The sequence below is a fragment of the Shewanella sp. KT0246 genome, assembly GCF_019654955.1.
Classification (GTDB): Bacteria; Pseudomonadota; Gammaproteobacteria; order Enterobacterales; family Shewanellaceae; genus Shewanella; species Shewanella goraebulensis.
This window is the reverse complement of record NZ_BPEV01000010.1, coordinates 1-57671: the sequence shown is the minus strand read 5'-3', so window position 1 is coordinate 57671 and position 57671 is coordinate 1. Positions and strand designations below refer to the sequence as shown.

Annotated in this window: 49 protein-coding genes (1 of these 49 running past the window's edge); 26 read left to right on the top strand and 23 right to left on the bottom strand. The window is 40.3% G+C overall.

Annotated elements, in window-relative coordinates; all coding sequences use genetic code 11:
* Both K5Q58_RS06655 and K5Q58_RS06650 read left to right on the top strand, forming a co-directional pair.
* Positions 1-42 carry the final stretch of a TetR/AcrR family transcriptional regulator gene (locus tag K5Q58_RS06655; RefSeq protein WP_220753172.1) on the top strand. The gene continues 603 nt to the left of window position 1, outside the view, so the window shows 42 of its 645 coding nt (coding positions 604-645); its start codon lies off the left edge, out of view; its stop codon occupies positions 40-42.
* 47 nt (positions 43-89) lie between these two features.
* Positions 90-1073 (top strand): MDR family oxidoreductase, encoded by a 984-nt coding sequence (locus tag K5Q58_RS06650; protein WP_119969116.1) that lies wholly within the window; start codon positions 90-92, stop codon positions 1071-1073.
* Between the two features lie 75 nt (positions 1074-1148).
* Here the strand turns inward: K5Q58_RS06650 and K5Q58_RS06645 are convergent, their stop codons facing one another.
* Positions 1149-3230: a M13 family metallopeptidase gene (locus K5Q58_RS06645; protein WP_220753171.1), complete on the bottom strand. Its 2082-nt coding sequence runs from the start codon at positions 3228-3230 to the stop codon at positions 1149-1151.
* Between the two features lie 447 nt (positions 3231-3677).
* Between K5Q58_RS06645 and K5Q58_RS06640 the strand changes: the two genes are divergently transcribed.
* On the top strand, positions 3678-4370 hold the full coding sequence (locus K5Q58_RS06640; RefSeq protein ID WP_220753170.1) for an energy transducer TonB: 693 nt from the start codon (positions 3678-3680) through the stop codon (positions 4368-4370).
* A 111-nt stretch (positions 4371-4481) separates the two neighbouring features.
* On the opposite strand, the gene K5Q58_RS06635 is transcribed toward K5Q58_RS06640, so the two are convergent.
* Positions 4482-5381 carry a LysR family transcriptional regulator gene (locus tag K5Q58_RS06635; RefSeq protein WP_220753169.1) on the bottom strand — a complete coding sequence of 300 codons (900 nt, stop codon included), beginning with the start codon at positions 5379-5381 and terminating at the stop codon, positions 4482-4484.
* A gap of 216 nt (positions 5382-5597) precedes the next feature.
* Between K5Q58_RS06635 and K5Q58_RS06630 the strand changes: the two genes are divergently transcribed.
* Positions 5598-6635 carry an aldo/keto reductase family oxidoreductase gene (locus tag K5Q58_RS06630; RefSeq protein ID WP_259651262.1) on the top strand — a complete coding sequence of 346 codons (1038 nt, stop codon included), beginning with the start codon at positions 5598-5600 and terminating at the stop codon, positions 6633-6635.
* A 94-nt stretch (positions 6636-6729) separates the two neighbouring features.
* Entirely contained in the window at positions 6730-8553 is a 1824-nt protein-coding gene (locus tag K5Q58_RS06625; protein WP_220753168.1) for an alpha-amylase family glycosyl hydrolase, read from the top strand.
* A 310-nt stretch (positions 8554-8863) separates the two neighbouring features.
* Here the strand turns inward: K5Q58_RS06625 and K5Q58_RS06620 are convergent, their stop codons facing one another.
* Entirely contained in the window at positions 8864-9043 is a 180-nt protein-coding gene (locus K5Q58_RS06620) for a PA3496 family putative envelope integrity protein (protein WP_220753167.1), read from the bottom strand.
* Positions 9044-9495: 452 nt separating this feature from the next.
* Between K5Q58_RS06620 and K5Q58_RS06615 the strand changes: the two genes are divergently transcribed.
* Positions 9496-10665, top strand: a complete 1170-nt coding sequence (locus K5Q58_RS06615) for a winged helix-turn-helix domain-containing protein (protein WP_220753166.1) — start codon at positions 9496-9498, stop codon at positions 10663-10665.
* Positions 10666-10891: 226 nt separating this feature from the next.
* Positions 10892-11881 (top strand): hypothetical protein, encoded by a 990-nt coding sequence (locus K5Q58_RS06610; RefSeq protein WP_220753165.1) that lies wholly within the window; start codon positions 10892-10894, stop codon positions 11879-11881.
* A gap of 115 nt (positions 11882-11996) precedes the next feature.
* On the opposite strand, the gene K5Q58_RS06605 is transcribed toward K5Q58_RS06610, so the two are convergent.
* A complete protein-coding gene (locus K5Q58_RS06605) occupies positions 11997-12872 on the bottom strand; it encodes a radical SAM protein (protein ID WP_065109955.1) in 876 nt (291 codons plus the stop codon).
* A gap of 366 nt (positions 12873-13238) precedes the next feature.
* Entirely contained in the window at positions 13239-14045 is an 807-nt protein-coding gene (locus K5Q58_RS06600) for an SDR family NAD(P)-dependent oxidoreductase (RefSeq protein WP_220753164.1), read from the bottom strand.
* Positions 14046-14469: 424 nt separating this feature from the next.
* Here K5Q58_RS06600 and K5Q58_RS06595 point away from each other — a divergent pair, with 424 nt between their 5' ends.
* Together K5Q58_RS06595 and K5Q58_RS06590 are read left to right on the top strand one after the other, a co-directional pair.
* Positions 14470-14790 carry a hypothetical protein gene (locus K5Q58_RS06595; protein WP_220753163.1) on the top strand — a complete coding sequence of 107 codons (321 nt, stop codon included), beginning with the start codon at positions 14470-14472 and terminating at the stop codon, positions 14788-14790.
* A gap of 151 nt (positions 14791-14941) precedes the next feature.
* Positions 14942-15337, top strand: a complete 396-nt coding sequence (locus K5Q58_RS06590) for a YgiW/YdeI family stress tolerance OB fold protein (protein WP_220753162.1) — start codon at positions 14942-14944, stop codon at positions 15335-15337.
* A 116-nt stretch (positions 15338-15453) separates the two neighbouring features.
* Here the strand turns inward: K5Q58_RS06590 and K5Q58_RS06585 are convergent, their stop codons facing one another.
* Positions 15454-16488 carry a putative porin gene (locus tag K5Q58_RS06585; RefSeq protein ID WP_220753161.1) on the bottom strand — a complete coding sequence of 345 codons (1035 nt, stop codon included), beginning with the start codon at positions 16486-16488 and terminating at the stop codon, positions 15454-15456.
* Between the two features lie 289 nt (positions 16489-16777).
* Here K5Q58_RS06585 and K5Q58_RS06580 point away from each other — a divergent pair, with 289 nt between their 5' ends.
* The gene (locus K5Q58_RS06580) at positions 16778-17452 is read left to right on the top strand and encodes a Crp/Fnr family transcriptional regulator (RefSeq protein WP_220753160.1); all 675 of its coding nucleotides are present in this window, start codon (positions 16778-16780) and stop codon (positions 17450-17452) included.
* A 79-nt stretch (positions 17453-17531) separates the two neighbouring features.
* Here K5Q58_RS06580 and tsgA read toward each other — a convergent pair whose 3' ends face one another.
* Positions 17532-18704 (bottom strand): MFS transporter TsgA, encoded by a 1173-nt coding sequence (tsgA, locus tag K5Q58_RS06575; RefSeq protein ID WP_220753159.1) that lies wholly within the window; start codon positions 18702-18704, stop codon positions 17532-17534.
* Positions 18705-18743: 39 nt separating this feature from the next.
* Positions 18744-19448, bottom strand: a complete 705-nt coding sequence (gene deoD, locus K5Q58_RS06570) for a purine-nucleoside phosphorylase (RefSeq protein WP_055024784.1) — start codon at positions 19446-19448, stop codon at positions 18744-18746.
* A gap of 162 nt (positions 19449-19610) precedes the next feature.
* Between deoD and K5Q58_RS06565 the strand changes: the two genes are divergently transcribed.
* From K5Q58_RS06565 to K5Q58_RS06555, 3 genes are all read left to right on the top strand, one after another.
* Complete coding sequence (locus K5Q58_RS06565; protein WP_211031131.1) at positions 19611-20141, top strand: NUDIX hydrolase; 531 nt, start codon at positions 19611-19613, stop codon at positions 20139-20141.
* Between the two features lie 203 nt (positions 20142-20344).
* Positions 20345-20842, top strand: a complete 498-nt coding sequence (locus K5Q58_RS06560) for a type II secretion system protein (protein ID WP_220753158.1) — start codon at positions 20345-20347, stop codon at positions 20840-20842.
* Between the two features lie 304 nt (positions 20843-21146).
* Positions 21147-22343 carry an alginate export family protein gene (locus K5Q58_RS06555; protein WP_055024782.1) on the top strand — a complete coding sequence of 399 codons (1197 nt, stop codon included), beginning with the start codon at positions 21147-21149 and terminating at the stop codon, positions 22341-22343.
* Positions 22344-22448: 105 nt separating this feature from the next.
* Here K5Q58_RS06555 and pdxY read toward each other — a convergent pair whose 3' ends face one another.
* The 4 genes from pdxY to K5Q58_RS06535 form a co-directional block, all read right to left on the bottom strand.
* Entirely contained in the window at positions 22449-23303 is an 855-nt protein-coding gene (pdxY, locus tag K5Q58_RS06550; protein WP_220753157.1) for a pyridoxal kinase PdxY, read from the bottom strand.
* A 345-nt stretch (positions 23304-23648) separates the two neighbouring features.
* Positions 23649-25265: a bifunctional aspartate transaminase/aspartate 4-decarboxylase gene (locus tag K5Q58_RS06545; protein WP_220753156.1), complete on the bottom strand. Its 1617-nt coding sequence runs from the start codon at positions 25263-25265 to the stop codon at positions 23649-23651.
* 105 nt (positions 25266-25370) lie between these two features.
* On the bottom strand, positions 25371-27074 hold the full coding sequence (gene aspT, locus K5Q58_RS06540; protein WP_220753155.1) for an aspartate-alanine antiporter: 1704 nt from the start codon (positions 27072-27074) through the stop codon (positions 25371-25373).
* A gap of 422 nt (positions 27075-27496) precedes the next feature.
* Positions 27497-28384: a LysR family transcriptional regulator gene (locus tag K5Q58_RS06535; protein ID WP_220753154.1), complete on the bottom strand. Its 888-nt coding sequence runs from the start codon at positions 28382-28384 to the stop codon at positions 27497-27499.
* Positions 28385-28788: 404 nt separating this feature from the next.
* Between K5Q58_RS06535 and K5Q58_RS06530 the strand changes: the two genes are divergently transcribed.
* From K5Q58_RS06530 to K5Q58_RS06510, 5 genes are all read left to right on the top strand, one after another.
* Positions 28789-28992 (top strand): DUF1656 domain-containing protein, encoded by a 204-nt coding sequence (locus K5Q58_RS06530; protein WP_055024777.1) that lies wholly within the window; start codon positions 28789-28791, stop codon positions 28990-28992.
* A 24-nt stretch (positions 28993-29016) separates the two neighbouring features.
* Positions 29017-29880: an HlyD family secretion protein gene (locus tag K5Q58_RS06525; RefSeq protein WP_055024776.1), complete on the top strand. Its 864-nt coding sequence runs from the start codon at positions 29017-29019 to the stop codon at positions 29878-29880.
* An 83-nt stretch (positions 29881-29963) separates the two neighbouring features.
* The gene (locus tag K5Q58_RS06520) at positions 29964-31466 is read left to right on the top strand and encodes an FUSC family protein (protein WP_220753153.1); all 1503 of its coding nucleotides are present in this window, start codon (positions 29964-29966) and stop codon (positions 31464-31466) included.
* 331 nt (positions 31467-31797) lie between these two features.
* Positions 31798-32748 (top strand): hypothetical protein, encoded by a 951-nt coding sequence (locus tag K5Q58_RS06515; protein WP_220753152.1) that lies wholly within the window; start codon positions 31798-31800, stop codon positions 32746-32748.
* A 267-nt stretch (positions 32749-33015) separates the two neighbouring features.
* The gene (locus K5Q58_RS06510; RefSeq protein WP_220753151.1) at positions 33016-33585 is read left to right on the top strand and encodes a hypothetical protein; all 570 of its coding nucleotides are present in this window, start codon (positions 33016-33018) and stop codon (positions 33583-33585) included.
* Between the two features lie 31 nt (positions 33586-33616).
* On the opposite strand, the gene K5Q58_RS06505 is transcribed toward K5Q58_RS06510, so the two are convergent.
* Positions 33617-34564 (bottom strand): LysR family transcriptional regulator, encoded by a 948-nt coding sequence (locus tag K5Q58_RS06505; protein WP_220753150.1) that lies wholly within the window; start codon positions 34562-34564, stop codon positions 33617-33619.
* Positions 34565-34736: 172 nt separating this feature from the next.
* Between K5Q58_RS06505 and K5Q58_RS06500 the strand changes: the two genes are divergently transcribed.
* Both K5Q58_RS06500 and K5Q58_RS06495 read left to right on the top strand, forming a co-directional pair.
* On the top strand, positions 34737-34952 hold the full coding sequence (locus tag K5Q58_RS06500) for a hypothetical protein (RefSeq protein WP_220753149.1): 216 nt from the start codon (positions 34737-34739) through the stop codon (positions 34950-34952).
* Complete coding sequence (locus tag K5Q58_RS06495) at positions 34946-35908, top strand: sodium-dependent bicarbonate transport family permease (RefSeq protein ID WP_220753148.1); 963 nt, start codon at positions 34946-34948, stop codon at positions 35906-35908. The genes K5Q58_RS06500 and K5Q58_RS06495 overlap by 7 nt, the downstream gene beginning before the upstream one ends.
* 32 nt (positions 35909-35940) lie before the next feature.
* Here the strand turns inward: K5Q58_RS06495 and K5Q58_RS06490 are convergent, their stop codons facing one another.
* From K5Q58_RS06490 to K5Q58_RS06475, 4 genes are all read right to left on the bottom strand, one after another.
* Positions 35941-38010, bottom strand: coding sequence for a bifunctional diguanylate cyclase/phosphodiesterase (locus K5Q58_RS06490; protein WP_220753147.1), 2070 nt, complete (start codon positions 38008-38010; stop codon positions 35941-35943).
* Between the two features lie 4 nt (positions 38011-38014).
* Positions 38015-38554 (bottom strand): YfiR family protein, encoded by a 540-nt coding sequence (locus K5Q58_RS06485; RefSeq protein ID WP_220753146.1) that lies wholly within the window; start codon positions 38552-38554, stop codon positions 38015-38017.
* Positions 38555-38562: 8 nt separating this feature from the next.
* Positions 38563-40596, bottom strand: coding sequence for a TonB-dependent siderophore receptor (locus tag K5Q58_RS06480; protein WP_220753214.1), 2034 nt, complete (start codon positions 40594-40596; stop codon positions 38563-38565).
* Between the two features lie 474 nt (positions 40597-41070).
* Positions 41071-42885, bottom strand: coding sequence for a polysaccharide lyase family 7 protein (locus K5Q58_RS06475; protein ID WP_220753145.1), 1815 nt, complete (start codon positions 42883-42885; stop codon positions 41071-41073).
* Between the two features lie 1001 nt (positions 42886-43886).
* Here K5Q58_RS06475 and K5Q58_RS06470 point away from each other — a divergent pair.
* Positions 43887-45353, top strand: a complete 1467-nt coding sequence (locus tag K5Q58_RS06470) for a carbon starvation protein A (protein ID WP_220753144.1) — start codon at positions 43887-43889, stop codon at positions 45351-45353.
* A 124-nt stretch (positions 45354-45477) separates the two neighbouring features.
* On the opposite strand, the gene K5Q58_RS06465 is transcribed toward K5Q58_RS06470, so the two are convergent.
* Entirely contained in the window at positions 45478-47391 is a 1914-nt protein-coding gene (locus K5Q58_RS06465; RefSeq protein ID WP_220753143.1) for a bifunctional diguanylate cyclase/phosphodiesterase, read from the bottom strand.
* Positions 47392-47668: 277 nt separating this feature from the next.
* On the opposite strand from K5Q58_RS06465, the gene K5Q58_RS06460 reads away from it, so the two are divergent.
* Together K5Q58_RS06460 and K5Q58_RS06455 are read left to right on the top strand one after the other, a co-directional pair.
* The gene (locus K5Q58_RS06460; RefSeq protein WP_220753142.1) at positions 47669-48952 is read left to right on the top strand and encodes a sensor histidine kinase KdpD; all 1284 of its coding nucleotides are present in this window, start codon (positions 47669-47671) and stop codon (positions 48950-48952) included.
* The gene (locus tag K5Q58_RS06455) at positions 48945-49493 is read left to right on the top strand and encodes a response regulator transcription factor (protein WP_220753141.1); all 549 of its coding nucleotides are present in this window, start codon (positions 48945-48947) and stop codon (positions 49491-49493) included. The genes K5Q58_RS06460 and K5Q58_RS06455 overlap by 8 nt, the downstream gene beginning before the upstream one ends.
* A gap of 25 nt (positions 49494-49518) precedes the next feature.
* Here the strand turns inward: K5Q58_RS06455 and K5Q58_RS06450 are convergent, their stop codons facing one another.
* Positions 49519-50433 (bottom strand): LysR family transcriptional regulator, encoded by a 915-nt coding sequence (locus tag K5Q58_RS06450; protein ID WP_220753140.1) that lies wholly within the window; start codon positions 50431-50433, stop codon positions 49519-49521.
* 143 nt (positions 50434-50576) lie between these two features.
* Here K5Q58_RS06450 and K5Q58_RS06445 point away from each other — a divergent pair, with 143 nt between their 5' ends.
* The gene (locus tag K5Q58_RS06445; protein WP_220753139.1) at positions 50577-51017 is read left to right on the top strand and encodes a PACE efflux transporter; all 441 of its coding nucleotides are present in this window, start codon (positions 50577-50579) and stop codon (positions 51015-51017) included.
* A gap of 55 nt (positions 51018-51072) precedes the next feature.
* On the opposite strand, the gene K5Q58_RS06440 is transcribed toward K5Q58_RS06445, so the two are convergent.
* Positions 51073-51561: a hypothetical protein gene (locus K5Q58_RS06440; RefSeq protein ID WP_220753138.1), complete on the bottom strand. Its 489-nt coding sequence runs from the start codon at positions 51559-51561 to the stop codon at positions 51073-51075.
* Positions 51562-51806: 245 nt separating this feature from the next.
* Between K5Q58_RS06440 and K5Q58_RS06435 the strand changes: the two genes are divergently transcribed.
* Positions 51807-52823, top strand: a complete 1017-nt coding sequence (locus tag K5Q58_RS06435) for a M14 family zinc carboxypeptidase (RefSeq protein WP_220753137.1) — start codon at positions 51807-51809, stop codon at positions 52821-52823.
* A 57-nt stretch (positions 52824-52880) separates the two neighbouring features.
* Positions 52881-53648 carry an alpha/beta fold hydrolase gene (locus K5Q58_RS06430; RefSeq protein WP_220753136.1) on the top strand — a complete coding sequence of 256 codons (768 nt, stop codon included), beginning with the start codon at positions 52881-52883 and terminating at the stop codon, positions 53646-53648.
* A gap of 11 nt (positions 53649-53659) precedes the next feature.
* On the opposite strand, the gene K5Q58_RS06425 is transcribed toward K5Q58_RS06430, so the two are convergent.
* From K5Q58_RS06425 to K5Q58_RS06415, 3 genes are all read right to left on the bottom strand, one after another.
* On the bottom strand, positions 53660-54265 hold the full coding sequence (locus tag K5Q58_RS06425; RefSeq protein ID WP_192022217.1) for a response regulator transcription factor: 606 nt from the start codon (positions 54263-54265) through the stop codon (positions 53660-53662).
* Positions 54258-56144: a PhnD/SsuA/transferrin family substrate-binding protein gene (locus K5Q58_RS06420; RefSeq protein ID WP_259651261.1), complete on the bottom strand. Its 1887-nt coding sequence runs from the start codon at positions 56142-56144 to the stop codon at positions 54258-54260. Before K5Q58_RS06420 ends, K5Q58_RS06425 begins: the two co-directional genes overlap by 8 nt.
* Positions 56145-56334: 190 nt before the next feature.
* Positions 56335-57519, bottom strand: coding sequence for an FAD:protein FMN transferase (locus K5Q58_RS06415; RefSeq protein WP_220753135.1), 1185 nt, complete (start codon positions 57517-57519; stop codon positions 56335-56337).
* Between the last annotated feature and the right edge of the window lie 152 nt (positions 57520-57671).

The following is a 57671-nucleotide window of genomic DNA, read 5'->3' as shown; positions in this document are numbered from 1 at the left end:
CAAAATTACCTTGAATGTTTTATCGCAGGATTACCGCGATAAAATTTTTTAACTATTTATAGACGAGCGGTCTATATTGAGGAGTGACCATGTTTAACGGCTTATTAATTGAAAAAGATGACCAAGGATATCGCGCGGCAGTTAAGGAAATTGATGAGAGTGTTTTACCCGATGGCGATGTAAGCGTAAAAGTGATTTATAGCACGATAAACTATAAAGATGCATTGGCAATTACCGGTAAAGGTCCTGTGGTTAGGCAGTTTCCTATGGTGCCTGGTATTGATTTAGTGGGGCTTGTTGAAGCGTCCGACACTGATAAATTCAAAGTTGGCGATTACGTGCTACTCAATGGCTTTGGTGTTGGCGAAGTGCATTGCGGTGGTCTTGCTGAGCGGGCGCGTTTAAAAAGTGAATGGTTGATCCCATTGCCTAATGCCTTTACACCAAAGCAAGCTATGGCGATTGGCACCGCAGGTTATACCGCAATGTTGAGTGTGATTGCGCTGGAGAAAAATGGCGTCACTCCTGAAAAAGGTGAAATTCTGGTGACAGGCGCTAATGGCGGTGTCGGCAGCTTTGCTATCGCCATTTTAGCCAAACTTGGCTATCAGGTTGTGGCATCAACAGGGCGAGCAGATCAAGCCGCTTATCTTGAAAAGCTTGGCGCTGCAGAAGTGATTGAACGTAACACCTTATCGGAGCCCGGTAGACCATTAGCCAGAGAGCGCTGGGCTGGGGCGATTGATTCTGTTGGTAGTCACACCTTAGCCAATATCTGCGCCAGTACAAAATATGGCGGCACAGTGGCGGCTTGTGGCTTGGCCCAAGGGATGGACTTTCCTTCTTCTGTCATGCCATTTATTTTACGTGGTGTGACGTTAGCGGGTATCGACAGTGTCATGCGTCCTCTTGAAGACAGACTTGAGGCATGGCAACGCTTAGCTGAGATTATTGAACCACAAATGTTTGATGATATTTCAGCAGATATTGGCTTAGATGAAGTGATAAGCACGGCAGAAGCGTTAATGGCTGGTCAAGTTCGTGGCCGCGTTGTGGTCGATTTAACTAAGTAGAAAAGTACACTTTCATCTACTCATAAAAAAGCCAGTCAATTGACTGGCTTTTTTATTTATCGGCTAATTGACCGATTACCAAATACGAACGCGTTGGTCTTCTGGTAAGTAAAGCTTGTCACCTGGTTTCACGTCAAACGCTTTGTACCATGCATCATGGTTACGTGGCGCAAGTGCGCGGTAACGGCCAGGTGCGTGAGTACCTGCACGCAGCTGACTTAACATGCTTTGCTCGGTGCGTTTTTCTTTCCACACTTGTGCCCATGCTAAGAAGAAACGTTGATCGCCCGTTAGGCCATCAATAATCGGTGCTTCTTTACCATTTAAGCTTAACTGGTATGCATGATAGGCCATGGCTAAACCACCTACATCACCAATATTTTCGCCTAAGCTGTTACGGCCATTTACGAAGTTGTCCGGTAATGGCTCGTATTTACTGTATTGCTCCGCAAGCATATCGGCTTTCGCCTCAAATGCAGCTCGGTCACTGTCGGTCCACCAGTTACGTTGAATACCGTTAGCATCAGATTTAGAGCCTTGGTCATCAAAGCCGTGTCCCATTTCATGACCAATCACAGCGCCAATGCCGCCATAGTTCACTGCAGGATCAGCATTTGGATCGAAAAACGGTGGCTGTAAAATGGCTGCTGGGAACACAATCTCATTGAACGAGCTATTGTAGTATGCGTTGACAAATTGTGGCGTCATGCCCCAACGGTTACGGTCAGTCTTTTTCAATTCTTTAGCAACGCTATCGGCATGGAAGTATTGGCGTAAGTTTTGGATATTAGTGATTAAGTCTTTGTTGGTTAATGTTAGGCCATCGAATTCTTGCCATACATCTGGGTAACCAATCTTAGGTTTGAATGCTGCAAGTTTAGCGTGGGCGTTTACCTTAGTTTCATCACCCATCCAATCAAGACCATCAATACGTTGACCTAACGCAGTGCGAAGATTTTCAACTAATTCAGCCATTTGCTGTTTTGATGACTCAGGGAAGTAACGCGCCACATAGACTTTACCAATAGCAAAACCTAACGATTGGGTGCCAGACATTTCGGCTACGGCACGTTTCCAGCGCGGTTTAGGCTCTTCTTGTCCGCTTAGTTCTTTGCCATAAAAAGCAAAGCTTGCGTTGTAGATATCTTCAGATAGTAAGCCTGCATTGTTACTGACAGTGTGGAAGGTCAGGTAGTCTTGCCATACATTCAACGGCTCGTTATTGACTAGCTCAATCATGGCTTTGATCGGCTCAGGCTGAGACACGTTAAGTTGTGGGATTTGGTAACCAGATTGCTCAAAGAATAAGTCCCAGTTGAAGTTAGGGTACTCATTATTTAAGTCTGCACGTTTAACCTGATTTAAGGTTAAGTCACGGTTACGGCGTTTCTCACGTGGCCATTGACCTTCAGCAATTTTAGTTTCTAACGCAAGAATAGCCTCTGCGCGAGCTTGGCCATCTTTAATGCCAGCAAAAGCAAGCATTTCAGCAATGTGGCTCACATAAGCGGTGCGAATTTTTACAAAACGCTCGCTGTCTTCTAGGTAGTATGAGCGATCAGGTAAGCCTAAACCGCCAGCACCGATAGACAGTTCATATTGGTTTGGATCTAAACGGTTGAACCACATGCCGCCAGAAATTGGCGATTCAGCATCGGTGAGCCAGGCGTTACCAAATACCTTGGTTAAGTCATCAGTGTTTTTAACTGCGGTAATAGTATCTAATGTGCCTTGAATAGGGGTTATACCCAATTTATTGATGGTATCAGTATCCATGTAAGACTGATAAAAATCTGCAATTAACTGCTCTTCAGCATTAAGGTCGCTGCGGCTGCTAATGTCATCAATGATTTCTTTAACTTGTTTTTCGCTACGCTCACCAAGAGCGGTAAATGCACCATAGCGAGTTTTATCTGCTGGCATTTCAAAGTTGTCATACCAAGTGCCACTGGCATACATAAAGAAATCATCGCCAGGCTTTACCGCTTCATTTCGAGCGGTTAAATCAACGCCGAAATCGCCTAACTCAGCATGAGTAGAAACTGCTTTTACTGCTGGTGCTTCAGCTTTAGTCGTGTCGTTAACTTTGACATCTGAACTGCCGCAAGCACTCAAAAAGGTTGAGGCTAACGCAATTGCGAGTAATGTTTTTTTCATTGTGGTCTGCTTCCTTACAAAAAATGAGGCTCATTTTTGTTTTTATAATTTTATATTTTTATCTGATTAATCTTTAGCAATAAAGCCTAATAGCAAGATTGAATACTGCCACCATAGTCTAAGAATGAGTGAAAATGTCAATCTTATAATTGTTAGCAAATCTTGATACATACGTTGTGAATTGAATCCTAATACTTAGGTATTAACCCAAACTGAATCAATAAAGCCTGAAAATACGATGCAGGTGTAAGCGTTTAGTGTACGGCATGATGTTGGTGTGCAAGCGCTTTCTTTGTTCTGCACTTGTTAAATTTGTGTTTCTAATTTGTTTTATTCGTGGCTTTCAAAGCTAAATGTAACAAAATATTTGTCTATTCTTGTTTTGCGCGACTAGAGGTTAAAGAGCAACGAGAGTTGTATCACCTCTAAATCATACAAGGAATGTCTATGACGCCACAATATAGTGCTAACCACTCAATGTCTGAAAATAATACTCATATATTCAGTGAATTAAAGTCTTTAAACGAAAAGCAGGTTAACTATCCTAAATTGATAACTCAAGTGGGCATTTTGCTCATGGGAGGGATAATCACTTTGGGGTTATTTGTATTTATGGCTCAACTGGTTAAAAGTGATGCCGTGTTTGTGGACAGCATTGCCCCTACGCCCGTTATTGATTTTGTACAAAGACCAGAGGAAACGCTAAAGCCGATTAAAAAAATCAGGAGTCAGCCAGAAAAAATACCACCACTAGTGCAGCGCGATAGCATAGCCACTGATAACACCAGCACGACAGACTCTTTTAAAAATGTTGCGCCTGATATGACGGCGCCGACTCAAGAGAAGTTTGTCCCTGGGTTTAATAATGGAGATGCAATGCCTGTGGTACAAGTGTCGCCACAATATCCAATGGCTGCAGCGCGAGATGGCAAAGAAGGATACGTGATTGTAATGTTTGATATTACTGCCAGCGGCATTGTAACCAATGCACAAGTGGTTGAAGCTGAACCTAAGCGCACGTTTAATCGGGCGGCACTACAGGCTATTAATAATTGGAAGTACAAACCCAAAACCATTGATGGCGTCAGTGTGATACAAAGAAACCAGCAGGTCAGGTTAGATTTCACCATCGACAAGTGAGCTAAATAGCCAACGACTGACAAGGCTTATCCGCTTAGTTAATCTTTTTCAGCGCTTAATCAGAGCCAAAGTTAAGGCTCTGATTTTTATTTAGCTATCAATGTAAGCTGGCTATTTTCGCTGTGAAGGCGGTAAATTATGTTGAATCCAATCAAGAGTATAAGCAATGAAGCAAGCAAGTCTTGCTGACTGATGGATAAGCTGCGGATGAACCAGGTAAGTGGTTGATGACAACGTCTGCTCTCGCTGGAGTAACGGCCTTAATTGTCCTGATGTTAGTTCACGGTCCACCAAATATTCCGGAACCAGAATAACCCCTTCTCCTGCTAAGGCGAGCTCTTTGAGCATGTGATTATCATTGACACTCAATTGACTACTTACTTTTGTAGGTTCATGACCTATGTGCCAAACACTTTCCTCTGCAGCCGTTAAGCACTGATGCTGGTTTAAGTCTGCAATCGAGTTAGGTAAACCGTATTGTTGAATGTAGGTTGGCGATGCGCAGCATACATGCTGATATGAGAATAGCTTTTTAGCCACCATATTTTGGGGCGGCGTTTTAGTGGCCCTAATAGCAAGATCAAAGTCATTTTTAGTCAAATCATGGGTGGTATAACTACTGTCGAGGGTAAACTCAATCTCAGGATATTTCTGTTTAAAATCACGGCAGATATTAAGAAGGTACCGCTGGGTAAACTGACTTGGGGCTGTAATACGAATTCTGCCAGCAATATTGTCATTGTCGTGACGAATTTGTCTATCAAGCGTCAATAAAGACTGCTTAACTTGTCCCATACTGGTTAGAATTAGCTCCCCTTGAGGCGTCAATTTCACGCTACGAGTGCTGCGAATAAGCAGCGGTCTTCCAAACTCTTTTTCTAATTGGCGTATTTGCTCAGAAAGGTAACCGCGAGATATCCCGAGGGTTGCCGCAGCTTCAGTAAAGCTGAGTTGTTTTGCCACTTCGCTAAACAGAAATAATCGCTCAAATTTTTTGTGTTCTCGGCTCACGCATTTTCCTACCTAGTTCGTGGTTTTTAGTTTAGCAGTGTGAATAAGTTAACCTGTCTTTATTGAGTTGTCCTCCATTATTTGCTCTATTTAAGTGCGCTCATGATTTTATTGGTAGTTATATCGAATAATTATTTTGGTTAATTGGGTTCCTCACTGGTAGGCAATATTGAGATTATGGTTTATCTCCTTATTGAAACAGTGAAGTATTAGATAATGAAATCTGCAATGGCGCCTGTCGGTGTTACCACAAGAGTATTGCCTTTAACTGAACACCTAAATGGTGTTAGCGATCTTGTTTATGGCTGTATGGGTTTAGGTGGTGGCTGGAATAGTAATCCTATTAGCGCAATCGAACTTGCTCAAGCCCACGATGTGGTGGATGCGGCATTAACTCAGGGGATTAATTACTTTGACCATGCCGATATTTATACCTTTGGCAAAGCCGAGCAGGTGTTTGGCCAAGTACTTGCTGCAAGACCTAAGCTGCGTGAGCAAATGTTTATTCAAAGCAAATGCGGTATTCGCTTACAAGATGACATAGGCCCTAAAAGGTATGATTTATCAGCGCAATGGATAAACCACAGTGTCGATAATAGTTTAAAGCAGCTAAAAACAGATTACCTTGATGTATTGGTGCTTCATCGTCCTGATCCCTTAATGCAAGCAGCTGAAATTGCCGAGACTTACCATCGCTTGCGTGATGCGGGAAAAGTGCGCTTTTTAGGTGTATCTAACATGCAACAACACCAAATCAATGCCATTCAACAAGCTCTTGATACGCCATTGGTCGTTAACCAAGTTGAGCTGAGTTTGCATAAACAAGATTGGATAGATGAAACCGTTTATGCAGGAAATCAAGCTGGCGCATCCATTAATTTTACCCCTGGAATGCTGGAGTACTGTCTGCAGCAAAAGCTTCAAGTTCAGTCTTGGGGCAGCTTATGTCAGGGGCTTTATTCAGGTGTTACAGATACAAATGCCGTTTTAAGTACGGGTATTGACTTGAATGATAAGGCTTCGGCAGTACAACAAACCAGCATCTTAGTGAGTCAGCTTGCCAGTGAATATGGTGTCAGCAAAGAAGCGATTATCCTTGCTTGGTTAATGCAGCACCCTGCCAAGGTGCAACCTGTGATAGGCACTACCAATTTGCAAAGAATTGCTGCCTGTAACCAAGCGGTAGGATTAACACTTGCCCGCGAGCATTGGTACGCATTATACGTTAGCGCGAAAGGTGAAGAGTTGCCTTAGTCACTTAGGGCAAACTTTATTGTACTTAATTGTTATTGATTAACTCGCCACTAGGTCAGGGAGTTATCTTAAATTAATGGAATATGAAGGTGTTATGAAACGCATATTATTAACCACATCAGCAGTATTTATTGGCATCAGTTTGATGCTATCTGGCTGTCAAACCAATGAGAAGGCAGAGGTTAAACCGCTCTCTTCTAAACCGCTTTTTTCTAAAGAGCCTGACGCAACAGCCCTATATCAGGATTATCTTAATCGCGATATTCGAGACGATATATTCTATTTTGTTCTGCCAGATCGCTTTAATAACGGCAATACAGCTAATGATAATGGCGCGACCTCAGGGATATCCCATGGCGGTTTAGATAAGACATCTGAACGTGGTTTTCACGGTGGTGACATTAAAGGTATCGAGCAAAAATTAGATTATTTACAAAAGCTTGGGATCACTGCTATTTGGATGACGCCGTTGCTGCGTAATCAAGCGATTCAGAAAGATGGGATTGCTCACCATGGTTATTGGATTGTCGATTTTAGCGAAATCGATCCGCACTTTGGTTCTAATGATGAGCTAAAGCAGTTAATTGATGCTGCCCATCAGCGTGGGATGAAAGTCTTCTTTGATATTATTACGAACCACACCGCTGATATCATTCGTTACAAAGAGTGCCATCAAGATGATGGCCTTTATCAACAAGGCCTGACTCGATGTCAGTACAAGCCATTAAACACACCTGAAAGCGAGCGTTATTCGCCATTTATTTTAACCCAAGATGAAGCTGTTAAAGTTCCACACTGGTTGAACGACCCTCAGTATTATCATAATCAAGGTGACAGCACCTTTGAGGGAGAAAGTTCACTGAATGGTGATTTTAACGGCTTAGATGATCTTGATACTCAAAATCCACAAGTGCTAAACGGCATGATTGATATCTATCAGCAATTGATCACTGAATTTAAACCAGACGGTTTTCGCATTGATACCGTGCGTCATGTGGATTTATCATTTTGGCAAACCTTCAGTCCTGCCATTGTTGAATTTGCCAAGCTGCAGGGGATCCCTAACTTTCATGTATTTGGCGAAGTGTACGACAGCAACCCACAAAGCCTAAGTGTATTTACCACTGAGGGGAAGTTGCCATCAGTTCTGGATTTTGCCTTCCAAGATACGGCGGCTAAGATTTTCTATCAAGGCCAAAGTCCGCTGCTTGCCAAGCAATTATTTGAGCAAGATGATTTGTATAAAGATGAAGATAGCCAAGCAGATTTATTGATGACTTTTTTAAGTAATCACGACATGGGGCGAGCGGGTTACTTTATCAATGAAGCTGGCATTGCCAGCACAGAAGCAGAAAAATTACAGCGCAGCATTTTATCCCATGCCTTTATGTTTTTGTCTCGTGGTATTCCGGTGGTGTATTACGGCGACGAGCAAGGATTTACCGGAGACGGTAATGATATTGATGCCCGAGAAGACATGTTTGCTTCAAAAGTAGCAAGTTATAACGACAACACGCTATTAGGCACACATGCCACAACTGCTGATGACAACTTTGACACCTCACACCCTTTGTTTATCGCCATCTCAGCATTGAGTGAACTGCGTAAAAATAATCGAGTATTACGTCGAGGAGAGTATCAGGCGCGCTTTTATCAAGCTGACACAAGAGCTGAAAATGCAGCGATGTTTGCTTTTTCACGCATTGATAGAGAGACCGGCGAAGAGTGGCTGATGGTGTTTAATTCTGGCACTCAAATGGCGCAAATCTCAATACCGATGAAAGTGTCAAGTGCCGCTGCTGTTGTGGATACACAGGCAGGTATTCAATCAAACAACATCGAGGTAGCAGACACGCAGATATCTGTTTCATTACCAGGGTTAAGCTACGGGGTATATCAAATTACTCCAGCATCCTGAGCTTAGAAAAGTTTTAGGAGCCCCCTTCAGTTCGCTCCTTACCACTGCGTGATGCTGATGTCGGTGGTACTTTATAGGTCTAGCTTTAGTGAAGTTATCTATGATTCATTAAGCTCAGCGTTGGAAAGCCTGCTGAGCTTAATGATGCATGGAAAGCGTTGTGGGAGATGAACGCCTATGCATGGTAGATGGAAATAGTTAGCAATTATTTGCTAGAAACTAATGCGAGGAACTAATGTTAAGCGCTAATGTTAAGAGCTAATGTTAAGAGCTAATGTTAAGAGCTAATGTTAAGAGCTAATGTTAAGAGCTAAGCAAAAAAGTCATCGCCACCCATGTCACGCTTGAGTTGCTGGGCTTCAAGGTAATCCTCAAGGCGCCTTTTTACCTCGCGTCTGTGCAGCATATCTTCTTTTGCTTTTTGGTTAGATGGTTTCTCAAGCGCTTCAACTTCAGCGTCCATGAGTACAAGATCAATAATTTCAGCCATAAAATATCCTCATTATCGAATTGTCATCTCTTGCTTTAGCGATACCTTTAAGGCCGTTAATGATGTTCAAGAAAGACAATCAATATTAAACATAGAGACCAAACTACAAGCATTTAGTATTGGTAAAAATGACACTACATTAGTGTATGCTTAAGCTGGAATTTATCAGGAGTTTCAAAATAAAAATGCGATCCGCGTAACAATTTTATTTTAAAATTTCAAAAGGAGATATCCGTCATGTTTTTAGATAGATAGCAGCTTTTTGTGGCTATTAAATCTGACTATCAACAAGCTAAAAATTGCTAATTTACGTAAAGGTAAGCCCATTTTATAATGGCTATATAGATTTTGTTGATTATTTCGCTGAGCAATTTGGCCAAAAGCCTTATTGGGATTAAAGCATGGCCATGAATGTATCTTTAACTCCAACTGCGACTTCAGAGTAATTCCATATGACTGATAGAGCTGCTTTAACGTTAAGCCCGACTCAAGCTAGAAAGTTAGTTTTACTGTCTCAAGGTTTTCCGGTTAAATCCTCAAAGAACACCGCAAACTCAGCCTCTTTGGCCGTGATAGAGCGCTTGGGTTATGTGCAAATCGATACTATTTCGGTGGTGCAAAGGGCGCATCATCACACGCTTTGGACTCGTAACCCACATTATCAACTCGATCATATCGATACGCTTATTGCTGATAAAAAAGTCTTTGAGTATTGGTCGCATGCAGCGGCTTACTTACCCATGCAAGATTATCGCTTTAGCTTACCAAGAAAGAATGCTTTAAAAGCTGGGGAGCAACAGCATTGGTTTAATAAAAATTTACCATTAATGGCTGAGGTCATGAGTCGAATTGAAGCGGAAGGGCCGCTAATGGCTAAAGACTTTGTGTCCAAAGGTTTAAAAAATAACGGTTGGGGAGCCAGTCCAACAAAACAGGCGCTAGAAAATTTGTATATGCAAGGTGATTTAATGATTACCGAGCGGCGAAACTTTCATAAGGTCTATGATTTAACCCAGCGAGTATTACCTAAAAATATTGATGATAGCGTGCCTACAGCACAGGAACATGGCCGATTTTTAGTGTTGCGATTTTTACGCGCTCAAGGCTTTGGTACTCTGGCTGAAATCATCTATTTACTCAAGCACGTTAAAGCTCATGCAAGTGCAGCTATCGATGAGCTTTATCACTCAGGTGAGATAGATAAAGTGCTGATTAACGGTGTGGAGTATTATGCTTGCCATGATGTTTTAGCATTACTAAACCGCAGAGTGAACAAGCAACAACTGAAAATACTGTCGCCGTTCGATAACTTACTGATCCAGCGCAAACGCGCCAATGCGATATTTGATTTTGATTACTTGCTTGAGTGCTATGTCCCCGCCGCAAAACGCCAGTTCGGCTATTTTTGTTTGCCGATAATGTGGAATGCAACCTTAGTAGCAAGAGCGGACTGTAAAGCAGAAAAGCGAACAGGTACTTTGTATGTCATTCACTTAATCCTTGAGCCTTCAATAAAAGAGTTAAGTGAATTTATGACGGAGTTAGAATCGCAGTTGCAAGAATTTGCTCACTTTAATATGTGCGAAAGATATATTATTCAGAAGGTTAGTAAGATTTCTTAATCACTTTTAGTGAGTTCTATAAATAACCGCTACTTTATCATTCAGCATCTAAGCCTTTTCGTTTTCAATACGCAGTAATTCTAATTGTGTGCCATTTATGTCAAAGCTTAAAAGACTGTAAAGCTGCTAGTGATTAGTGCCTTGCTAGGGTTAAATAACCTTATTCAATATTTTTATGAATAGCCTATTATTAACCAACACACTTATTTGATTGACTGAAGGGCCTATGAAAAACGAATTGTTTAAAAACATCCTATTTTCAGTTGGCGGTATCGTCATGATAGGAAGTACAGCGATGAGCTGTGCTTCTGATGATATTCAAATGCACCATAATGACTATCTCGGCACTGGGAGTATTACTCAAGGCGCTGCGACTACCGTCGTCAGTAATTTGTTTACGTGTCAAAATGGTCGCAGTCGCGTTGCTGGTATAGGTGAGATTACTGATGCGCAGGGCACAGTATGGACTGTACCAGGCAGTAATCAATATAGCAGTGCGCCCAAAGCGATGGATTTATATGAACAATGCGCTGGTATTACCCCTAGAAATTTAGCCGAAGTTAATCAAGATGATGTGCCTGTGGTGACAGTTGACCCGCAAGGTGAGGTGATTACTGGGTATATTTTTGCAGATAATTACTTTGAACTTTATATCAATGGCAAATTAATCGCCGTTGATAGCGTGCCATTTACGCCATTTAATTCAAGTATTGTAAAATTTAAGGTCAGTAAACCTTATACCATTGCCGTTAAAGTCATTGATTGGGAAGAAAACCTAGGTTTAGGTTCTGAGAATAATAGAGGTAATGCATACCATGCTGGTGATGGAGGCTTTATTGCCAGCTTTAGTGATGGCACTGTGACAAATCGTGATTGGCAAGCGCAAACTTTTTATACCTCTCCAATTTTAGATTTAAGCTGCTTATCTGAAAAAGACGGCGCGAGATTATCTACTGATTGTGGTGTTACGGATGAGAAAAATGGACAACAAGCGTATGCCGTGCATTGGACGATGGCTGATAATTGGATGAATGAAGATTTTGATTCAAGTACTTGGCCGCAAGCAAGCTTATACTCAGATGATGAAATAGGAGTGAATAATAAAAAAGCCTACATGAATTTTATCGAAAAATTCAGTGGGGCGGGAGCCAGCTTTATTTGGTCTACTAATGTGGTGTTAGATAATGAGGTATTGCTACGGTATACCGTGAACTAATGCGTGGTTGATATGACATTCAGTAAAGTAAAAACAGTGGCTTAAATAATGGCAAAGTGTTGAGGGTGAATCCCAACACTTTGCAAGGTAATAGCTGTTAAATTAGCATGTTAGCCTACCAAGAAAACGTTTGAATGATGTCTTGTTTTGTCACTGGATTGGTTGCTATTTCATGCTCAATTCTATCTTTAAATGGCACTCTAGCTTGAGGTAACATGCCTCGCATTGGCGAGATATTATTACCGTGATCGCCCCAGTAATAGCAATCAAAATCCGCTAAATTTTCCAGTAAGTACTTCTCTTCTTCCAGCACTTGTAATGGACTTGGCATAACAAATTCACCACGCAGTACTTGCTGTTCGAGTTCAGTCCCTGGCTGAATTGCAATGGCCATTGGCGCAATTTCTTCCGGCTGCATAATGTTTAAAATATCTGTAGTCGCTTTAATGTGCTCTTTTGAGCGATGACGGCCACCTAGTCCAAATATAAATGAAGCCAGCACTTTAATCCCTGCCTCTTTTGCCATCGCCATGCCTTCAATGGCATGTTCAGGTTTCATCGCCTTTTTGATGTTATCGAGGACAATAGGATCGCCAGACTCTAAACCTGCGTATGCCATTGTCAAACCCGCAGCCCGCATTTGTTTAAGTTCTGCCACTGTTTTACGGCGAAAATCATTAAAGCCTGCATATAAAGCAATATTTTGAATTTCAGGGAAAGTCTCAGTAATTTTATTGAGAATCGCCAATAAAAATTCGGTTCTTACAGCCATGACATTGCCATCAATCAAAAAGATAGATTCAACGTGAGCGTGGATTTTTCTGGCCTGTTCAATATCACTAAAAATATCTTCTAGTTCACGAATTTTAAATCGTTTATCGCTGAACATATTGCAGAAAGTACATTGGTTGTTACTGCAACCTAATGTGGTCTGAATGAGGATGCTGTCAGCCTCGGGCCATGGACGATAAACTTTGCCTTCATAACGCATAACGTTTCCTTAAGACTGTCGTCTTATTGAGAATACATCACCTAGAAGTGGAGACACTCCAGGTCAACGCTAGATGAAAAGACACCTAGCAATACAATGAGGGCGATCTTAGCAGTAGATTTTTAGCTTGATAATTAAGCACTATATTGAATCAGTTTATCGATTTTGTTGATAATCGCTTTATTGCTAAGTCACAGGACTGTTATGCAACTCAGGGTTTGCCGCGATGAAAAGGCGTTGTGCTTATGCTGAAGATGACAGGTTTTATCAAAAGAATGAGTCATCGCAGGGCAATAAAAAAGCTAAAGGCACGGGCCATTAGCTTTTTAATATTAAGGTTTCTGTAATTGAAGCTGAGCTTAATTATTAGCTTAGCTCTGTAAGAACTCGCTCAAGCACTGCAACCACTTTTGCGGTTTTAGCTACATCAAGTGCATCAGGGTGAGGTGATGCAAATTGGCCTCTGTCATTATCAAAATATTGCCCAGTTGCTTGAGCAAACTCTTCTGATAATGCCGCTCTGGTTAGAATATCCGCACCAATTGATAAATCTCCGCCAGCCACACCGTATGCTTGTTTAACCATTTTGCTGCCTAACATCGAAGCAGGATTGACCGAGACGATCATAGGTCCATGACCTTGAACTGATAAGGCGAGATCTCGTGACCACATTGTCAGCGCAAGTTTACTTTGGGCATAGACAGTACTATCAGATAACTGACTTGGCTGTGCCATGTCGCTTGCTAAAAAAGCGGCTTGTGCAGCTGAAGATAAATTCACAATGCGGCCGCTATTATCCATGATCGGCATTAACAACTTACTAAGTAAATAAGGCGCAAAAGTGTTTACTGCATAGCGTGAATCTAAGCCGTCTGAGGTGATTAACGTCGTAGGGTTATAAACCCCAGCATTGTTAATTAGCACATCCAGTTTACTGTGTTTTTCTTTAATGTTTGCTGCTAACTTTTTGACATCACTCATGCTAGATAAATCGGCAACATACGTTTCGATTTGTGCGGCAGAGGAGCTGTTAGTAAGCAGCGTTTCCACTTCGGCAAGTTTGTTAGGGTTACGTCCATGAAGTAATACTTTATGGCCTTCAGCGAGTAACATTTTTGCAGTTTCTAATCCAATTCCATCTGTAGAACCAGTAACAAGAATGATTTTTTGCATGATGTATTCCTAAAAATTAAATGCTATCGGGATGATATCCACGAACTTAATACAATAATATTAGCATTTAATAAATCATTGATAATGCCAGTATCTATAGAATCACTTTATCGATTTTGTTGATAATGCTCTGCTAAAAACTCAATAGTATCCGTTAAAAGCCAGTTTATTATTCCAATTCAGATTAAAAGATTAAAAGATTAAAAGATTAAAAGATTAAAAGATTAAAAGATTAAAAGATTAAAAGATTAAAAGATGAAAGATTAAAAGATGAAAGATTAAAAGATGAAAGATTAAAAGATGAAAGATGAAAGATGAGGGGTGAAAGGTGAAAGATGAAAGGTGAAAGGATAAGTTCCAAGGAGATTGCTTTTCAACGAGATAGTCTTATGCTACTTCAATTATTCCTATTGCTACTTTAATTATGACTACAGCCAAAAATTCAAATCTAGTGTCCATTGTCATTATCATTGGTTTGCTGATAACTGTCATTACTTCGGTAGTGATGATTAATCTATCAAACCAACATAAAGGCCCAGAAATCTGGAGCTCTTTTGTATATAAAAATGGTTATAACTCAGCCGCATATGAAATGGAAACCGACTTTACCAGTTACGAATCTTGTAAGGTTCATGCTCAAAGCATTTCAGCTCAATACAACAATGCGCCATGGCAGTGTGGCTCGCAATGTCGCTTTGACTCAATGCGCCAAGGCTTTGAATGCGAGTCGATGGTGAACGATTAATATAGCCAATACAGAATATAAATGTCCGCAACTATGTTAATTCTATAACCATTAACGATGATTAATATTAACGATTGTAAAGGTAAGCTTCAGTACAGGTTTTATGTCGTAAGATACTGCTATCAAACGTCATCTATCTTGAGGTCATAAAATGAAAAAAATATTAGTCTGTGGCGTGTTATTCGCATCAACTACAGCCATTGCTAGTCAGCCAGAAGCTTATACTGATACGGCGCTGATTAAACCAGCGGTTAAGCAAGCTGGTGGCTTTACTGGTCCTAGCCGTGGAGAAGTCTATACTGCGGCAAATGCGCTTGAAGCAAAAGATGATACACCAGCAGTTTTAACGGGTTATATTGTTGAGTCTTTAGGTGATGAGGAATATCGATTTAAAGATGAAAGTGGCGAGATCATTGTTGAAATTGATAACGATGATTGGAGAGGAATTAGTGCTACTCCAGATACCAAATTAACCTTGCTAGGTGAAATTGATACTGAATGGACATCGACGTCTATGGATGTCGATGTGGTGAGTCTAGCGGATTAATCATCTCAATCCAGTTTTGTGAGTAAGAGTATTTCGTACTTTAAAGTGAACCTCATTAAATCATCTAGCAGTGTGCTAAAACACGCTGCTAGATGCTTTGATATATAACTTATTGATTAAAAACGCGCGTTCATTTCTATACCAAGAAGTAACCCATCTTGAGCGCCGCCATCATCATTTAACAATTTACTGGCGCTAAATTTAGCAGAAAAATGGGCTGATATCTGCCACCAGTAAGCAGTATTAAGACCATAATTATTGACACTCTCAGAGAGTTCGATTGTTTCACCTTCAGGGGTGAAACTGCTGCTATTAAATTGCTTTATATCAATATCTTGCCAAGCATATTGCGCGCCTATTGACCACGACTTATTGATGTAAAAATCAGCGGCTAGATAAATGTGGTTGAATGTATTATCAATGTCAGTGGTGAAGTAGCGTTCTGGCATAAATCCATCTTGCGCGAGTCGATAATAATAATATTGACTCGCATCGGTGTACTGCCAACGTGCAAACAAATTCACCCCATTAATTGACTCCATTGGGATATAACTTTGAGTTTCTATGCCGAAGGTATCGGATTGGTTATCAAAATTAGCTGCTAATAAGCCGATTTGGAAATTCTGACCACTGCCACTTGTGTGTTGATAACTATCTGATCCACTTTGGTTTTGGTAAAAAATGGAGATTTGCGAGCTTTCGTTTAAGTAATAACCTAGCTTAAGACCATAAAGTGACTCGTCGTAATTATATGGCCAAGCAGTGGAGTCATCGTCATCATTGATTTGCTGATAATTTGCGCCAATGAACCAGTTTGATTCAAAAACATAAGTGCCATCGACTTGATAACTGCTGGATTCGGCTAGATCTGATTTTAGGTAGTTTACGCCGAAGTTTGAAGATTGAGCCAAGAAGGTATTTAGGGCCCAAGGACCTATTTCAGTACTGACGGCATCAAAATAATAACGATAACTGGCAAATAGATAAGCGTTGTCGCTGTTGTCTGTATCAGTGATATATGAAGCACTAGTATCGTGATGAAAACTGTTATTAGCTGATGCTAGCGTATCATTAGCTTGAGCAGAAAAAGCCACAAAGCTAATAGCAATCGCAGCGGTCAGTTTGAGTGGCTGAGAGTGGCATCGTTTCATATTTTACATCCTTGTCTGTTTACTGATTTAAATAACAACTTCAGCTGTTACTGTTTGGCAACACTTGTGTGAAAATGTATCAATTATTGTTATTTATCAATGGTTTATGTTTTATTTAATTTATATAAAAGTGTGAGCGATGTAAAGACTGAAGTGATGAGGCTTGAATTGTGTGGTTTCGTTTATTAGCGAATTTAAGCTATTTATTGGCTTTGAATGGCAGTGAGATTACGTAAGCTATCAATTAGCCGTTATAATCGAGAGAAAATGAGCTTATATAGACGTTGATATGCAATTAAAACCGCTTGCGAAGGGAAGGTTTCGAGATCAGTGGCAGCAGCATCATGATTCGATTGAGAAGATCATGAGGCAATGTATTACAGAAACGAAAACCGTAGAGCGTCACTATAAATTAATGGAGCAAGGTCAGCAGGTGAATGAGCTGATTTATGTTCCAAGTGGCAGAATTTCTATGGGGTATACCGCCAGAAATGGTCGTAGTTTCCAACTAGGTACCATGACATGTGATTCGCAAATATTTGGCGAAATGGAGTTTTTTACTCAATATCTTTGTCAGTTGGATATTATTGCTGAAGAACCATTATCTATATCAATTATTAATGGCGATAAGTTACATGAGGCATTAGTTAAAACCCCACAGTTTGCATTATTTTTTGCCAGTGCAATTGCAATAGACTACCAAGATACCGTGGATATTTTGACTCGAAGAATGTTGTATCCCATTGCTTACAATATTGCCTACGATTTATATCATCAGTACCTGCATGACCAGCCCGTTGAAGGATTTAATCGGTGTTACTTAGAGGCCGAGCGCTTTGCTACCACTGACAGAGTATATCGAAGAGCAGTTAAAAAGCTGGAAGATTTAGCACTGATCAAGCGTGAAAAAGAAGGCATTATTATTCAAGACTTAGCTGGACTGAAAGCTTTTATAGAACAATAAAATGATTACATTAACGGTTTATATAAAAGCCTCTGTATCATTTTGATATCAGAGGCTTTTTTAATAATTTATTTTCCGTTTATGCTGTAGCTTTAGTCGCTAATGACGCTTGTTGGCGACGAGAAGCAATTAACATCATAATAATTAATGCGTAAATGACAGGGATAGCATACATCACAGTTTGCAGGCCAATGATACTTTCAAACATTGAACTAATCGCTGGGCTGAACATTGCGCCAGCACTACCACTGATTAAGATATAAGACACATTTTTGCTACTTGCTTGTTTGACGAATGATACGCCGTAAGCAATGAAAGCATTATACAGCGCCGCACAAGCAAAACCGTAGCCATAGGTTAAGTAGCCAATCCACTCTAAGTTAGTTGTCGTTACAATTAAGCTGGTAATGACTAACGCGAGGGAGATCATTCCCATAATAAAGTGCTGAATTTTAACTCGCGATACAATGGCTGTTGAGACTAACGCACCGATTAATGCTGCTGACCAGTACTGAGTAATAATATTGCCAGCTTCTTCAAATGGGATAGTAAATTTTTGCGACACAAATGTCGGTGCCCAAGTGAGGAAGGTATAGAGGCTCAGCATGCCCAGAAACAAGCCTACACCACCACTAATGATGCCAAGGTTCCATTCTGACTTTTCTTCAGCTTCATCGGTTGCAGATGTAGACTCACAGAGGTCAAAATTGGTTAGCAGCGCAATAGCAGCTGTAGCGAGTGCAACGATACCCACAGCTAAATAACTGTAACTCCAAGAGAGTGCATTGGTTAGGGCGTATGTGGTTATCATTGGGAAGATGACACCTGCAACATTGAAGGTGGCATCTTGTACTACAAGCATGGTGCTTTGAATTTTATCTTTCCAGACTGATACCACAATGGTGCCCGCGATACATAGCCCAACACCTCCACACAAACCAATGACTGTCATGGCAATCATGACAACGGATAGTGAACTGGTGAAATGCAGCGCTGCAGCACTTAATGCGATAGATACGTAACTGATCAGTGTGATGCGTTTGACGCCGATTTTTTCAATCAAAAAGAAAGCGGCGATGGTACCTGCTAATGCGCCGCCATTGAGTAATGAAAAAATAGAAGCTACTTCATTGATGTTAGCGGAAAACTTATTGGCAATTGGCTCGATTAGCATGCCAAATTGCGTAGCAAAACCTGCCATCACAAAGTTGGCTAAGAAACTGAGCAGAGTTAAGGATATTTTATTTTTCATAATTGGTGCCCTTTATGCTGTAACAACCCTAATGTTGTTTTATTGACTTGCTGTTTCTAATGCCAGCTTTATCATTTGGTTAAAGGTTAATTGTCTTGCTTCGGCGGTGGTTTCTTCGCCCGTTAAGCAGTGGTCTGATACTGTCAAAATCGCTAATGATTCAATTCCGTGTTGATGAGCTAACCCGTAAAGGCCTGCGACCTCCATATCGATGCCTAATACACCAAAACGTTCAAGTGCTGGGATCATATCTTCGTCTGGATCGTAATACAGATCGCCAGTGAAAATATTGCCCACCTTAACGTTAATCTGTTCTTGTTGAGCAATAGTGTAGGCTTTGTTTAATAGGCTGAACGTTGCCGATGTAGCCATTTGATAACCACTACTTCGTTTAGCGTTGGTTGGTGAGTCGGTGCCTGCTGCTTGGGCTAAAATGACGTCGTTAATTTTTACATCATGTTGCGTCGCACCTAAACTGCCTACTCGAATAATGCGCTTTACGCCAAAGTCATTTACTAATTCATGGGCATACAGCACCATCGACGGGATCCCCATCCCGTGTCCCATGACTGAAATTCTTTGGCCGTTATAAAAACCGGTATAACCCAACATGTTTCGAATGTTGGTCACTTCGACTGCATTGTCTAAGAAGGTTTCTGCAATGTATTTAGCGCGTAGCGGATCGCCCGGCATAATAATGGTTTCGGCAAAATCACCCAGTTTGCCATTGATGTGTGCGGTCATTGTATTTCCCCTTTTTTTAATTAACTCGATAATAAGTGGCGAGAACTTAAGCTGTGAGGACAAAAGTCCGCATAGATTGAAAGAGCAGCAAAAACTATCAGTGGATCACAAAATTGGCGTATGATGCGCCTTTTCAATTATTGTGATTCTCGTTACTTGCTTATGCGCCATTTAAAAACCACTCATCATCCCGATACCCCCATTGAATTTGTGAACGATACAAATAACGTCATGCTAACTCGACGAGCTGCAAGGGCGATTGTGCTGCAAGGTCAGAAAATACTGATGTTGTATACCGCCCGTTATCATGATTACTCATTGCCAGGCGGTGGTGTTGATGATCACGAAGATATTGAGCAAGGCTTAGTCCGTGAGTTGAGTGAGGAAACTGGCGCGCGTGATATTCGAAATATTAACGAGTTTGGTTTATATGAAGAGTACCGCCCTTGGGCTAGGAATGGGGCAAACCTCATGCATATGCTGTCTTATTGTTATACCTGTGAAATAGATCAAGAGTTAGGTGATACCCAATTTGAGCAGCATGAAATTAATAATGGCATGAAGCCTGTTTGGATGGACATTGATCAAGCCATTCAACATAACCTTGATACGATGGCCAATAGTGACAAGAAAGGCTTATCCATTGAGCGTGAGACCTTTTTGCTGAAGTTAATTCAACAAGAGCTACTGTAATACGCTGGATGTTTGATGGCTTAAAAGTACGACTTGTGTAACAAAAGCGTAATTCTACCAACAATTTAAAACCTTTTTGTTACGTATGTAGTGGTTGAGTTTACGGACTTCATATATGCTGCGGCTATTATTAATCTTATTGATTTTGATAGGGTTTGGCTTGTTTTAAACCTATTGAAATATCATATTATTTGAGAAGTATTATGAGAAGCAGTTATTCACAACGTGGCTTTACGTTAATAGAACTTGTGGTCGTCATTATTATTTTAGGTGTGTTAGCTGTTGTGGCTGCACCTAAGTTTTTAAATCTGAAAACAGACGCAGTGACTGCCAACTTACAAAGCTTACAAGCGAGTTTACAATCGGCGAATTCACTGGTTTATTCAAAAGCGGCTATCGACTCGCAAACGAGTCTAGAGTCAGGTGAAGTTGAGGTTAACGGCGTAAAAATCGCAACGACAGTTGGCTACATTAGTGCGACTAAAGTGAATATACCTAAAGCTGTAGAAGGGGACTTTGCTGAGTTAGCCAGTCCAGCGGAAGCATTTACTCAAGATTGGGGGATCTATGATGTACCCAACTCTGGTGTGTACATTTTCCCACAAGGATACGATATCAATAGTAATTGTAACTTACGCTATAGCGTGACAGCGAATGCTGCAGAGCCTGCGTTTTATGATTTAACCGTTACGGGTTGTTAACTTCATCGAAAATGATAAAGCCTGAAATTTTTATTTCAGGCTTTTTTTTGGCTGTTTATATGCGGATTACATATTTTGTTAGCATAAAGCTAAAATCGATATTGGTTATTTAGCAAATCATACATGAGGTATCACTGAAAATACCTATTTCGAGGTATGCTAAATTAGTATTAGTTAATGATCTTGCTCACAATTATTGATACGTAATTGTAGTCTTTTTGTAACATTGTTTTAGATCAATATTTATAGTTTATTTCACCTATATAACATCACTCGAGATGATGAAATATAAGGATTACAATAAATGAAATTAACTACCCTCACATTAGCTGTTCTTGCCGGATTAGCGACATCTGCAGCTTACGCTGAATCAGAAAGCGTCGATCCATTAAAAAAAGCTTTTATCGATGACTCTTCAGTGAATGTGCAGTTTAGACTTCGCTATGAAGATGTCGATGTGGCGAATGTTGACCAGCAAAATCAAACCACATTACGTACTCGTTTAACTTATCAAACCGGTGATATTTATAATCTATTTGCTTTAGCAGAAGTTGACGATGTGCGTTCAACCGATAATGAACCTTTAATTGGTGATTACAAATATACTCAAATAAACCAAGGCTTTATTGGTTACAAAGGGCCTGCTGAAACCTTAGCTAAATTAGGCCGTCAACGCATTTTATTAGATAATCAGCGTTTTGTTGGTGGGGTTGGCTTCCGTCAAAATGAACAAACTTACGATGCGGTATCTGTTAAAAATACGGCGATTGAAAACCTCACTGCCTATTATGCGTATGTGGCCAATGTGAATCGTATTTTCCCAGAAGGCTCAGGTAAAGAAGAACACGAGAACGAAACCAGCTTAATCAATATCAATTACAAAGGACTCGAGTTTGTTAATTTAAGTGGTTACGGCTATTTGATTGATAATACAGATGTTGCTGCATTCTCAACTGATACCTTTGGTGTTCGTGCAACGGGTAATATTAAGTTAGATGCACTGAAAGTGAGCTATGAAGCTGAATATGCTCAGCAGTCTGAAGGCGGTGATAACCCAGTAAGTTACAGTGCTGATTATTACAAATTAGGTGCCGGTATTGATTTTGATGCTTTTGGCGCAAAAATTGGCTACGAAGTACTTGGTTCTGACAGCGGCAAAGCTGGCTTTATTACACCATTAGCAACATTACATGCCTTTAACGGTTGGACTGATAAGTTTTTATTTGGCGGTAAAGGTAACTGGGATAATGGTTTAGTTGATACCCATGTGATTGTAACGGGTAAAATTGCCGGCCTTAAACTTTTGGCTAAATACCACCAGTTTGAGTCAGATTATGGTGATATCGATATGGGTACTGAGTGGGGCGTTGCTGCTACATACCCATTTGCGAAGCATTATAGCCTAGGCGTTAAATATGCAAGTTTCAGTGGTGCTGACGAAGGTTATGATTTCTCAAATGATACCGATAAATTATGGCTGACATTCCAAGCTAACTACTAAGTTGTAAACATCTAACCAACGGCAGTTTAGGTGAGCTGTCGTTGTTGACGCTCCCCCACCTAGTTTGCAGGAATCGATTAGATTCCTGCTTTTTTATGCCATTACTTATACCGCTTTAGCGCGAAACTTCTCGCTCGGATTAACTAATTCATTTTGCGCAGCAATGGTTTGCAGTTCCCATTCTTGTCTTTGGTGAGTCTCTTTTAATACGCCGTAACAGGCATTAGTTGCATGCTCAAATGCATCGACTTCGCTCATGCCATTTAATAATCCACCAGTGAATAAAGCGGAGATTAAGTCACCGACACCAACAGGTTGTTTATCAAATTCAAGTTGTGGGCGCTGGGTAATATAACAACCTGATTCAGTGGCGAGCATCATGGTAAAAGTGTCATCAGCAACAGAGTGCAGGTGTTTTACCAACACCATTTTAGGCCCCATCGATAACGCTTTTTGACAAGCCGCTTTGGCTTGCTCAAGGTTGTTGATTTCCATTTTGGTAAACTGAGTTAACTCAAATTGATTCGGCACAATCACATCTGCAATCGGCATCACTTCATTTATCAATTGCTCGGTAATACCATCTGCGAGAATGCAGCCCTTTTCAGGATCGCCCATCACAGGATCGCACACATAAAGTGCAGTAGGATTTTGCTGTTTGACAGTATTGACCGTGTTAATAATAGCTTGGCATTGTTCTGCGCTACCTTGGTAGCCTGATAATACCGCCTGACAGTCTGCTATTTTGCCTATATTGTCGATACCAGTGACTAGCTGATTGATATCATCTGCTGAAAAAGCGCGGCCTTTCCAGCCTTGTGAGTATTGGGTGTGATTTGAAAATTGTACGGTATGAATAGGCCAGACTTCCATTCCCATGCGTTGCAGCGGAAATACTGCAGAGCTATTGCCAGCATGGCCAAATACCACATGAGATTGAATTGAAATAATGCCTTTCATTTATGACCTACTTTTATTGAGTTGTTTGATGCAGTTATCGCTTGAATCGAGCTTAATACAAAGCCTGATGTGCTGACTGAGCTATGAGCTTTTTACGTGTTATAAGTTTTAGCTTTTAAGATGCTAATTCATCGTTAGCTTATAGTCGCTTAGTATGGATATATCAATAATAGACATAGTAGTCTGTGATCTTGAAGTGTTTAAGCTACACATAAACCACAACTTAAGCGCTGAGTGCATGGCAAAACCTGCATGAATAAACGTAATAAAACGCCAATCTTATGATTGGCGTTTATCGTCATGCTAATAGATTAACTTATTAAATCAATTAAGCTATTAAATCAATTAAGCTTGGGCGGCTTGGTACTCAGTGAAGTAGTCATCTAAAACTGAGCGAGTTTCACGGCCAATTAACTCATATTCATAGTGAGTTAAATTAGCTAGAGAAACACGTACAGATGGATGAACAACATCAAAGCCTTTACCTGGTAGTAAAATCACGCCAGTTTTATGGGCTAAACGGAATAGGAAGTCTTTACCTTTACCGTGTTCTTTAAACCAGGTGACAAACGCGTCACCATAAAGCTTGCCACCTAAAGTATCTAGCTCAAGTAAGGTGTAGTAATCAACACGATCTTCGTTGTCTTCAACTTCAACACCCATGTTTTTATAGAGTGTGATGTAACGTTCACGAATAATACGTTTACAAGCCGCTTTGTAGTTATCTTCTAAGTCCATTAAACAGTTTAGAGAGAATAACGCCATTTGCACTTGCTGTGGTAATGCTAAACCCGCAGTGTGGTTTAGTGCTACCGCGCGGCTATCTGCAACGATACGGTCGATAAATTTAATGCTACGTGGATCGGGCGTGATTGTTTTGTAACGGTTATCCAACTCTAGTTGATGTGCTTCAGGTAAGGCGCGCATAGCATCATCAAATACATTGCTGTGATGAATACCAATCGTACCTAAACGCCAGCCGGTTGCACCAAAGTATTTTGAGAATGAGTAAACACATAAAGTGTTGTATGGCAGTTTGGCAAACAAAGACACAAAGTTGTCGGCAAAAGTGCTATATACGTCATCAGTAATGATGAATAAGTCGCTACGTTGGGTGCTTACAAAGTCAGTTAAACGGTTAAGTGTATCGTTTGAAAACTTAACCGATGCTGGGTTAGCAGGGTTAACAACACATAATAGTTTGATGTCTGTATCCGCTAATTTTTCAATTTCTGATTGTGGTAACTGCCAAGTGGTTTCGTCTAGACGGATCTCAACAATTTCAAGGTCGTACTCAGCTAGCTCTGGGATCTCTAAGTAAGGCGTAAAGATTGGCGTGATTAACGCGATTTTATCGCCTTTCTTAAGTAAGCCATTGTTAGCCATTGTCGCAAAAGTATAGGTCATTGATGCTGTGCCACCTTCGGTAGCAAACAGGTCAAAGTTAGTGGTCATTGGCATATCGCCATACATTTCTTCACCGATGTACTGTTTTACGACTTTCTCGATGTTGGTTAGCATGCGTGAAGGGACAGGGTAGTTACAGGCTAAAAATGCGTTTACAAATTCGTGTAAGAAAGACTGCTTTTCAATGCCTAAACGATCTTTTGCGTAGCTGATGGCTTTTTGTAAAAACTCAACGCCTTCTTTGCCTTGATTCGCTTTCGCAAACGTATCGAAACGTTCAACAACGCCTTCGCCATCAGGGATACCACCAAAGCCTTCATTTAAGTAAGAATAGCTGCGCTCTGATTCTTCTAATGCAAAGTCACCTAAGCGCAAAAATGCTTTACGTGGCAGGGTTGCTAGGAAGTTTGGGTTACCACGACCTGCATCTAATAAGGTGCGATCAGGTACTGTTTGTGCCACTTCAATCAACTTATCTTTTAGCTCAAATGGGCTTAAGTTAGCGAATTGGGTGAAGTCGATAGCCATTGCTGTATCAGTGTGTTGGTTATTCATAATGTTTACCTGTTTATATTTAATAAAATTAATGTGTTGGCGAGTAAGTTGAGTTGAACTCACTCGCCGAATTCATGCTATTTAGTAGAAATTAATGAGTAGAAACTATTGAGTTGAAATGATGCCGACAATGATTGGGCCCCAAAGGGTGAGCAATACATTGGCAATGGCATAGGTCACGGTGAAAGCAAAAACCGGTGTTGCGTTACCTGCTTTTTCAAGTAAGGCTGCGAATGCTGGGTTTGCGCTTCGGCCACCAGATACACAAGCTAATGCTTCAATTGGGTTCTTAATTTTCAACACGTAGTAAGAAATAAAGAATGAAATGATTTGCGGAATAATGGTTACCGCCATACCCAAGAACAATAAAGTTAATCCATGTTCTTTAATGGTATTAATGGCTTCTGGCCCCGCTTGTAGGCCGACAATACCGACAAAGACTGCTAAACCAAAATCACGTAAGAAGTTAGACGCACCTAAAGGTAGAGAGCCTATTGCTGGTTTACGACTACGTAACCAACCCACGAATAAACCTGAGATTAAACAACCTGCACCAGAACCGATGGTGACCGGAATGCCAGCAATTTCGAAGCTGATTAGGCCAATTAACAGGCCTGCAACCATACCTAGACCAAAGAAAATAAAGTCTGTAGCAAATGCTGAACCCAAACGTTTACCGATAGATTTTTCAACACGGTTAATGTCTTTTGCGTTACCAGTTAGTTGGATGATGTCGTCTTTCGCTACGACGAAATCAGCACTGATAATTTGTGAATGACCACCACGGATAATATCGGTGATATACACACCACGGTATGTATCTGCATTGGCTTGTGCTTTTATTTGCGCAATTGTTTTACCGACCAATTTGGCATCTTTAGCAATCAGTTGACGATTTTCTTCGATTAACACTGTGCCTGTCGGAATAGCGACTTCACTAGTGGCTGCACCCATATGACCCGCAATCGCCTCACGGCGACCCGTAACAATCACTATGTCACCGGCCTTGATTGAAACCGCTTTGTCGAGCTCTATGTCGCTGCCATCTCGAGCAATCATTTCGATAGCAATAGCAAGCATGTCTTTATTGATTTGCTGAATCGTTCTGCCTATAAATGGATTATTCTCATCAACTTTATAAGCACGTGAAACTAAATCAGTGATGGCGTTAAACTCACCTGGTGCCAGTTCAGGTTTACCCCCTGACATTGATTCAGCTAGTTTGATTGCTTCACCACGGATATCCCATTTCATAAAGGTAGGAATTAACCATGACACCATCAAAATTGGACCTAAAGAACCAAAAATGTAGGTAACGGCATAACCGACAGCCACATTGGTTTGCATCATTTGTTTGGCTTCTTCAGTGACATTACCTAACTGAGATATTGCATCACCAGCAGTACCAATGATGGCTGATTGAGTGAGACCACCTGCAGCAAGACCTGCGGCGGTGCCACTATCAAGATCAAACATCATTGCTGCAGCAAGTACACACAATAAGCCTGTTACAGTCATGACAACTGCTGATAGGAGGATATTAATGGTTCTAAAGTTGAGCGCACTGAAAAATTGTGGCCCGCCTTGATAACCGACGGCGTAGATAAATAACGCGAAAAAGATGGTTTTTACACCAGGATCTATTTGAACTCCGAATTGGCCAATTAGTACACCCATGATCAAGGTTCCTGCCACACCACCTAGCACAAAGCGGCCGATAGTGATTTTACCAATGAGGTAACCTAGAGCGAGTGTTATAAATAAAGCGATATAAGGAGATATGGCAAATAGTTGTTCGATAATGCTCATAGTATTTGCTGCCTTAAAAAATAATAGTTCTTTAGTGAATGTTCACTGATTTAGTTGAAACTCAAACCAATTCACCGAAGAACTGAACTTGTAAGTGAGGGGGCGTGGTTTCGGCAGCAATGTTAGGGGGATAAATTAAACATGTTTAATCTTATATGAAGGATCAAATCCTCTATAAATTGTTGGTAAATTTGATGAACAACTGGAAGTGATTTTTAAGCTAATGATTATAAGAGATAAAGTGTCTAACCTTGGTAAGGTCGCCGAAAGTGATTTTTTAGAGTTTTTACTCAAATGTATCCATTAAGAGATATAAAAAAAGGTAGATAAATATTGAAGATGACGAAAATAGAGTGGATTTAGAAAAAAAAATCGCAGCTTATCCAAGAATAAGCGGCTGCTAGAAAATGATGCTGAAAAGCTTAACCTTGATAATTAGCGAATACTTTAACGATATTCTTTTTAATCGGTGCTACTTGTTTTGAGTGTGGGGACCACATTGCAATCGGGACGTTCAAATGGTCTTGAATCTCATCGCATTCAAAGGTCACGAGGTTCTCTTTAAAAAGTTGAGAGTTGATGACTGAACTCGGTAACACTGCCCAGCCAATATTCTGCTGCACAAATTTTATTACCAATGCCATTTGATCTATAGCTTCATAATCGGCTGATAAAACCACTTTTTCTTCCATGTCGTCATCAATCATCGACTTGAGCACTAGCTGTCGTGATGATTTCATCACAGATAAGGCTTTACTCTTTGGGGTTGTTGCTAAGGGGTGTTCTTTACCAGCATAGAGAAGAAACTGTAAATTTTTTAAAAACGTAAAGTCGATGCTATTAACGATTTTACTGCTATAAACGTTGACTATCGCAACATGGATAGTCCCATTTTCAATGCCTTTCTTAATTTCCGGTTTGGTTCGTACAACAAAGTGGACTTTCATATTCGGAAATTCAACATCAAGACTTTTACGTATTTCAGCTAATATCCCTTGGGGTAAAAAACTGCAATACGCAATAGTGATAGATTCAAGCCCACCATAAGATAAACTCAAGGCGACTTTATCAAAGGTCAGTGCTTGTTGAACTGTGGTTTTAGCGTATTGATAAAGTAACTCACCATCTTCAGTGGCTTCAACACTTCTACCAATTCGATGAAATAATTCTACTGCAACCTGATCTTCAAGATTAGTAATGACTTGTCCAATGGTGGTTCGATGTTTTTCAAGTTTGGCAGCAGCTTTACTAAAGGAGCGCAGCTCATATACTGCAACGAATGCGCGTAACTGCTCTAAGCTAAAATTCATTGGTTATTGGCTCCTATATCAATTAAGTACGCAAGTTTACGCAGCACTAGTTTTACGAGATTAAACACAAAGTTAATTAAGTTTTTACTCATCATTTCAGTGTAATCAAGCTTGAGACTAAATGATACCATTTGTCTATCACTATGCTGTGAACGGACTATTCTTTATCGGTTTGTGAACAGAGTGGGCGCGGTGTTAAGCAGCTTGTTTAGAGACTGTGTTACATCAGATTACGCATCCCTCACTAATAAGCGGCAGAAGGTAATGTTTAGCTTGAAGGGTCAAGTCCTCCCAAAGCGATTACGACGATGTCCCATAATCCCATAAAATAATGCCATTAATGAGTGAAATGACATTGTGTCCTCCGTTTTGCTCTTTCGTATATAACCTTATTGGTGACTCAGATGCCTCATGAATTTGCTATTGGAGAAGTGTATTTTCCGCCCCTGCTCATTACTGTGATGTTGGCTTATTTTATAACCGTCGCGTTGGTGTTTATTGCAAACAAACTCGGTTGGCAAAGAGTGATCGTTATGCCTGCTTTAGTCGAGCTTTGTCTGGTGGCGATTATCACCGTGTTATTAAGCAGATTTATTGCATTTACCTAATTCATCAGATTTTTGGAGTTTGTTATGTTTCGTATAATTACTACGCTGGTGATGGTTGCGATTGCTGCCGTTGCAGTGTTAAGCCAATACCAAGATTACAGTGCTAATCCGTGGACTCGAGATGGTCAGGTAAGAGCTCATATTATTCAGATAACCCCGAGAGTGACGGGACCTGTGACTCAGGTATTAGTGGAAGATAATAGCCAAGTAAAGAAAGGGCAATTGCTGTTTGAGATTGATCCTAGCCTTTACCGTGCAGAGTTAAGCAATGCTAAAGCAAAACAGTTGCAGGCTATGGCTTTATTAGATAAAGCTAAAAATGAGAATCACCGGGCTATGGCGCTTGAAAGTCGTAAGCACGGAACGGTTTCAGAACTTGATTTAAATAACTTTCAAAATGCTGTGCAAACCGCACAGGCTAATTTGGCCGCTGCAGATGCTGTTGTAGAACAGGCAGAACTCAATATGGCCTATACCCATGTCACAGCACCTACCGATGGCTTTATTACTAACCTTAATTTAAGACAGGGCGCCCAGGTTGTGGCAAACAATCCTGTTGTAGCCTTGATTGATCAAAATAGTTTTTGGATTGAAGGCTTCTTTAAAGAAACGGATTTACAAGGCGTCAATATTGGAGACAAGGCTCAAGTCACCTTAATGATGAATCCAAATAGCCCTATTAATGCTCAAGTAGAAAGTATTGGGTACGGTATCGCCAAATCAGATGGCAGCACGGGTAATACATTATTACCAAACGTGAACCCTAACTTTCAGTGGATCCGTCTCGCGCAGCGCATTCCTGTCAAAGTGCATCTAGAGCAAGTGCCTGAGAGTGTGCAACTGCGAGTGGGGACAACGGCATCTGTACAAATATATACCGGCGTTTAATTTCTGGTTAACCGAACCGTTTATATCGGTGAGTTGAGCTGCATGAGTTGGTTGTGATACTCACTGAAATTGGGGATAAAAAAATGTTAAGTCGCGCAATGAAAGAAGCGATTAAGGTTTCGTTAGCCTTTACCAGCGCAATTGTACTGGCAATATTTTTTGGCTGGGACAAACCCTATTGGGCGGCCATCACAGTCGTGACCTTAGCGTCAAATGAATCATTTAGCCACTCCATTAAAGCTGCGCATAACCGTATTTTAGGTACACTTGTTGGTGCCAGTATGGCGATTGGTTTGGTTGCTTTTTTTGCTCAAGATCGATTCCTGTTTATTGGTAGTTTTATACTACTGGCTGGCATATTTACTGCGATGTCTTATGACCGTAAGAATGGTTACTTTTTCAGAATCGCATTTATTGTCTGTGCATTAATAAGCTTTATGGGCAGCTTTGATGATGCAATATCAGTCAAGATTATCTTTTTAAGGCTACAAGAAACCATACTAGGAGTTGTTGTATTTTCATTGGTATATCAATTTTTATGGCCAATGAATTCAGAGGTAGAGTTTTACGAGCAGCAAAAAAGCACATCAAAGGGGCTACATGATTTGGTGGTGGAGTTGACCGAATGTGTCAGTGGTAAAAGAGCCTACACCCAAGAGACAGTAGCTGACTATCAAGCAAGATTATTGGCAATGTCGAATAACATTAAGTCTCACAGTTTAATTTTAGATTTACCTGCTGCAGGTAGCTATCAGCTGTCACAACAGCGTAAGCACTGGAGAAAACTGACTCTTGCTAGCGATGAAGCCATTGTTAAATTACAAGCTTGGTTAGACAAAGCGGCGCCATTAGTGAATAACACAGCGCTTCCATCTGACTCTGAACATCAACAGGGGAGCACTTTACTTAGTGAACTTGCGAATGAAGCCGTCATTATTGAACTGAATGAACAGCTAATTGAAATCAGTGACACGGTTAGTTTAATTAGAGAGGCAAGGCGTGAGCTGCACAAGTCAGCAGGCCAACTGAATCATTCTTTTGATGCAGTCGAAAAGATTAAAGTTACGAGTCATTGGCAACATGTTATTAAGCAATGGAATAATCCAACACCATTATCAATACGGCTTAAAGACTCGGCGATTGTGATGGTGTCGCTAATGGCCAGTTTTGCTTTATGGATATATTTGCCGCTGCCAAATGGTTATATGTTCCCCATGTTAGCGGCTGTATTCGCCATAAACCTTGTTACTATGCCAAAGTTCATTGTTAATCAAGCCTTGGTAGGGATGTGTGTATCAGGCACGTTAGTGCTACTACAATATACGTTCATCATGCCAGCATTGACTGAAATCTGGCAGCTTGCGGCATTCTATTTTATAAATTTACTGATTATTTGGCGGGTATGTTCAACGCCTGAATTGGCGGTTCAAAAAGTGATTGGAGCGAATTTATTAGTTGTATTAACCATGAGTGCATTGTATCTCACCCCGAGCTTCGATATTACCGCCTCACTTAATATGTTCGTACAGGTATTTTTAGCCTTAGGCGTGATTCGCTTTTTTATTGCTTGGTGCAAAGAGGGGTAAACAATTTGAAGAGTCTAGTGACTTAACAATCGCTAGGCTTATTTTGTCATTGGGCTAGAAACCCCCATAAAAGCTGACTTTTAAATGTTAATTTCAATTAATTGATTGCGTCATTAAGCTTGCGAGGATGTGATTGTTTATTGAGCTTAACTTTGCAAGGCTTAACAAAAAATCGTTTTACCTACGCTGCTTTTTTACACAGTTTACCCTCGGTTAACATTAAAGGTAATAACACTTTAATTCTCAAATTAGTCTTGTAGCATGCCAACAAATTATATTGTTCCTTCATTTTTTTCGTGAAAATGATGTGTGCTGAGTTGGGAATAACATCATGCTTATTGAGCATCAAACTGTTCGTTTACAAGTTGATAATGTACTAGTGCAGTATCATATTTTTGATACGAATGAACCTTTGATGGTGACTTTCCCCCCTAACTGCCAAGCTTTAACACAAGATCAAGTTGATGCCGATAAGCAGGCTTGGAGCTTTCAATTTTTTAGCAAGCGGAAAATGAATATTATCGCCTTTAATCATATTGGTGGGGACGATCATTATTTTGATTCTTTCATTTTTGCGCAATTTCTTCAAAAATTGTCACTCGCGCTGCAGCAATTCCCGAAAAGAATAGGCTATGGCGTGAGTAAAGGTGGATTTGCTACCGCCTTTCATGCCGACACCCTAAAGTTAGATAAAGCGTTACTGTTAATGCCGGTGAGTACCTATTGGCAGCCTTCAGCGCCTTGGGACCCTAAACTCGAGAAGCATTTTCAACTGCAAAAAGGCAATATGTCCTATCTCAATGCGAGTGAGTGCAAAACGCCTTTGACCATCATTTATGATCCTTTATACAAACCTGATGCTAATCATAAAGCCTGCTTTAAAAGCTGTATTGCCAGTTATCGATTACCTGGTGTTGGGCACCGAATAGCAAGAGCATTGGTTGATATAGGCTTATTAAAAGACATTATTCTAGCGTTCAGGGAAGGTGATATTGATTCTGCTCGTTTTTACCAAGCGGCGCGCAAGAGAAGGTATTTATCTTATTACTTTCGTTCTCTTGATAAAGTGCATGTCGGAACCGTTTCCAAAAAACGTTTAGCAATAATCTACTTACACAAGTTTTATCGATATAAAGAACAAAGTATTGATCTTGATAAAATCAAAGCTAGATTACAAGATAGTGTGTGTAAACGCCTAGATTATGCATGTTGCCTTGTACACGGGAAAAAAATACTTGCCATAAGAAATGTTGCAGCGGGGTCGGCATTGGTTTTCTGCTAACGCACTTTTACATCGATAGCATAAGAAGAAAACGAGCTTTGACTCGTTTTTTTATGCCTACAAATTGATGAATTCAAGGTCGACGCTTTTCTTATTTACTTTCTTATTTACTTTCTTTCTTCCTTCTACTCGGTATATTTTTAGTGATTGGCTGTTATTTATTTCTTGCAACGACGAAATAAATACAGTTGGCGCTTAATGGTAACTAATGTCAATTGAAATAGGTGATTATTTGTTCATCGAATACTTCGTTGAAAAGGAAATAACATGTTTACATTAACCAATAAGTCGCTAGTCCAATTTACTGGAATATTTTCGACTTTTGCTCTTGCTATAGCAATTAACTTTTCAACGGTGAACGACAGTTTTGCAGCCCAGTATGTTTTTCCTCAGCAAAACCAAACGAGTGAACAGCAGGCTGTTGATGAAACGAGTTGCAACAGCTGGGCGGTATCTCAAACTGGCTATAACCCAAGCCAACCGCATACAGTAACAGCGGCTCCACAATCTCAAGCAACACCTGATAACAGTGATTCGGCTGAACGAGGTTCTGGTATGCGCGGTGCAATGGCAGGCGCAGCGGCAGGTGCTATGATTGCTGAATTTGGGGATGATGACAGAAGTGATGCGGCGCAAAACGGTGCAGCCATTGGTGCCGTCGCTGCTAGACGTCAAAGTCGTCGCAGTAATATGCAACAAGCAGAGCAACAACAGGCGGCTGAACAACAGGCAGCGCAGCAACAAGCTCAAGTACAAGCTGCAAATGTCGAAGGTGAACAGAATTATTATCAAGCTCGCGCAGCGTGCCTAGAAGGTAAAGGCTACAGCGTGAACTAATCTATTAACTCAATCCAATTATGATCAAGGGTTATGATTCTATGCCATTACGTTGTAACTCTTGCTCCAATAACTGCCTGCCATTACTCTGAATATGTTCTAAAAATTGTTGTGCAATAACAGTTTGCCGTTTTGATTTAGACCAAACAAAAAACCATTTTGCATTTATCGGAAGCTCTTTAATTGGCAGACGAATTAAGTCATTTTGGCCGCCATATGTCAGCGTGTGAGCCGATAGAATCGAGATCCCTAACTTGGCCATCACACAATGTTTAATTGCTTCGTTACTTTCGATAGTCATCTTTACGTTTGGGTTTAGTTCATGCTCTTTAAAGAAAGCCTCAATCGCATGGCGGGTGCCTGAGCCTTTTTCTCTTATCAGAAACGGTGCTTGGCAAAGCTGTTTAAGGCTAACTTGTTTGTGTTGAGCAAGCGGGTGCGCTTGATGGGCAATGGCCACTAATGGGTTTTGTAACAGCTCAATACTGTCAGAATCACTATCAATTGGCGGATGACTAAACACATAAAAGTCATCAATACCTTGCTTTAAACGCTCAATGGTTTGTTCACGGTTACCTACATTTAATTGAATATCAATTTCAGGAAACTGCTCGCAAAAAGGGCCCAATAAATGCGGAATAAAGTATTTGGATGTAGTCACAACTGCAATACGTAATGTACCAGACTGACCTTGACGCATTTTACCCAGTGACATATCTAAACGAGCAAAACTGTCTAAGACTTCCACAGCTGTTTTGACCATTTCTAAGCCTGTCTCAGTAAAGACTAACTTTCGGTTAGTGAAACGGTAAATAGGTTCACCGACGGCTTCTGCAAGCTTTTTCATTTGAATTGAGACCGTAGGCTGAGTAAGAAATAAGGCTTTTGCGGCTTCATTAATCCCACCTTTATCATGAACAGCCAGCAGAATTTCTAATTGCCTGATGGTGCCAATGTGGGCGTGTAATCTTGATTGCATGTTAACGACTCTTAGATGAACGATTACTTTTCGATTCAATTTACTTTGTGAGCTTACTTGAAAAAACAATATAGATAATAGTCTATTTAACCTATAGGTAATATCAATTTATATCTATTTAATTCTGTTGTCATAATGCCGTCATAAATATCATTGAGCAGAGGTGAACATGATGGATAGGCAATGGGTGTTTTGTGTGGTGGTGGCAGTATTAATGATGTTGCTTGGCGCTTGGGTCGCAAAATCAGACGCTGTTGGTCTAGGATTAATAGCTGCTGGGTTAGGCTTGTTTCTATTGAGCTTTTTTACTGCGTATTTAGACCGAGTGAAGCTAAAGACACCTGATTTAGTTCAGTCTGTTATAAAGGATAAAAACGAATTATGTTAATTAACATTGGTTTTTTCCTGCTGGGTGTTTTTGCTGTCTTGTCAGGAACCAAAATCGCTTTTCCTAAAAGTTTCTATCAAGCCTTAATGCTGTTTTTAATGATTGCCATTGGCTTAAAAGGGGGCGTGGCATTGGCTGAGCACGCGTCATGGACATTGTTTACCCAGTCTTTATACATATTAGCTTTTGGCTTGATACTACCGTTTATAGCCTTTGCTATTTTGTATTATATCGGTTTGTTTGAACGTCATGACGCCGCATCAATCGCTGCACATTATGGCTCGGTGAGTGTAGGCACATATGCTGTCGCCGTAGCGTATTTAGAAAGTCAGCAAATACGCTATGAAGCTTACATCCCTTTATTTGTCGTCCTACTCGAAATGCCTGCAATTGTGGTGGGTATTATGCTGGCTAAACCGAGTTTATTTAAGCAGAAAAATTCAATAGCCCAAGAGGAAAATGATAAACACGCTAGTAAGGCCTTATTACATGAAATGTTTTTCAATCAAGGGATAGTATTGATGGTGGGCAGTTTAGTGATTGGGTTTGTGGCCGCCGATGAGATTAAATCAATTACACCAGTATTTTTTAGTTTATTTAATGGTGTGTTGGCATTGTTTTTACTGGAGATGGGCATGGTTGCAGCAAGTCGTTTAGAAGATATTAAGCGAGCTGGAAGCTTTATTTTAGCCTATAGCATGGCAATGCCGCTCATTGGCGGCGTGTTAGGTTGTGGTTTAGGTGTGTTGATGGGGCTTTCAAGTGGCGGGGCGATTTTAATTGCTGTCTTGGGGGCAAGCGCGTCATATATTGCCGTACCCGCTGCGATGCGAGTCGCATTGCCACAAGCAAATCATAGTTTATCTATTAGTGCCTCTTTGGGGATTACGTTTCCGTTTAATGTGATGATTGGGATCCCTGTGTATACCGTGATGACGCTGTGGTTTGTCAATTAACATTCCCATTACTGCGATGGCAGGGAAGCTGTTTAGTGGGATGAAATGCTGTTGCTAGATGAAACGATATCTTCACTGCCTTTTACATATAGGCGATAGAATTCTGCTTTAGTGAGCGGTTTTGAAAACATAAACCCTTGTAGATAATCACATGACAGTTGTTTTAATAACTGTTGCTGAGCAGGCGTTTCAATGCCCTCGGCGACGACTTTAACACCTATGTTATGTGCCATTGTCGTGATCGCTCTGACTAAGGCTGCGCTGCTCTCATTGGTGGTGATGTTGGTGATAAAAGAACGATCAATTTTAATGATGTCGATATCGAGTTCTTGTAAATAGGCTAACGACGAATAACCTATGCCAAAATCGTCAATAGCGACTTTGATGCCGTTGTTATTGAGTAGCTTTAATTGCTGCTTTATTGATGAGTCCGGTGTCATTAAGGTATTTTCAGTGACTTCAATGAGAAACGAGCCATGGGGTAGCTTGGACTTGTTACAGTCTAATATCCATTGGTCAATCCAGGTGCCAGAACGATCTATCTCGATAGGGGATGTATTGACACTAATTTGAATGACGTTTCCGCTGGTTTGATAAAACTCAATTGCATCGGCAATGGCTTGTTTACGCACCCAATTGCCTATGTCGACTATTAAGCCGTTTTCTTCAGCTAGAGGAATAAAATCATCGGGTTCTATTGTGCCTAGTTTAGGGTGCTGCCAGCGGATTAAGGCTTCGACTTTTTTGACTATAGAACCATTAATATCAAGGATAGGCTGATACATTAATAGAAATTGCTCTTCTTTTACAGCTTGTCTTAATTCCTCTGTTAATCGTCTTTTAGCAAGCGCTTGTTCTTCCATGGCGAACGAGAAAAACTCATAGCGATTACGTCCTTTATTTTTTGATAAATACATGGCCTGATCAGCATGTTTGACCACATCTTCTATGGTTTCCCCATCGTTTGGATAGAAGGTTAATCCGATACTGCTGGTAATATAAACCTGCTCATCTTTAATGGTGATTGGCTTCACTAAGCTGTTTTTTATGACCTCTGCAATTTCGCTAGCGCGGCGCTGATCATTGATGCCTTCAACAATTAATGTGAATTCATCGCCACCTAGGCGAGCGACAGTGTCATGGCCTCTTACACAGTTTTTCAAGCGTTTAGCTACTTGCTGTAATAGTAAGTCGCCATAGTCATGGCCAAGGGTATCGTTAATCTCTTTAAAGCCATCAAGGTCAATAAAGATTAATGCGAAAATCATATTGTCAGTGTCAATTAAGGACTGAAGTTTCTCATAAAAATAACGGCGATTAGGTAGGTCTGTTAAGCCATCTTGATAAGCATATTGGTGTAACTTTTCATTGGCGCTTTCAAGCTCTTCAGTGCGACTTTTTACTTGGCTTTCTAGGCGTTTGTCCCGTTGTTCAATGGTTTCAAGCATGTCGTTAAAGTGCGAGCTTAATTTTCCGACCTCGTCATCGGATAGCTCCTTTGCGCGTAAGCTATAGTCGTTAGAGTCAGACACTCGCTCTGCAATGGTGGCTAGATGTAAAATGGGGCTTAAAAAGCGTCGACGTAAAATTAACGATATTGAAAAACTGATCCCGAGTGCGAATATCAATAAAATAATAATAAACTGACCGTAAAACTTCACTCGGGTGTTGATGTAGCTGTCATCGGCTAATATTTGAATTTGGCCATATTCTTGTCCATCTAAGGTCAGCGCATTACTAATTTGTGTCACATTTAGCGCAGTGCTGAGTATGCTATTGGAGTCATCGGTTTCTTGGCTGACAAAAGCAATGACGTTACCTTGGTTATCGGTCACAGTCACTGAAACAATGTCACCACGAAGCAAGATAGGTGTAATTAATTCATTGATGGCATCTTGATCATCAAATAATACCGCGGCAGTAATATTAGGAGACATCATCTTAGCTAATGTACTTAGCCCATCAATTTGTTCTCGTTTTGCGCTTGTTAATTCGTAAGCACTGAACACAAAAGTGACTGTGATAACGGAGGCGAAAGACACCCCCATTAAAATCATGAGTAACTTTTTGCTGATGGTGTTCATTGAGAATAATTTAGTCATCACATCACCTTTCCAGCACGCGACCAAGTCGCAGTACTTTAGAACTCATAGTGATGCCGGATTGCTGTAATTGCTGCGGGGAGACTTCAAACCTGACTTTACCGCTAGCAATGAAAAAACGAATATGTCCGCCTGCCTCAATTAACCCCTTTGATTCGCCCACAACCATTGTGTTTTCAGCAATATAGTCTTGCTGTTTTTGCCAGCTTAACCAATCAGAAAGCGACGCAGATGAAATGAAAAGTAATTGGCATTGATTCACTTGCTCTAATTCAAATTGAATATGTCGAATAGTAATCGGACGTTTATCGACTGAGCGTTGGTTTAATACTGACTTGGCGGTTTTTGTAAATGATGCATCAGGGCTACATATGACAAATTTATCAGGACTTAATGCGCTGTCATGCCATTCACCGTAACGGGCAAAATTATATAAAAAGCCCGCTTTAAGTGCGTATTCTTGCTCAGCAGCAGCTGCACTTTGGCTAGTTAATAGCAAAAATGAGAATAGTAATACATGCAGAAGCTGAGTGATTTTATGCATTAATTCATTTAAAAATTAGCTGTGACTTTGAACAGCACGCTTTCATCTATGTAGTTGGGGATTGTGTAGGTTTCTTGTCGGTTTGCATATTCAAGATGACTACCAGCAAATAAATTCTTCCCGGTGACTGATACTCCCCAATGCTGACTTACTGCCCAATTCCAGGTTAAATCTAACAAGGTGTAGTTTTCCGTAAGGTATGCATCGCTATTTTCTACTCTGACAGTGGCAAAGATATTATGGCTGTCAAATAGGTGAACATCGGCTTTAGCAAAAATCTGTCGAGTCGTAGAGTCTCTGCCAATGGCCGGAAACGTATTTTCAGGGAGGTCGTACTCAAAGGTGTTATAGCTATAACCAAGTTCAGCGTTAAACATATCTGCAGGTACCCAAGATAAAACGATATCGCCACCTTGGGTTGTTAGGTCGGCAGTCGACACAATATCAAATTGAATTGTCGTTTGCGTTAAGGCTTGTAATGCTTGCTGTAATTGACCTGATTGAAATAGGGCAAGGGCCGGGTAAAACTGTTCAACATTAGGGTTGATATCAATAACGGCAACGTCTTCAGCCTCGGTATGATACAGCGAGACATCAAGGTTCCATGATTGCTGTGATAATCGATAACCTAACTCGTAAGATAACGATGTTTCAGCTTCAACGTCATCGTTACCGTTTAAATAGGTTTTAATATGGTATTCATCAATCGCTTCTATGCCTGTAGAAAAAGGCAAAACCTCACTGACTTTTTGACCATTAATCGCGTAATTGTCATTAAATTCAATTAAAGATGGAATACGAACGCTTTGAGATACTGCGCTCCATAGCACTTGGTTCTCTTGCGGTTTCCATAATAATCTTGCTAATGGTTGGTATTCCCAATCAGTTAAGTCATTGTGCTCGGCTCTTGTGCCGAGAACAAGGTCAAGCTCCTCTGGAATAAGAGCAAACTGAGCTTGTATAAAGCCACCATATTGCTGCAGATTATCGAACTCTTTGTCGCTATGCAGGAATAAACTGTCTTCAAAAGAAATGGTACTGTAGCGGTAATTTAAACCCCAATCGAGTTGTAATGCTTGATAAATAAAGTTCATCTGATAGTCGACATCAAATGATTCGAACTCTTCTTGTAGGTAAGTTTGCGAGCCAGATTGATTAAGCCAGGATACTTGTAGCATTTGATTCGCTGAGTCCGACATTCTGTTTTCAAGTCGCGCCATGACCCGTGAGTCTGTTCGCTCTAGTTTGTCGGTAAAAGTGATGTTTCGGTTAGTGTCATCAATCACACCACGATAATTTTGCCCCAATTTTGATTCAGTTATATCGCCTTGCACGAAACCTGACCAATGGTCGCTGGTTGAAAAATCCATCCTCCCACCAAACGAGTACTGCTGAGTGACATCATTAGGCTCTAGTACCAAGCCTTTTTCAGATGCGTCACCATCTTTTACATGACCATAAACCCGATAGCTGCCTATATCACTGATGTCATTGCCATAACGAATATTTGCATCAATATTAACTTGGCTGCCACTGGCGGCATCAGCATATAAGCCTCGTGTATCTAAACTGTTTTTGGTAATGATATTAATCACACCATTGTTGGCGTTACTGCTCCAAAGCTGTCCACCTTGGCCACGAATGACTTCAATGCGTTCAATATCATAAAGCGGTACGTTTAACGTTTCCCAGTACACCGCGGAAAACTGTGGCGTGTAAAGGCTTTGACCATCAATCATGACTAACATTTTACTGGAGAATCTTGATGCAACTCCGCGCGCTGAAATTGCCCACTGATTGTTATCAAGTTGACGTACAACTAGGCCGGGTACCATTTTTAATGCTTCTGGAATAGAGGTTGCGCCAGAGTGGGTAATTCGTTCTTTACTGAGGACATAAATTGAGGTGGCAGTGTCAAATGCGGATTGAGATCGTTTCATTGCAGATGTCACTTGAATGTCCATCGCCATCAGTGACTCTAAATCTAAATCATCGAGGGAGCCTGCGGCATAAGTCATTGGTGACAAAATCACTAGAGGCATTAAAAAAGGTAAATGTGTTCTCAATATTTCATCTCCGACAGTCTATATATGCACGAATTACTTCATGGCGCATTGTGTGCGGCTGTTACATTTTACTTTATCATGTTGAGAAAATGTTAGTGATCTCGTCTGGTGAAATTATTTCATTTTGCGATGTGGATCGGCTAAAACGTTGACCAAGCTGAACGTTTGAGTATTGTTGATGCTGACACCAATGTTGATGTTACCAATAAGTGTATATCAAACATCGTCTTTTTGCGTTTTCTTGAGGCGTGAATGTAATAAAAGCCAACAAATGATCTTGTCGGCTTTGATGATAAGACTATGACTGTGAATAAGTAAGCTTGACTCATTGAAGAAAGTAGTAATACGAACGTTCGAAGCCAGGGAGGACAGAGCGTTGGTATTGTTAAGCGAGTTTTGCCTTTCTATATGCTCGTTTTCTTAATGAGTCAGCTTTTAGACAGTCATCGATTAATAGGCATAGCCATTATGCTTATTGCTCAATTTATAAAATGTTGCTTGAACATAATCATCTGCGTCACCGGTATTATTTTGGTTATAAACACCTGCTTTGAAGTACATGTATTGATCGCCTGCATCATAAGAACTGCCACTCATATTCACTTCTTCAACAACATCAGCCTTACCTTCGCGCATGATCGTTACGGTTAATGTATTACCCACTACTTTGACTTGGTAACTGAACTTTTCATCAAGGCTGATACCATCGGCAGGATCTGAAGCTGAGCTGCTACGAGACCCAATCATTTCATAGTATTGTTCCGATCCTGTAATGGGTTCATGAGCGATATAAATTGATCCTTTACTGTTAGATGGCAGTTTACGGTAGTAAAGACGTAATGGCTCATCATCGTTAGCATGAATTTGACCGACAATCACACGTCCCACTTGGCTACTATCACCTGTGGTGGTGACATAGTTAACGGCGAGTGTCGCTTCTAGGGTGCCATCAACACCGCCAGCAGCATTTTGATCTGATGAAGGTGCGCTACTAAATACCCAGTTGTTGCCCCCCACACCTTGAGTGCTATAACTGGTATCTCCGCGGCGTAACATTTCACGTAACTCAGTACGGGCGTAGCTGGTATTGGTTGAAGTTTTTGGGGCATCAATAGGGCATCTAAATACCATGCCACCATCTGCAGCAGTAAAGAAATATGGAGAACGGTTATAGCCACTCGATAACTCTATTTCTTTGATTGTGTCAGATTTTCCATCATTGTTTTCATCAACAGGGACACCTAGGGTCCAATCCACTAGTTCGAAATTTCCGGATGGTGGTAAGTCAGGATCTAAGTTACCGATAGGATTACTAGGTTCAGTTGGATCTGTAGGATCAGTTGGTGCAGAACCATCTGAGCAACCATTAATTTTGGTTTCAACAATACTATTCCAAGTATTAGATGAATTACCGTAACCCGTTATTCTAACTAACTGAGCACTGGTATCCGTTACATCGTACTCTTCTAGCCCTGCATTACTGCCACTTGATTGACCTGAGGATAGGACTGATGTCCAACTGCTACCATCTGCTGAGGTTTCCATATCAAAGTACGATGCACGCTCATTGCCTTTAAACCAAGCAACAGACACTGATTTCACTTCAGACTGAACGCCTAGGTCATAAGTAATGGTTTTACCTTCTCCATTAGATGACCAACGAGATTCAGTATCGTAGCTGTTATCAATGGTATTGCTCGGACCGTGACCATCATTAGTGCCGTTATCTGTTGCGGCTACAACGGATAGGGCGCTACTGCCTGTACAAGTGACAGGTGTAGTTGGCTCAGAAGGTTCAGTTGTGTCAGATGATGTTGTGAGTTCGAAAGAGTCAAAACGACCTTCATTACCAAAGTATTCCCCATATATGGTAACGCTAATTGCTGAGCCACTATTAAATGATACGCTGGCCTGTTGCCAATCGCTGCTACTGATGTTGATTGATTCGTTAAGACCGCTGCCCGATACTCCTAGCTTACCTCCACCTACAACGTAGGCAGTTAAAGTGTACGTAGTGTTGCTATCGATAGTGAGGCTTTGCTCAACTCTACCGTTACTGCCTGATATTTTTGCAGACTTACTGCCTTGATAAGCCACACCCGATACTGACGAAGGATCAATATCAGTCCAGCCCTCAAAGCTATTTTCGAAACTAGGGTTTGTAATATTGATAGTTTCAGCATTGATGAAACCGCTGGTTAAGCTGGTGGTGAGAGCGGTTGCTAGAATAGAAGCAAGTTTATGCTTTTTATGATGTTTTATCATTTTTATACCTTAGGTCGTTTCCCCATTTGAGTTAACAACTTATTCAGCAAGATCGACTGCTTTATCTCAGCAGTTTGATCTGATCATTCTATGACTAGTGAATGGCAACTGAATAAGCTGTTGCTGCCTAATACATAAAATGACCTCAGTAATGTAATACACTATTTGAAGCATTAGGTGCTATTGGTTATATGATCGTATTACCAATTTGTAAAACTAATCTGTGTGTAAATAATGTAAATTGGTAATATTATTTTGACACCAAAATCTTGTTTGTAATACAAGCCTCATTAAGCTTTTGTATTTACTTGAATATATCTATAGTCAAATTTTAGTTGTTGGTCTGATTAATTCTTATACTTTTTTCATCTATCTATATAAGTATTAGCTAAAAATAAATGGGTTAACTGAAATATATTACCTAAATTGAAATTGGTAAGTTAGGTTTGAGATCGGTAGCTTTTTCATTTATCGATGATTTTTACAAGGAATCTTGATGTGAATAATTCAGGTATTAAAATTTGATGGCGATTTGGAATGACTTAATCAAGACTTATTCAGTCATGAACATTTATTTCATGTATGGCTCGAGGGAGAACTGTAAGAGATTAGTGATATTTACACTCTTTAAAGTATGAGCTTACCTCTCATTTTTGAACATCTATTAACAGGCTTGTAAATTTGTATCTCAGTGACAAAACTTACTGTTTTGAAAGTATTTTGTATTAACATTTTTCGTTTTTGTTTAGCTGAATATTTATGCAAGTTGTTAAAATGACTAATAAAATCAATCAATCTAGTTTATATCTCTGCTGTTTCTATAGTGGCCAAAATAAAACGGCTTTTAAGGGTTTACACTTATTTAACATCCCTCCTGCAATAGTGGTTTGAGGCTGGCAACCCCTACTTTGGTATAACACCTAGCACCTTGACCTAACCCACTAAGTGAATGACACTCAATGCTATTCAAATACCCTACAAAGTATGGATGACTATAAAAAATGTTAATTTTCTTTATTTGTATTGCGTTGTTAATCCTCGCTTACAAGTTCTACAGCCCTTTTGTAGAACGCCAAGCGGGCATTGACCCCAACGTAAAAACACCCCAAAAACGTTTCGAAGATGGGGTAGACTATGTCGAAGTCCATCCTGTAAAAGCGTACCTTATTCAATTTCTAAACGTTGCTGGTGTAGGTCCAATCTTTGGTCCTATTTTGGGCGCTTTGTATGGTCCAATCGCCTTAGTATGGATTGTGCTAGGTAATATTATCGGCGGCGCTGTACACGATTATTTCTCTGGTGTACTGAGTATTAAAAATGACGGTAAGAGTTTGCCCGAAATTGCAGGTCACTATTTTAATATTTACTTTAAAGGTGTGATGCTGATTTTCACCGCGATGTTACTGTTCTTCGTGGGTGTTGTATTTATCATGAGTCCAGCTGGACTATTAAGTAACCTTGATTATTTTGAAGGCACTATTTTTGCCAACAACGTATTCTGGGTGTTATTGATTTTAGGTTACTACTTCTTAGCAACCTTGCTGCCTATCGATAAAATTATCACTAAATTATATCCATTATTTGGTTTATTAATGATTGTGATGACCACTTCAATTGCAGTTGCTCTACTTATCAGTGCACCGCAATTGCCGGAAATGGGTGATATTTTTGCCTATTTCGACCACAGTCATTACAACAATGATTTACTTGAGCCTAATCCTGACGGATTGCCAGTTTGGCCATTACTATTTGTGACTATTACCTGTGGTGCAATCAGTGGTTTCCACTCTACACAAGCGCCAATTATGGCTCGTTGTTTAACTAACGAAAAATACGTTCGCCCTGTGTACTATGGCGCAATGATGTCAGAAGGTATTGTGGCTTGTGTTTGGGCATTAGCCGGTATTGCAGCCTTCCCAGGTGGTTACGTTGAGCTTAAGAGTATTCTTGATGCCGGCGGCCCTGGATTAGTTGTTAATCAAGTGGCGAGCACTTACTTAGGTGTCGCTGGTGGTATTATGGCGATTATTGCAGTAGCTATTTTCCCGATTACTTCAGGTGATACTGCGTTCCGTTCATTGCGTTTAACCATCATTGATGCGTTTAATATTCCACAAAATATGCGTAACCGTTTGTTAGTGGCAATTCCAATTTTGATTATCGCTTACTTCATGACTAAGATTGATTTCTCTCTTATCTGGCGTTACTTTGCATTCTCAAACATGCTGCTTTCAACCAGTGTATTGTGGTTAGCAACTAAGTATTTATTTGACCGCGGTAGCTTCCATTGGATTGTGAGTTTACCGGCAATTATTGGTACTTGTGTAACTGTGTCATACATCATGACTGCCGGTATTGGCTTAGGCTTGCCACAGTCGATGAGCCAACCAGTTGGTATCGCAGTCGGCATTGTTTGTTTAGTCGGCCTTATCATTATGCATAATAAACGTAAGGCGGTAGCGCAATAATTATTGCCTATTAACTTAGTGTGAATAAAGGACTGCTTAGGCAGTCCTTTTTTGTGGAAGAGTTTAGGCTGATAAGCTTAAACCTAGTGATGCTACTTCAGTGATTCAATAAGATTGAAAGGGGTTATTTTGAAGGTGTACAAACCCCTGTGCCAGTTAATGCAATATGATTTAAGTTCTTTTTAATCACGTTTGACCCCACATCGTATGAGGATTCAGGGCGGCTAATAAGATATCCCTGTACACAATGGATACCGAGGTTTTTAACCAGTTCAAACTGTGAGGCGACTTCTACCCCTTCAGCAACCACTTTAAGGTTAAGGGTCTTACCTAAATCACTGATTGAATTTAAAATCTTTTCGTATTTTGGGTTGATGGTTGCTTGGTCGATAAATAGCTTATCAATTTTGATGATATCAACAGGTAAGTTGGCAAGTGTTGATAACGAACTAAAACCGGTGCCAAAATCATCTATGGCAATAAGTACGCCTTGTTTACGTAGATTTTCTAGATCTTCAATGATTTTGTTTGAGGCGTGAAATAAGCAGGACTCGGTGATTTCAAGAAGTAGAGCATTCGGTGGTAAACCTGTTTTTGTTAAGGTGTCCATTACCCAGTCGTAAATAGGCACATGCTTTAGCTGCACACCTGAGATGTTAACTGACATTCTAACTTTGTTCATGCCGGCGTTATACCAAGCTGACATTTGACGGCACGCTTCAAATAAAATCCAATTTCCTAATTCGAGTATAAGGTTTGAATCTTCTGCAATGGGAATAAATTCAACAGGTGAAATAGGGCCTTCAATGGGGTGATTCCAGCGGACTAAAGATTCAAAATAATCGATACTGCAATCGTCAACATTGACGATAGGTTGGAAAGATAATGTAAAGCTTTGGCTAGCGATAGCCAAACGCATCTCCTCTAAAAGGTAATGGAAACGGCGAATTTTGCTGCCCATTTCAGGGGAATATACACGGAAGATACCTCTGCCATCAGTTTTGGCGCGGTACATGGCGACATCGGCCATTTGTAATAATGTATTAGGATTTGATGCACTATCAGGAAAAGTGGCGATACCAATACTGGCACCAATTTTAATCACCTTATTGCCCAGTACAAAATCACGTTCGATTTCTTGTAAGACATTTTTCGACACTTCAACAGCGCGTAAATTATCGGGAATATTTTCAATAAAAATAGAAAACTCATCACCACCTAAACGGGATAAGTTCAGTTCTAACTCAAATGACTCGCTGACTCTACTGAGCTGGTTATTACGGACAACGGTTTGGAGCCTATGAGCGACCTGAATGAGGATTTCATCACCAAAGCTGTGTCCAAATGAATCATTCACTTGTTTGAAGCCGTCTAAGTCAATGAAAAGTAGTGCTTGTCTAGTTCCGGCTTCTTCAGCTCTTTGCAGTTGTTTTTCAAGGTGTTCTAGATATGCATGCCTGTCTATAAGACCTGTAAGCTTATCTTGATAAATACTTAACTGAGTTTGTATATTTTGGGCTTTTACATGTTTGTTGAGCTCATTGAGGGCGATACTTATCTGCGACAGGGTATTAGGCTGCTTACTTGGAGGTAATTGAATGTTAAAACTAGCCAGCAATTTGTCGGTTTCATTATTGATGAAATCTAGCGATGCATTGTTTTTACGGGCAATTCGAGACTTAATATAAAATGGAATAGCATAAGCTAATAACACCATCAACAATAACGGCATATTACTGAACATCATCATCTCGCTAAACACATCTTTAACGCGCACCACGTTTAAGTGCTGGTCCGTGCGTTCTAAAACAGCAAAGTAATGAAGTTCTGATTTTACAATATCACCTTCTAGAAACAGCAAAGTTTCCCAGCCAGCATTGGCATTAACCACATCGCTTACATCGATGGAGGTGATTTTATGGTGAAAATTATCACTATGAATTGTTTCTAAACCTTGGCTAAAGCTTATTACCAACAGTACATATAGCATCATTAAGAAACTTAATATGGTTAATAATAACTTAGAAATTCTAGTCATAAAATATCTTAATAAGTTGTTGGTTTGGGGTGTGATTTTTGTTTCATTTTTGTGAGCGGGATTATATGAGTAAAAAACATTGAACACAATAATAAATCAAGTGTTTATAGTTGTGAAAATGTCATTGTTTTATAGTGTTCTGTTAGCGTGAAATAATTTTTAGCGCTGCTTTTAAAAGGCATTGCAATAAGGTGGTAGAGGGCGCGTTTTAAATCTATAGAGTGTGATTAAATAACTGAATATATTTAAGCTATTTTCGATTAAGGCATCACTGAAAATGTTTGCAAAAGTATCAGGTTTAGATAAATCATTACATAAAAACTGGGATAACAGCTGGGGCAAGAATAAAGAACAACTCGCCTTATTACGACTAATCAACTGGTTGCTCAAGTTAGGGTTAATATTTTTTGGCACAGAGCTGTTTGATTTAACCCGTCCGCCAGTTGGGCTCACTTATGTATTTATCCTCGAATTAGTCTATGTGGCTTGTTGTTATCGCTTTCGGTTTCAATGTATAAATCGCCCTTCAATTTTATTAATGACATTAGTGCTTGATACGTTATTTTGGGCGATCTGGCTATTTTATACTGGCGGTGCGACGAATGCCTTTGTGTCATTGTTATTGCTCCCAGTTGCTATTGGTGCTGTGACATTGCCGAGATGGGCTCCATGGGTGCTGACTTTATTATCAACAGGAATGTATAGTTTGATGATGTTTACTATGCCTGAAAATCGAATTCGTCATCATGGCATGGACATGAGTTCGCATTACTTAGGCATGTGGTTTAATTTCGTCATTTCTGCCTTAGTGCTTACGGTAACCGTAGGCTATATTGCCAAACGTATCCGTCAGAAAAATGCTCAGCTTAGCTACCTTCGTGAAGCACAATTACGCCAAGAGAAACTATTAGCACTTGGCACAGTATCAGCGCAAATGGCGCACCAAATGGCCACACCGTTATCAACGTTAAGGCTATTAGTAGATGAATTAGCTGAAGAAGGTGTTGCTAACGATATTGAGCCAGAAATGCAGCAAGCGTTAATCCGTTGTGAGACAACATTGGCTGAACTGCGACTCGCTACCGAATCTATTCGTCAGCAAAAGTCTTATTCACTTAGTGTTGAAAAGTTGGTGCGCGATACACAAGAGCAAGTGCAATTATTAATGCCTGAAACTCAGTTAAATATCGAGGCTGAAAGCGAGGCTAGTGCAACTAGAGTTAAGGCTGATACTAGCTTATTGCCAGCGATATTGGCGTTAATTGAAAATGGTGCTAGAGCAAGTTTAGAGCACACATCAACGTCGAAGGTCAGTGTGTTTGTGTCAGCAGTTGAACCCAACAGTGTCAGCTTTACAATTAGAGACTATGGCCGTGGTATGGAGCCAAATCAGTTAACAGATTTAGGTAATAATATCGCTAACAACCCTAAAGGAATGGGGATTGGTGTGTTACTTAGCCATGCAAGCTTTGAGCGCTTAGGTGGCCAACTTAGTTTACGAGTCCACCCAAATGGCGGAATGATCGCCTCAGTGACGCTACCGGTAACTCAAAATGAATAAATTACTAATCATTGAAGACGATGCAGCATTGTCAGCAGCGTTAGCAAGGAGGCTAACTAAACAAGGGTTTGAGTGTGCTCAATGCGACGATGCCAGCGAAGGCTTGTTAATGGCAAGGCAGTTTAACCCAAGCCATATTTTACTGGATATGAAGATTGCAGAGCAAAATGGCTTAACATTAATTAAGCCATTAAGGCTGTTACTGCCTAAGGTCAAATTGGTACTATTAACCGGATATGCCAGCATTGCCACGGCGGTTGAAGCGATTAGATTAGGGGCGGATAATTATTTAGCAAAACCTGTTGATACTCAGACGTTAATGAATGCATTAAATGCACAAATTGAAGATGAAGACAGAGCTCAAACTGAATTTACCGAGCAACCATTAAGTCCGAAAAGGCTAGAATGGGAACATATTCAGCAGGTGCTGGTGAATAATAACGGTAATATCTCAGAAACTGCTCGGGTGCTGGGTATGCATCGACGCACATTGCAGCGTAAGTTACTTAAAAAGCCGGTAGCGGATAATCGATGTGCCTAATACGATTCTCCTTGCATTGCGCATTTTAATGGTCAATTTGGAAGTTGTTGTGTAAGTTTTGCTGGTTCATATAGTCCTTAATCAGCACCATAGCTCGTTCATAAACTGGACCTAATGGATGGCGACGACTAGACAAGCAATCGACAGTATTTATCCAACCGTTAGGTTCGTAATCGATATCGAGTTTGATGAGCTTACCCGCCTGAATGGGGCTGGTTACCATTTCTTCAGGCAAAATAGACCAGCCCACTCCTTGCTGAGTTAATTCATTGATGATGGTGTGATTATTGGCATACCAATGCTGAGAGCTAATACCGTTACTAAACCATAACTCTTGACCAGCGGTTGCCCGCAAGACGACTTGGCGATGATGACGCAGGTCGATATCTTTAATTTTTGGTTTACTAGAAAGAGGGTGGTTTGGCGCTGCTACTGTGATAAATCGAGTATAACCAATGGTAGTAAAATCAACTTGATGATGGATTTTTCCGTCGGCATACACAATACCAATATGCGCGCAGCCTTCTTCAACTAGCTTGCCTATGTCTAAGGTGGACTCGGCAATGATTTCAATATTGGTGTTAGGAAATTCATCAGCAAGCAATGCCAGTTGTGCCAGCAGTGCAGGGCTAATTAGACTTTCTTCAATGGCGATAACTAACTCATGTTCATGTTGCTGCTCAAGCGAGGCAATTTTTTGCTCTAAATGGACTTGTTGCAGCATCAATGCCTTTACGACAGGTAAAAGGGCTTCACCTTCAGATGTCAGCTCTGGAATATTGCCACTTCGGTCAAATAAGGTTTGATTGATACTAATTTCTAAATTGGCGATCGCTTGGCTAATGCCTGATTGAGCTCGGTTAAGTTTTCTTGCAGCTGCTGAAAATGACCCTGTTTCACATACTGTAATAAATATTCTTAGTTGCTCGAAACTATACATTGCCCGCTCTCAATCTTTATCTCAACCCTGTTAAGGTATCACTATTCGTGATGGCTGTTAACTTTTGTTAATGGATTAAGCTTGCCATAATCTCGCTTGTTTTCAGCTATAGAGTCGAATCTATAGCATCAGCAGAGGTTAATATGTCTACGTTAGAGCGTGTGTTTCATGCGGTGTTGTTTGAGTTTTTGGCCATTATTGGTTCCGTGATTGGATTGATGTTGTTTACTGAACATGAATTGGCTTCCCTTTCAGGAACCATGATAGCTATTGCGACTATCGCCATGGGCTGGAATTTTGTATTTAATCTTGGATTTGACCGTTTCTTTACTGGAGCTCGTGAAAAGAGAACCGTAAAACAGCGCATAATACAAATTGCCTTGTTTGAAAGCGGCCTATTGATACTGACCATTCCTGTGATGGCCTATATTTTAGATATCAGTGTGATAGAGGCTTTTTGGCTTGATATCAGTGTGACCTTGTTTATCACAATTTATGCCTATGTTTACAATTATGCTTACGATCATATTCGCGCCAGCATCATCAGTAAACGGCAAGCACATGACAGTCTAGAGCTATCATGACATTGCCGCTTACTAACGCATGTGCATATTGCAGTTAGTCGTATGCGCTGAGGTGTTACTTTGGCGTATCGGCTTTTTTACTCGCAACCACTTCTGAAGCCAGCTTAACAATAGGAACTAATGCAGCAATTCCTCCTTCACTAAAGGCTTTAATATCTTTGCCAATGCGCTGCATTCGCTCGACCGTAATGGTGACATCTTCAGCAGTGGTCGTGAGTTCCGTTTTGAGACTGTCAGCAAGTGCATCCCTAATTTCCATAGCAGCGGCATCAGGTTGATGATTTGAGTGGGCAAGCAGCAATAACCCAGGAATAACCGTAAAAGTGCCGTTCAAGGCCACTAACCACCATGCTTTTTGTGCATATATGCCTAAATCAGCAATGCTTAGATAAATAGCGACATTCAGCGCTAATACGGTTAAGGCAAAAAAAGACATGGCAATGGCCAGTAAAAAAGCAGCTTTGCGTTGATGTTTAAGCTCAGTTTTTAATAAGCTTTTTTCAAGGCTATACAGCATTTGAATTTTTTCAAAATCCATCTTCATGTTGAATCCTTTTGGAAAGTTCTGTTGCAAAAATTAAATGAAAATATTTAGTGAATTTAATTTGTTATGGCAATCAACTATAGCTGACTGTGGGGGAAATGTAACTTTGCTCGCTGATTTGAGTCATTTAACCACCTGTTTTATTTGAAACATTCAACGGACTGCCAGTGTTTGTCATCAAGCTGTATTACTGCCTTAATAACCTTATGCCAAGGTGACAAAAGTAAGTTAAGTAGGCATAGGAAATGGGAAAATTTTCATTCGAGCATAGTTTTGAAATTGATACGCTTAAGCGGTTGATTGCCCATCATCAAGGCAAGTTTCGGCATCAATCCTTGCTTGATTTACATTACCGCGGTGAATCATTATCTGTCACAGCAATTGAATTAGGCCAGCAAGACAAGCCTTGCCCCACGGTGTTATTTGTAGGTGGGGTTCATGGGGTAGAGCGTATTGGCGCACAAGTCGTGTTGTCTTTTTTAGGTAGCTTACTTAATCGCTTACCTTGGGATAGGCATTTGCAAGCTTTATTAAAAGAAGTGCGGCTATCCTTTGTGCCAGTGGCTAACCCCGTGGGCTTTTTACAAGGCTCACGCAGTAATGGTAATCATGTTGATTTGATGCGCAATGCTCCTATCGATGCGGAAGAAAAAGTAACTTTTTTGGTGGGCGGTCACCGATTAACAAATAAACTGCCTTGGTACCGAGGTAAGAACGGCATGGAGACTGAAACTAAGGTGCTGGTGGATTATGTCCATGAGTTACAAAAAACCAGTACTAGTGTCACTGCATTAGATGCTCACTCTGGTTTTGGCTTAGCTGACCATATATGGTTTCCCTATGCTCATACTAAAAAGCCGTTTGAAGGTATGGGCTATATCTACCATTTAAAGCAATTGTTCGACCGTGGTTATCCGCATCATGGGCATTATAAAATTGCACCGCAAAGTCACTATTATCAAACCCACGGTGACATTTGGGATTATCTAGCCAAGGCCAATCCAAGTGACAGACCGTTCATTCCATTGACGTTAGAAATGGGTTCTTGGGCGTGGGTGAAGAAAAATCCAAGGCAAATTTTTAACTTTTCTGGTTATTTTAATCCGCAGAAAACCCATCGGCATCACCGTATTTTAAGGCGTCATGTGGTGTTAATGCAGTTCTTGATTGAAGCGGCTTATGCTAATGTTTTAGAAAACATCGACACTGAACAATTAGTCCGCTTACAAGTGGATGCCGAGCGGCATTGGGCGCGAAAGTGATAAGACTAATAACTTGTATATTGCAGTTAACTTAACAGCAAACCACAGAGGTGTGTCATGGCAACTTGGGTATTATTACGTGGCTTAATGCGGGATAAACGTCATTGGTATGGTTTTGACGAACAGTTACGTCAAGCGGGCATAGATGTGATTACGCCTGACGCCTGCGGCAATGGCGTATTGTTAGGGCAAGCTAGCCCGTTAACCATAGGTAATTACTGCCAAGATATTTGGAATCAAATAGATACTGAATTAGTCGAAAAACAACATTATGATAGCCAATTAGTGATTGTTGGTGTGTCTATGGGTGGCATGATAGCCATTGAGATGGCCCGCCAAAGACAGCACCAAGTGCGGCATGTAGTGCTTATTAATTCGAGTGCTGGAAATCTTTCACCTTGGTATCAACGTTTTCAACTTAAGCCCTTGCTCAAATCCATTTGGCAGCGTCATAAAGCGGCCAATTTAAGCTTGGTTGAATCCAGTGTTTTAAGCTATACCACCATGACTAAAGGCCATGATGAAACCGTTATTCGAGATTGGGGGAAGATGCGAGATGAAAAGCATACTTCTATTATTAATGGTGCAAGGCAAATTATAGCGGCGGCTCGTTATCATTGCTCATCAACACATGCTATTCCTGTAAGTGTGATTTGCGCGAATGAAGATAAACTGGCTAACCCGCAATGCAGTGAGGCACTAGCCAAGTTTTATCAGACGCAATTATTCCGAGTTGGACACTGCGGTCATGATGCAACACTTGATCAACCCGAGCAAATACAGCAACTCATTGAAGATGCAATTATGAGTGAAGCACCAAAGTAGCTCGATTTAACTTATTGAATTGATTCTGACTTAGCGATAATAAATGCAAGTTCTGCAATATTATGCACCTGCATTTTTTGCATGACTTTTTGACGGTGCAATTCAATAGTGCGCTGGGCAATATTCAGCTCAGCTGCTATCACTTTATTTAATTTTCCTTCTAGAACCTTAAGCAAAACTTCGTGTTCACGGGCAGTTAGGCTGGCTAATCTTTGATTGATATCACTTTGTTGATTTAAGTGACTATATGCTGTTTCAGTTTCGTTTTGTGCGCGTTTTAAAAGCTGTAATAATTTGTCCCCATCTACAGGCTTTTCGATGAAGTCTATTGCACCTTGTTGGATGGCCTGAACTGCCATGGATATGGTGCCATGACCACTTAGCATGATGACACTCAATGGACTTTGAGAATGTTTGATATCATGAAGCAGTTCAATGCCGTCTTTTCCTGGCATTTGAATATCCAAGATAACAATACCTGCTTGGCTTAATTCTACTTGCTCTAAAAATGCTTCAGCAGAGGAGAAGCAGTGAGTTTTAATTCCTAAGCCATCGAGCATCCAACTGAGCGAGTCGAGTACATCTTGATCGTCATCGACCAGAAATAAATTAAACATGATTTTGCCTTTGGATCGGTATATTGATGATGATTGTAAGTCCTGTTGAATATAGCATCGCATGTTGAGTCACATTAATACCATAATCATGTGCTGATTCAGCAACGTCGATATTATTCACTGCTTTAATTTTACCACCGTGCTCTTCGCAGATTCTTTTACATACGACCATGCCTAGCCCTAAACCATGGGGTTTTGATGTTTCGAATGGAAAAAACAATCGCTCTAACTTAGCTTCGCTGAGCCCAATACCATTATCCATGATAATCAGTTGAGCTTGCTCATTTACTTCAGTGACATTGATGAGTAACTGGGGGGAGTGACTATTTTCCATGGCATCTAAAGCGTTACGAATTAAGTTAACTAATACTTGCTGTAAAAGAGAAGCATCGGCATTAATGGTAACGTTATCTAGAGATAGCTTAGGTTGTAGTTTCAATCTATTAAAATCTGGTTTCATTAGATTCAGCGTATCGCTAATGAGCTCTGTTAAAGAGCATTGCTGGTAAACGCTAGGCTGATGACAGAATTGCCTAAATTTTTTGATTGTGCTTTGCGCCCTGTCAACCTGTTCAATGGTTTTGTTCAATGCTGTGTGAAGCTCAGTTTGCTGCTCATCAAGTCGGTAAATACACCCTTGAGTTAAGTAGCGGATCCCTGCCAATGGTTGATTAAGTTCGTGAGCAATCCCAGAAGCCATTTCACCTGTCAGTAATACCCTTTGAGCTCTATAAAATTGTTGTTGTTGCTCAAATAATGCTTTTTGTGTGGCTTTGTGCTCCAGCATCTCATCGTGTAGCGCTTGAGTTCTCTTAACGACTAATTGCTTCACTCGTAAGTGGTGTAAGTAACCTATAAATAGTCCGATGAAAATGGCAATCGCCCAGGGAGTTGCATCTTGCAGCAACCGAGTCCAGTTGGTGACGAATGGCCATCGCTTCAGTTTTTTCAATAATTCAAATACATGGCTGTCTTTCACAGGAACAGTCCAGTATTGGTATTTACCTGCAGAAGCTGCCTCATCTGAATTTTGTATACTCAATAAGGATTGAGCAATGATTTTGGCAGTTTCATGGTCGGTTTTACCCACCTTTGAAAAAGTATAATAAGGATATAACTCACTTGATACTTGGCAATGATAGTCTGAATAGCTTCGGGGAAAAACTACCTGTAACTGTTCTGCAAGTTGAGGGTTATCTTGTATCGCAGCCTCTAATACACAGCTTGGTAAAATGGCGACATCGGCTTGATTATCGACTATGTATTGCAGTAACTTTCGCTGCGGAAAACCAACAAATTTTAACTGTTCAATATCTTTCTGTGGGTTTATACCTAGTTCTATTAATTGGCCCGCCATAATCTGAAAACCACCAAAAGCATTAAGATCTGTAGAAATGACCCTCATAGTGGTGATGTCTTGTATTTTTTTAATATTACTGTCTTTACGGGTAATTAAACTGGAGCCAATAGCATGCTCTGGATAGTCACTATTTTGCGGTAACAAGCTTAATAAATTACTGACTCCGTAGTCTTTTTTGAATGCGACAGTGATGAGGGCATTACTAATAATGAAATCTAATTGCTCATTCGCAACTTGTTGTACCATTTCATTGGGTGTTAAGGGGACTAAAACAAGATTTAGGCTTGTTTGAGTCGCAACATAATCAAGTGTGGGCTGCCAACGATTTAAAACAGTATTTCGAGAGTTAAAGTTAAGCACACCAATTCTAAATATTTTTTTTGGTGCCTCTAAGGTAGAAGTTGATGTTGTCGTGTTTGTGAAAGCTGAGCTGTCATTAGTGCTTTCTGGTAACGCGAAAGCGCTGAAAGCTATAAGACTCATCAACATAGCTAAAGTGGCATAAAAAGATTTAATCATTTATCACCCAATTAAATAGAATCATTCTATTATGTACTAGAGTACAAAATAGAATGATTTAATTATAGAGTAAAGTGATCTAATACACATAATGAATACCATTGCGGTTTTCCGCAATGGTATTAAAACTTCATATATGCAGTGTGATTATATTTGTTATTTATGTGTGTGCAATGGTTTGGTTTAGCTGTTATTTACTCACACTATTAAAGTTGTCTGACTTTATTTTATTTCCTTCTTCATCTAAATACCAAACAGCTTCAATAAAGCTGTTATTATTGACATATTCTATAGCTTCTTCTAAAGGCATTAAAAATAATGTTGTCGAAAGTACATCAGCAAATATTTGATTGCCTTTTAAAACAACCGTGGTTGCTACCCCTTCAGGTTTGGGATAATTAGTTTTAGGATCAATTAAGTGATGATATTGTTTTCCGTTGACCTCAAAGTAACGCAAGTAGTTACCACTGGAAACTACGGTGATATTTTGTCCGGTAATTAGCTCATGGTACTGACCTTCAAAAGATGCACATTGCGGCAATTGGTATTGAGACTTTTTACATAGAGGGTCTTCTATGGCGGTTACAAATTGACGGTTTTCAGGGTGTAAGCCTAAATGTCTAATATTCCCACCCGCATTAATCATAAATTGGCTTGCGCCATCTAGTCTAAGTTGAGTAAACACTTTTTCGGTCATCCAGCCTTTAGCTATACCGCCTAAATCAAGGCTCATACCTGGCTTGATTACTATCGTTTTCTTGTCTGGATTATAATTTATTTGTTTAATATCAGTAAACTGTGAGGCATTGTCTAATGCGTTTTTAGTTGGGATAGAACAATCCTTCCCCTGATTTTTATCGCATTCAAAGCGCTTTTGACGCCATAAGTCAATAACGGGAGAAAGGGCAATATTAAAGTAACCATGGCTTTTTTCGTGCCAATCAATACTAGAAGCAATCAATTGAGAAAGTTGCGGGTCGATATGGTGCACTACATTAGGTGTGTTGTTAATTGTCTTAATATTTGTGACATGTGGATAGGTGGAATAGTTAGATGCTAGGTAGTGGTACTCTTGAATGACATTTAATGCATTACACAGCACTTGCTTTTCAGTTCCCTGTGGAAGATTAAATATGTCAATACTAATTGTTGTACCAAAATACTTGACCGTATGCAGTGTTGCTAGATTATCAGTAACAGTGATCATGGCATTGCTATCGCACTGATAAAACTCATTACGTATTTCATCTGAATATTTAGCAGCTATTTTGTCGGTAATTGATATGGCTTCATTTAAAATTTGTGAAGCACCAGTTGAATAACAAATATTGCTAGTGAGTAATCCACTTAATAATACTAATTTAAATATATTCATTTTATTTGCCGAAAATTGTTGCTTACTTCTATTGCGAGTGAAATAAACAAGGTGGTTATTACTTAAAAACTGTTAACTTGATCATAACTCTAAATTTTATTGATTAAACCTGCGGTTTTCCGCAATTGCCGTAATTTTTTATAAGAATATGC

Excerpts from the sequence above, each read along its gene's own strand:
- K5Q58_RS06650 (WP_119969116.1), top strand. The coding sequence starts at position 90 with ATGTTTAACGGCTTATTAATTGAAAAAGATGACCAAGGATATCGCGCG.
- K5Q58_RS06645 (WP_220753171.1), bottom strand. The coding sequence starts at position 3,230 with ATGAAAAAAACATTACTCGCAATTGCGTTAGCCTCAACCTTTTTGAGT.
- K5Q58_RS06640 (WP_220753170.1), top strand. The coding sequence starts at position 3,678 with ATGACGCCACAATATAGTGCTAACCACTCAATGTCTGAAAATAATACT.
- K5Q58_RS06630 (WP_259651262.1), top strand. The coding sequence starts at position 5,598 with ATGAAATCTGCAATGGCGCCTGTCGGTGTTACCACAAGAGTATTGCCT.
- K5Q58_RS06625 (WP_220753168.1), top strand. The coding sequence starts at position 6,730 with ATGAAACGCATATTATTAACCACATCAGCAGTATTTATTGGCATCAGT.
- K5Q58_RS06620 (WP_220753167.1), bottom strand. The coding sequence starts at position 9,043 with ATGGCTGAAATTATTGATCTTGTACTCATGGACGCTGAAGTTGAAGCG.
- K5Q58_RS06615 (WP_220753166.1), top strand. The coding sequence starts at position 9,496 with ATGACTGATAGAGCTGCTTTAACGTTAAGCCCGACTCAAGCTAGAAAG.
- K5Q58_RS06610 (WP_220753165.1), top strand. The coding sequence starts at position 10,892 with ATGAAAAACGAATTGTTTAAAAACATCCTATTTTCAGTTGGCGGTATC.
- K5Q58_RS06605 (WP_065109955.1), bottom strand. The coding sequence starts at position 12,872 with ATGCGTTATGAAGGCAAAGTTTATCGTCCATGGCCCGAGGCTGACAGC.
- K5Q58_RS06600 (WP_220753164.1), bottom strand. The coding sequence starts at position 14,045 with ATGCAAAAAATCATTCTTGTTACTGGTTCTACAGATGGAATTGGATTA.
- K5Q58_RS06595 (WP_220753163.1), top strand. The coding sequence starts at position 14,470 with ATGACTACAGCCAAAAATTCAAATCTAGTGTCCATTGTCATTATCATT.
- K5Q58_RS06590 (WP_220753162.1), top strand. The coding sequence starts at position 14,942 with ATGAAAAAAATATTAGTCTGTGGCGTGTTATTCGCATCAACTACAGCC.
- K5Q58_RS06585 (WP_220753161.1), bottom strand. The coding sequence starts at position 16,488 with ATGAAACGATGCCACTCTCAGCCACTCAAACTGACCGCTGCGATTGCT.
- K5Q58_RS06580 (WP_220753160.1), top strand. The coding sequence starts at position 16,778 with ATGCAATTAAAACCGCTTGCGAAGGGAAGGTTTCGAGATCAGTGGCAG.
- tsgA (WP_220753159.1), bottom strand. The coding sequence starts at position 18,704 with ATGAAAAATAAAATATCCTTAACTCTGCTCAGTTTCTTAGCCAACTTT.
- deoD (WP_055024784.1), bottom strand. The coding sequence starts at position 19,448 with ATGACCGCACACATCAATGGCAAACTGGGTGATTTTGCCGAAACCATT.
- K5Q58_RS06565 (WP_211031131.1), top strand. The coding sequence starts at position 19,611 with ATGCGCCATTTAAAAACCACTCATCATCCCGATACCCCCATTGAATTT.
- K5Q58_RS06560 (WP_220753158.1), top strand. The coding sequence starts at position 20,345 with ATGAGAAGCAGTTATTCACAACGTGGCTTTACGTTAATAGAACTTGTG.
- K5Q58_RS06555 (WP_055024782.1), top strand. The coding sequence starts at position 21,147 with ATGAAATTAACTACCCTCACATTAGCTGTTCTTGCCGGATTAGCGACA.
- pdxY (WP_220753157.1), bottom strand. The coding sequence starts at position 23,303 with ATGAAAGGCATTATTTCAATTCAATCTCATGTGGTATTTGGCCATGCT.
- K5Q58_RS06545 (WP_220753156.1), bottom strand. The coding sequence starts at position 25,265 with ATGAATAACCAACACACTGATACAGCAATGGCTATCGACTTCACCCAA.
- aspT (WP_220753155.1), bottom strand. The coding sequence starts at position 27,074 with ATGAGCATTATCGAACAACTATTTGCCATATCTCCTTATATCGCTTTA.
- K5Q58_RS06535 (WP_220753154.1), bottom strand. The coding sequence starts at position 28,384 with ATGAATTTTAGCTTAGAGCAGTTACGCGCATTCGTTGCAGTATATGAG.
- K5Q58_RS06530 (WP_055024777.1), top strand. The coding sequence starts at position 28,789 with ATGCCTCATGAATTTGCTATTGGAGAAGTGTATTTTCCGCCCCTGCTC.
- K5Q58_RS06525 (WP_055024776.1), top strand. The coding sequence starts at position 29,017 with ATGTTTCGTATAATTACTACGCTGGTGATGGTTGCGATTGCTGCCGTT.
- K5Q58_RS06520 (WP_220753153.1), top strand. The coding sequence starts at position 29,964 with ATGTTAAGTCGCGCAATGAAAGAAGCGATTAAGGTTTCGTTAGCCTTT.
- K5Q58_RS06515 (WP_220753152.1), top strand. The coding sequence starts at position 31,798 with ATGCTTATTGAGCATCAAACTGTTCGTTTACAAGTTGATAATGTACTA.
- K5Q58_RS06510 (WP_220753151.1), top strand. The coding sequence starts at position 33,016 with ATGTTTACATTAACCAATAAGTCGCTAGTCCAATTTACTGGAATATTT.
- K5Q58_RS06505 (WP_220753150.1), bottom strand. The coding sequence starts at position 34,564 with ATGCAATCAAGATTACACGCCCACATTGGCACCATCAGGCAATTAGAA.
- K5Q58_RS06500 (WP_220753149.1), top strand. The coding sequence starts at position 34,737 with ATGGATAGGCAATGGGTGTTTTGTGTGGTGGTGGCAGTATTAATGATG.
- K5Q58_RS06495 (WP_220753148.1), top strand. The coding sequence starts at position 34,946 with ATGTTAATTAACATTGGTTTTTTCCTGCTGGGTGTTTTTGCTGTCTTG.
- K5Q58_RS06490 (WP_220753147.1), bottom strand. The coding sequence starts at position 38,010 with ATGACTAAATTATTCTCAATGAACACCATCAGCAAAAAGTTACTCATG.
- K5Q58_RS06485 (WP_220753146.1), bottom strand. The coding sequence starts at position 38,554 with ATGCATAAAATCACTCAGCTTCTGCATGTATTACTATTCTCATTTTTG.
- K5Q58_RS06480 (WP_220753214.1), bottom strand. The coding sequence starts at position 40,596 with ATGCCTCTAGTGATTTTGTCACCAATGACTTATGCCGCAGGCTCCCTC.
- K5Q58_RS06475 (WP_220753145.1), bottom strand. The coding sequence starts at position 42,885 with ATGATAAAACATCATAAAAAGCATAAACTTGCTTCTATTCTAGCAACC.
- K5Q58_RS06470 (WP_220753144.1), top strand. The coding sequence starts at position 43,887 with ATGTTAATTTTCTTTATTTGTATTGCGTTGTTAATCCTCGCTTACAAG.
- K5Q58_RS06465 (WP_220753143.1), bottom strand. The coding sequence starts at position 47,391 with ATGACTAGAATTTCTAAGTTATTATTAACCATATTAAGTTTCTTAATG.
- K5Q58_RS06460 (WP_220753142.1), top strand. The coding sequence starts at position 47,669 with ATGTTTGCAAAAGTATCAGGTTTAGATAAATCATTACATAAAAACTGG.
- K5Q58_RS06455 (WP_220753141.1), top strand. The coding sequence starts at position 48,945 with ATGAATAAATTACTAATCATTGAAGACGATGCAGCATTGTCAGCAGCG.
- K5Q58_RS06450 (WP_220753140.1), bottom strand. The coding sequence starts at position 50,433 with ATGTATAGTTTCGAGCAACTAAGAATATTTATTACAGTATGTGAAACA.
- K5Q58_RS06445 (WP_220753139.1), top strand. The coding sequence starts at position 50,577 with ATGTCTACGTTAGAGCGTGTGTTTCATGCGGTGTTGTTTGAGTTTTTG.
- K5Q58_RS06440 (WP_220753138.1), bottom strand. The coding sequence starts at position 51,561 with ATGAAGATGGATTTTGAAAAAATTCAAATGCTGTATAGCCTTGAAAAA.
- K5Q58_RS06435 (WP_220753137.1), top strand. The coding sequence starts at position 51,807 with ATGGGAAAATTTTCATTCGAGCATAGTTTTGAAATTGATACGCTTAAG.
- K5Q58_RS06430 (WP_220753136.1), top strand. The coding sequence starts at position 52,881 with ATGGCAACTTGGGTATTATTACGTGGCTTAATGCGGGATAAACGTCAT.
- K5Q58_RS06425 (WP_192022217.1), bottom strand. The coding sequence starts at position 54,265 with ATGTTTAATTTATTTCTGGTCGATGACGATCAAGATGTACTCGACTCG.
- K5Q58_RS06420 (WP_259651261.1), bottom strand. The coding sequence starts at position 56,144 with ATGATTAAATCTTTTTATGCCACTTTAGCTATGTTGATGAGTCTTATA.
- K5Q58_RS06415 (WP_220753135.1), bottom strand. The coding sequence starts at position 57,519 with ATGAATATATTTAAATTAGTATTATTAAGTGGATTACTCACTAGCAAT.